Source organism: Thermoactinomyces sp. CICC 10523 (assembly GCF_016055105.1).
Taxonomy (GTDB): domain Bacteria; phylum Bacillota; class Bacilli; order Thermoactinomycetales; family Thermoactinomycetaceae; genus Thermoactinomyces_A; species Thermoactinomyces_A daqus.
The window spans coordinates 1-57,671 of record NZ_JAECVX010000015.1 but is presented as its reverse complement, the minus strand read 5'-3'; the positions used below and the strand labels follow the sequence as shown (position 1 = coordinate 57,671).

Sequence of the window (57,671 nt, the reverse complement as noted above, 5' to 3'; positions counted from 1 at the left end):
TCAACCAGCGGAAAGCGGAGTATATCATCGATCTCTCCCGTCTCATCGCCGAAGGGAAGCTGGATCTTGAGACATTGACCGGACTTCCCGACGATGAAGTGATGAAAAAACTGACCGCACTCAGGGGAATCGGGCGCTGGACCGCAGAATGCCTGCTGATGTTTGGTTTGCGCCGTCCCGATTTGCTTCCGGCAGCGGATATCGGCTTGCGCAATGCAGTCGGCCGACTTTACGGATTGCCGGCCAGACCCGATGAGAGCGAAGTGAGAAGAATCGGGGAAAAATGGGCCCCTTATCGCAGCTATGCGACTTTTTATCTCTGGGACACCCTTGGATGAGCAAAAAAGAGCATATATTTGTGTCTTTTCACCGACCCGCAATTCGTATTCTGAGACGGCTTGGGGGGGACAGAAGAAACCCGAAATCGCATGATCTGCGCCAAATGTGGTATGATCATAGGCAGAGCAGCAATTTTTTGCAAACGAAGGAGAGAACGCGCAGTGGCACGGAAAAAAGCGAAGGCAAAAAGAGTAGCCAGCGTCGATGCACAAGGCATTCTCGTTCGCGATCTGAAAGGAACGTTGTTGTGGATTATTGTTGCCGCAGCAGTGACCGCCGTACTGGCAACCGCATGGCAAACGATGATGTAATAAAAAACTGGGCAGCACTGCCCGGCGTGGAGACTGTGGCATGTCCCGCGGACTCCAGACAGACCATTGGAAACGCAGGGGGAACTGCGACCTGACAGCGATGCATCTTCACAGAAAAAAGCAGGAGGGGATCACCCTGCCTGCTTTTTTATCTTTGTGAGCGAGAGAACCAACCCCGGCTTCAGCGATGGGGGTAAGAGTGAGCGTCAGGCGGGGGAGGGGATGTTTTCCCACTTCCGCAAGCCCGAACCCGGGCTGAAAAACTTTGCCGGGATTGTTTGGGAGACTTGCGTTCAAGAACATGGTGAAGGACCATAAGCCGGCAAAATCGATCACGTCATCGTCCCTGCGGACGACCCGGAAATCCCCTGCCTTTGCTCATGGGAGTGGGCAACTATTGCTGCTTTACCATGTCTTTGACCAGATCGGGGAAGTTTTCCGCATGATAGACAATACTGCGCGGATAAGCGATCTGAACGCCGTTTTTATGCAGAAGCAAAACAGCCTCTTTGCGCATTTCCCGCTCCAGTCCCCAATATTCCTCCGGATCGCACAAGGCGGTGATGGTAAATTCCGCACCATTTTGATCAATCCGGGTAATGCCCATAATTTTTGGTTCTTCGATTAAATAAGGGGCATATTTTTTTCCAATGCTTTTACATACTTCTTCCAGCGCATGGTTCACCATCGTGAGATCGGATTCGTATGGAACGGTGACCCTTACGATCGCCCGCATCTTTTCGCGATTGTAGTTGGTTACCTGTTTGATATTGCCATTGGCGATATAATGAAGGCGCTGATTGAACTCGCGGATTTTCGTGATTCGCAGTCCGACTTCTTCCACGGTTCCTTCAATTTGCCCGTTGATCTGCACGATGTCGCCGACTTCCAATTGGCTCTCGAAAATCAAAAAAAAGCCGGTGATGATGTCCCGAACGAGATTTTGCGCCCCAAATCCGATGGCCAGGCCCAAAATACCGGCACCGGCTAGCACAGGAAGGGGATCAAAACCCAGATTGACCATGATGGTCAGTACGGCAATGAAATAGATCGTATAGTGGGCAATCGACTTGATCAGTTTGCGCAGAGTATGTGCTTTTTTGGTTCCGATCCGGCTGAATTCAAAAATTTTATCGATAACCCGGTCAAAAAAACGAACCCCGGTGATCGCGATCAGCACGATTAAGGCGATTTGTGCTACCGGGAGGATGATGTAAGAGAAAGGGTCTTCAATGATTCTGGTTATGAGGGTTTTTGTTTCGGTTGCTACTTGTCCGACTTGCTCCCATTTCGTATTCAGCGCATCCGGTTGCGACAAATTCACCGTTCAATCACCTCCACCATGACGAAGCGTTGAAACTTTTCAGGACAAATGCTTGACTTTTTTCTCCAATTGCTCCTCGTTCATCCACCCCACAAAAGAGTAAAAAATATTGTAGTGTTGGTCAAGTAAGGCGACCGCCACAAAGGGAAAATGTTTTTTGTAGTGATAGCGAACGTCCAGCCATCTCACTTCATAGCCGTAAGGGCGCTTCATCACCTGGGGATATCCGTAAGAAGTGAAGGACAGAAACGCCTCAATGGAGTCCGCCTTTTTCGATTGCAGGGCGGCCGGGTGGTTCAGGTCTTCCGTTTTCATTTCTCCTGTCCAGGCAAGGCAGCCATTGCGGATTTCTCCCACCTTGACCTTTTCCTTGGTTTCAACGATCACATTCCACACGTTCCAGCGGACGGTGGGGGTAACGGTATACCGCCCGGGCAGGCTCACTTCCCGTTTGACCCTTTCCGTCAGTCGGAAATGAACAATGCTGCGCCAAGCGATGTAGGCGATGAGGATAAGATAAAGCATTGTATAAATGGGCACCGGCCGGTCAGGCATGATCCGCCAGAGACCGAAACTGATCAGATGGAGGGTGAAAATAAAAGGATCAAAAATGTTCAAGGTATTCCACGACAGCCACTTATGAGAGAACGGTCTCAGCGCCTGCGTTCCATATGTATTAAAGATATCAATAAAAATATGGATAAAAACGGCCAAAAAGGACCACAGCAGACAATGTGCAATGGCTCCGGGGAATAAAAGCGAAATGCCGGCTGTCAGAAGGAGCGGCCATATGATCAACATGGGAAGGGAATGGCTGAAACCACGGTGTTTCCGTATATAGAGCGCGTTTCCCCGAAAGCGGTAAAGCGTATCGATATCGGGGATTTCCGAACCGATTACTGTACTTAACAGCACGGCTTGCGCCGTTTCCGTGTCTGATGCGACGGCCGGGTCAAGATGCGCCAAGCCAAAAAGTCCGATTCCCATAACCAAATGAGTGGCCGTATCCATATGCCATCCCCCTTTTCACCATTTTACCTTAAAAAATCTAACAAAATTATATTACAAAAGCGGTTCCCTTTACCGTGAAAAAACAGATCAAGAAGTGAACATTCCATGGTAACCGTCTTCCTTATGTTCACTCTTACAGGAACTGCATTAGTAAGTTTACCGGATTTCGCTATTTGAGGCGGAATGTTAAAAATCGTACACTTTCATGAACATGAAGGTTGTGTATGATGGTTATAAGGATCTGTATACTGTTGCGCACTTCCTCTCATCACGGTTTTGAAAGAAGGAGGCTTCATCATTGTCAAAAGCGAAAATGGAAGAAGAAATGGATTGCCTGCTCAGCGAGGAAGTGGTGGCGGAAATTCGACGGTCGCTTCTTGACTGGTATCGGCGCAACCGGCGTGATCTGCCGTGGAGAAAAGAGAAAAACCCTTACAAGACTTGGGTTTCGGAAATCATGCTGCAACAGACGCGCGTAGATACCGTCGTTCCTTATTTTGAGCGGTTTATGGAGCAATTTCCCACCCTTGAGGCGTTGGCCGAGGCACCGGAAGAACAGGTGCTGAAAGCGTGGGAAGGGCTCGGTTATTACTCCCGGGCCAGAAATTTGCATGCTGCCGTTAAGGAAGTTGTCGCAAATTACGGGGGAAAGGTTCCGGATGATCTTGAGCGCATCTCCAAACTGAAAGGAATCGGTCCCTATACAGCCGGAGCGATTTTAAGCATCGCATACGACAAGAAAGCCCCGGCGGTCGATGGAAACGTAATGCGGGTTTTTTCACGCCTTTTTGCGCTTACGGACGATATTGCAAAGGTGTCCACACGGAAAAAGATGGAACGATTGGCGGAAACATTGATTCCGGATGAGGCTCCGGGGGATTTCAACCAAGCTCTGATGGAATTGGGAGCATTAATCTGTTCTCCGACTTCGCCACAATGTTTATTCTGCCCTGTTCTCTCGGTATGTGATGCATACCGTCTCGGAATGGAAGAAGAATTGCCGCGGAAAAAGAAGGCCAAACCGCCGACAGAGGAAGAGGTGGCCATTCTCTTGATCACCTGCGGGATGCACTTTCTTGTCGAAAAAAGGCCGGATCAGGGGCTGTTGGCCGGTCTTTGGGGATTGCCAACCATCGGATGGTCAGATCAAAAAGAAATGGAGTCCATTTTGGAATTTTGTGACCAAAAACAAATCCCTGCGACGAAATTTATGATAAAGGGGCAATTTGAACACATCTTCAGCCATCGCCACTGGAAAGTCACCGTGATGACAGTGGAGACGCCCGATACCGGTTGGGAGGTTCCGGAGAACTGGAAATGGGTGACAAAGGAAACGATTGGGGAAATAACGTTAGCCAATGTTTACCATAAAGCCTTGCAATTATGACGCAGATCAGGCAAGAGCTTGAGACGCAAAAAACTTCATCCAACGAAGGAGATCAGGAATGTGGTTGGTTCACATGAACATGCAGACAACATGCCTGAAGACGAATAAATGGTTTTCTGTTTGAATCGAAACATTTTCTTTATGCTGTTGGTCTAAATACGTGAGGAAACGAATCAGTCCGGAGCCCCGGGCCGTTTAGGTTGCCAGAATCCGTTTAATTTTTGTTTGGTCCTTTGATTCAGTTGATTTCCTTAAAAAGAGAATACTTGCAGAGGAGAGAGAGCGGGTGGAAGACAAAAAAAAGCGCGAACCCGAACAGCCTTTGTCCGAGGAAAGGGACGAACGGAAAGAAATAAAGGGGGCGGGGGAGTCACCAGCTTCACCGGAACCGGGCACGGAAGTGAGGCATGAAGAAGAGCGGAGTGAAAAGACATCAACAGAACCGGAACAGGCGCATCCTGATAAACCGGCGGATTTTCCGCTTTCGTCCCGATGGGATTTCGGTTCAAGCGAAAAAGACGGCCCCCTGTCGAAGAATGAAAACGCCAACAGCAGCGATGTCGACGTACCCGCCAGCGCGGATCATCATCCTGAGCCGGTGCAGGTGGAAGTGCAGAAACCGGCAAATCCCCGGCCAGAGTCCGCCAAGGAGGATACGGGAATCTTTTCCGCAATCAAAAGAGAGGTTCACAGCACTCCGAAACCAAAGAAAATCCTCATTGCCACTCTGGTCGCCTCGATGACCGTGGCCGGTTTGTTCGGTTTTGGCGCATATGCGTTTGATTCCAGCAAAGTCAAGGCGGACGTCCCGGCTGCTGTGAAAGAACAGCCGAAACCGGCTAAGTTGCAATTATATTTGGATGATAAAAAATTTGAGCTAGATCTGCTCAGTATCGGTTATGACGGGAAAGATTTATCGACGATCAATCAGGAAAAGCTGGCAAAATGGCTGGACAGTGTCAGGGATCAAGTGAAAATCGAACCGAAAAACGCCAGATTTAAGCACAATAAATGGGGAAATCCGATCATTCGCGGGGAAGAAGGCCGAGTGATGGATGTGAAGACCGTGAAAACGTGGTTGAAAGACCTTCGCCCCTATATCAACAAGCCGACGCAAATTCCCACCATTTCGGTTGCGCCGAAAGTTTCCTCGGCAGACCTGCGTGAAGTGAACAAAAAGATGATCGGCAGTTACACCACCAAGTTTGATCCGGGGAACGTAAACCGTACCACCAACATCAAACTGGCTTCGGCCCAAATCAATAATCTTGTACTTTTGCCAGGAGAGCGTTTTTCCTTCAATAAAGTCGTCGGAGAGCGGACGGCTGCCCGGGGGTATAAACCGGCGCACGTGATCGTCAAAGGGGAGTTTACGGAAGGGATTGGCGGCGGCATCTGCCAGGTTTCCTCCACGCTCTACAACAGTGTCGATGAAGCGGGACTAAAGGTCACGGCGATTCAACACCACAGCGCCGAGGTGACTTATGTGCCGAAAGGACGGGATGCCACCGTCTCCTGGGGAGGACCTGATTTCCGCTTTAAAAACAATTTGAACAAACCGGTTCTGCTGAAAATTAAAATTTCCGGTTCCCATCTTACGGTCAATGTATATACCAGCCCGGGAGCCAAGGTTCAGTCGCGCAAAGTTGAGAAAGCACCTGAATCGTTCAGCACGATCACGGTTGATCCGACAAAACCAAATGCGCAATTGCCCAAAACGACAACCAGTCAGTAAAAGCAAATCCCCCTTGGTTGTCCCGGTGTTCAATGAAACACCCGGATCACCGGAGGGGGATTTTTTGCGCAGGCGATGACCGGAGAACCGCGTTCCTCATGCATTCAGCTTGCCATCCCTTTAAAAATGGTCATAAATATTCGGCGTTTGGCTGTTCCATGTCTGATTGCCCCTGTTTTCGATCTCTTTTATGACCTGACGGTGCAAGCTGGCGCCTTGCTGGTTTAAGTAAGGAGACATTTGCGCCATAATAAAGTGGTGGTACGAAAGTTCATCCAGATTCCAGTCTGTTAAGGGTGTCATGCTCAATTCTTCAAGGTTTCGGCCAGTATACACAATCCATCACCTCAAAAAAAGTATTGGATAAAAAGAAAAAGATCATGCATTTTTGCAAAAGAAGGACGTTGTTGCAATGAAATGGATCATACGTGAAATTCCTTTCAAGGTTCGCCCGGAACACGTCTTTGCCCATCTCTACCGGGATGAACCCTATGCATTTTGGCTCGACGGAAATCGTCTGGCACCGGGACTGAGCCGGTACTCCTTTATGGGGGCCAATCCCTCTTTTTTGGTTCGGGTGCAGTCAGGGAAAATCGAATGGATTCACCAAAACACCGTGCAAGCTGACACAGGGGACCCTTTTCAAGCGATTCAAAAGTTGCTGGATGAGCATCAAACGCCCGCAGGAACCGGCAAGCCTTTTCCGTTCATCGGGGGGTTGGTCGGCTATTTTGGTTATGAAATGAACCGGTTTATTGAGAAACTTCCCGATCTCCCGGAGGATCCCACCCAGGCTCCGGTGTCATGGTGGATGTTTGCCGACCAGGTTCTCATTTACGATCAGCTGGAAGGAAAATCATATTTGAGCAAACGGGTCAACGACAGTGACGGGGAAAAAGATCTGGAGCAGTGGCTGTCCGCCGTAAAACGGGCATCTGATACACCGCTTCCCGAACCCGACATTTCTCCTGCGGAGGGGAGTACGCCGTTTGCCCAAGTGGAATCGTATGATTCCTACTGCCGCAAAATCAGGAGAATCCTCGGGGAAATCGCTGCGGGCAATATCTATCAGGCGTGTTTCACCCACCAGCTTTCCGCTGATTTTTCCGGTCATCCCTTTGATCTGTACCGGATATTGCGCCGGATCAATCCCGCTCCTTTTTCCGCCTATCTGCGGTTTGGTGATCTCTTTGTCCTCTCTACTTCCCCTGAACGGTTTTTGAAGCTGGAAGGGCGGAGGCTGGAGAGCAGACCGATCAAGGGAACGAGGCCGCGGGGAAGGAGTGCGGAAGAAGATGATGCGCTCGTCTTGGACTTGAAATCAAATGAGAAGGACCGTGCGGAAAATGTCATGATTGTTGATTTGGTGCGCAATGATCTGGGAAAGGTATGCGAAACTGGCAGTGTCCGCGTATCGGAACTGTTGAAAGTGGAATCTTATGCTACCGTCCATCAGTTGGTGACGGTCGTTGAGGGGAGGCTGAAGCCGGACGTTCCGGCGCTTGAGGCAATTCGGGCAGCTTTTCCCGGAGGTTCCATGACCGGAGCCCCGAAAATTCGGGCGATGGAGATTTTGCATGATTTGGAGCCGGTGGCCCGCGGCATCTATTCCGGCGGTTTGGGTTATTTGGATGTTCGCGGCGGCTTTGATCTCAGCATGGTCATCCGCACGATCATTGTCCGGGAGGGAAAGGCCTTTTTTCATGTCGGCGGGGGCATAGTGGCCGATTCTGATGAACAGCTGGAATATCAGGAATCGATGGACAAGGCATTGGCGCTGAAGAAGGCGATCCTTCTGGCCGGAGATCGCTGTCCGAGCCCCATCGTGTAAAAGGCGGTTTCCTGCCCCGTTTTCCCTGAGTCCGATTGTCGTCCTTCCGTGTGGCAGATTTTGTTGGATTCAGGGTTCTCCGGTTCTCTTCACGTTCCGTTTTTGTTCATGCGGGCGGTCATAAATGGGTTAAATTGGTGTGGTTTAGGATAAAATGGGAATAGGGAGAAAATTTTATCTGTAATCTTTAATCTTTGCATCGTTTTGCCAGTGGAATGTCGGGCAGGATCGAAACGGAAGGAGACCGACAGATGAAAACAGCGCCGCCACACGGTGTCAGAAAGCCATGGTTTTCTTGGGTGTTCAAAGGTTCAGCTTGCCTGCATTTCGTGTCCGTTCTGCTGATTTTATTTGTTTTACTGCAGATGGCGAAACAGCCTTGGTTGTCGAGATCCGTTTATTTTCTGGAACATGAAAAATGGGTCATGCTCGCCTGGGTGAGTTCGTTTCTGGCCGTGCTCTCATTTTTGGCCATCTATACGATTTTGTTATTTGCCTTAAATGACCGGTTTCGCATCATTTTGCAATGGGCCTGGTTGATTCAACTGATCGGAGGGGCGGTCTTTCTGCTTTACCATCTGGTGCAGATGCTTCTGTTTCCTCTCATGGTTCATCTTTTTTTGCAGATGCCGACGCTGAATCTGATCCGGCATCTGGAGGAATGGGACTCGTTATTGATCCGGATGGTCGGTGTATTTGGACCCACGTGCTGGGCGATCGGGGGGTTAATTTACACCGCGGTGATGTTCCGCACCAGGGAATTTTCTCCGTTCCTCAGCTGGTGGTCGCTGCTGGTTTGGACGGTGGTGCTGGCCGGAGTTGTCAGTTTTCGATGGATGGGTTTTCATGTTTCCTTTTTACAAGGATTTGCCATTTTTATCTTTATTCCCTGGTTGTGGAATATGGGTGAGCAGGTAAAATCGGGATTTTCTAATTAAGCAGGATGGTTTTCGCAGATTGAAATAAAAATGAAACTTGAGGTAAAATAGAAAAGCCAAGGTATGTGATACTTCCCCAATGGAGGAGAATCAGGTTATGCGCCTACGCTCTTTTCAACTGGCAGATGTACATGACGTTTTAAGAATCTGGCAGATGACAGCTTCCCATCAGAAGGAAAGGGAAACGCTTCGGGTTTTGTATGAACAGTTAGCTTACGACCGGGATCTGGTTATTGTGGCCGAAGCACCGGATCAACGGGTGATCGGAGCCATTGTGGGAACAATTGACAAACACACGGGATTCTTCTATTGTCTCGCTGTTGACCCGAACTTCCAGAAACAAAGGGTCGGTACTGCATTAGTGCGTGAATTGGAGTACCGTTTTTTGCAAAAAGGGGTAAAAAGGATTTGGATCACGGTAGACAAGGGTACGGAAAAATTGCTCCCCTTTTACCAATATCTCGGTTACAGCAATACTTGTTCCACCCGTTTGGAAAAAGAGCTGTTTGTCAGTCAGCGATGTACTGGTTGATCGTTGTTTTTGTTTTTTGCCTATGGTTTTGTCTGTTTTTAATCTGCCTGAAGTACGGCAGATTTTTTTTGTGTCCAAATCCTTTCAGGAGGGGAGAGGAAGATAAATGTCTTCCCACATAAAAGGGTATCTGTTTTATGTTAAGAATACTACACTTTGAATACGCTTTCAAATTAAAATTATTTGAACGGCTTATTTTTTTTGTTGGATTGACTGGTAAGCATAAGGCGGAAAAGCCGGAACAGATTTAGATGGCGAACGGTTCGTGTTAAAAAATAAATCATTATTTTAGATGATGGTTTAAAGGAATCTGCCGAAGTTTTTGTGAATGGCTGCTATATTGGGGAGAATGCGGATGGTTGCGTGCCGGAAGCAAAGGAAAGGATGAAAAATAAGGAATTCCCTTAGAAATCAATCATAAAGCAATTCCGGCCGATTTGATTATTCCCTGTTGACATCAGGGGTTTTTTTTCACATAATTACTACTAACAATTGAGAGCGAAACGTGATGACAAGGACCAGTAGAGCATTCCCCAACTGTACAGAGAGCGAAACCCGCAGGTTGAGAGGTTTTGCCAGTTGGCTGCTCGAACCCATCCTTTGATGCGGCTGATGATAAATCAGATCGGGGCCAACCCGTTATCCTGAGCGATGTTAAATCGCGCTGAGCTGGGCGCTTTCATGGCGTCAACAAAGGTGGTACCGCGGGAGTTAACCTCTTTCGTCCTTTGGGATGAAGGAGGTTTTTGTTTTTTAGTCATCAAAAGGAGGTAGAAATCCATGTTACAAGAGCGAACCATTGGCTTTATCGGGGCAGGTTCCATGGCTGAAGCGATTTTGGCAGGATTGCTCCGGCAAAAGGAGGTAAGCCGGAAACAGATCTCGATTATCAACCGCGAGGATCAGGAACGGTTGAAAGAACTGACCGAAAGATACCGGTTGGACGAAACGAAGCAACGTATCGAAACAGTAGCGAAATCGGACATTGTGATTTTGGCAGTCAAACCGAAAGATGTGCCGGAAGTGTTGCAGACCTGGGGCCATCTCTTTTCGGAAGATCAGATGCTGTTGTCGGTGGCGGCAGGCATTTCAACCTCTCTGCTTGAGCAGCACGTCACCGGAAAGATGGCGGTGATTCGTGTCATGCCAAATACCTCTTGTGCCGTCGGTCAGTCGGCGACGGCGATTTGTCCGGGGAGCCACGTCAGCCCGGAGCAACTGGAAACAGCTCGACTGATTTTTCGCAGTATCGGATCGGTTATCGTCGTTGATGAGTCTTTGATGGATGCAGTCACCGGATTGTCCGGCAGCGGGCCCGCCTATGTTTATTATCTGGCAGAGTCCCTGGAGGCGGCGGGGATTTCGGCCGGGCTTTCCCCGGAAACGTCACGTGCATTGACCGTGCAAACCTTGCTCGGAGCGTCGCAAATGCTCCTCAAGACCGGCAAGGCGGCGGAAGAATTGCGACGTGAAGTCACCTCACCGGGAGGGACCACGATGGCCGGGCTCGAAGTTTTGGATCAATACCAGCTGGATGAAGCGATAAAAAAAGCTGTGCTCAGGGCCAAAGCCCGTTCGGTTGAAATGGGACAGCAAATTGCGATCACTTTCTGATACCGGGGGCATGGAGAAGACGACTCCATGCCTTTTCCCGCTTACGAAGAAATTTAAACATTTAAATCAACGAAAGTGGGGAAAGGCAGACATCAGGATCGGGCGAGTCTATAATGAAAACGTGTTAATTTCAAATAATAACCAAGTGAATTTTAAGATAATCAGATTGGCTGCCGTTTGTCAATCCTTTTTCCGCGAAGAGGCGCCGGAGTGCTTGCGGGCGCGCACATGTCGGCCACGAGGGACTCAGCCCGTCCCGACCCACCTGTTTTTATTCACTTTGATCCCGGGATTGCGCTTGTCGCGGCCGGAATGCTTTTTGTCTGATCCCGGCCAAGAGCAACGCCTCAGGCTTTAAATGATAAATTCTGAGTTTTAGGTGTTTTATTTTTTTCTCTTTTTGGAAATAAAGAAACTAGAGCGCTTGAGGTGAGGAAAATGATACCAAAAAAGGGTGATACGATTCGCATTGAAAGCTTAAAATACGGGAATTTGATGCACAGGGCTTGGAAAAAATCGGTGATTTTGCAACCGGGAGAACCGCTGGTACTTGCCAACTACAATGCAAAAGTGGTAGAAAAAAATGGTGTTGAATGGGATTTTCCGGGTTTGGCAATTTGTCTTTTTTCCAAGCGCGATTGGTTCCATACGGTTATCTTGTATGACGACCAGTTCCGGCTCAAGGAGTATTACTGCAACATTGCATCACCCTACTGGTGGGACGAAGCGGGAAAAACGCTCTGCTATATCGACTACGATTGGGATTTGATCGTCAAGCCTGATTGGCATTACCAATGGGTGGATGGGGACGAGTTTGAAGCGAATCGCTTGCACTACGGATATCCCCAAACGGTTGTGGACAGTGTGAACAGAGCCAAACAGGAACTGGAAGGACGGGTATTGCGGCAGGAGGAACCATTTTCTCCCGAATTCGCTCCATTTTGGTATCATCAGTACCTAATGCTGAAGACTGAAGCGGGATGATGGAGTGAATGTGCATGTTTCGGGTAAAGGGACTGAATAGATGGACGATGTTGGTCATCTATGCAGCCGTGTTTGCCTGGGCAGTCAATCAGTACGGGATAGCGTTATCAGTTGTAAACGGCACTTCGATGCAACCGACTCTGCAGGATGGTGACCGGCTTCTTGTCAATCGTTTTGCGTTTGTACTGGATCAGCCGAAGGTGGGGGAAGTGATTACTTTTCGCGATCCGTCCGACCATCACCGGTTTCTGGTCAAACGGGTGATCGGTGTGCCGGGGGACACAATCGAGATTCGAAACGGGCAGCTTTATCGCAACGGGAAGAAGGTACATGAGGCTTATACGGATTGCCCGATCGAAGATGGCAATTTCGGCCCGATCCGGGTAAAGCGCGGGACCGTGTTTGTCATGGGTGACAACCGTCACCGCTATGCCAGCAGGGACAGTCGGTATAGCAGCGTTGGACTCGTTCCCGACGATTTACTCGATGGGAAGGTGGAGCTTATTTTATGGCGGCCTTCATTATCAGCTTCGCTTTGATGCTGAATGAAGAAAACAATTTAAAATAGGTATAAAAGTCAAAAATTGTTCACAAAAACCAAATTGCTTAATTGCTTAAATGTCGCATAATAGGTAAGTGTTTACCGCTTTCCCTCAATCCCGTAAAAATAAATCAATCGCCTGGCAAAAGGCGGGTTGATAGACGGCCCATAAACATAAAAGCCAATCAAATCTGATTCTTTGGAGGTAATGACACAATGGATCTGTTAGCAAAAACACGTCGCATTTCCAAGATTTTGCAAAAAAATGTAGGCCACCATTTGGTTGACTTCGATGAAGTTGCACAAGTTCTCTGTGACATCATCGGCGCCAATATCTATGTGGTCAGCGCAGAAGGAAAGCTGCTCGGCATGGCGATCAACCATGACTTGGCCAACGAGCGGATGGAACAATATCTCAAAAACCGCGAGTTCCCGGTTGATTATGCCAAACTTCTCATGGAAGTAGACCAAACCATGACCAACGTTGGTGTGGACAGCCCTTATACCGCTTACCCGACGGAGATGAAGGACATGTTCCGCGAAGGGTTTACCACCCTGGTGCCGATCATTGGCGGTGGGGATCATCTGGGTACGCTGGTGCTGTCCCGCCTGAACACGCGTTTTGAAGAAGAAGACCTGATCTTGGCTGAGTATGGAGCAACCGTTGTCGGGATGGAAATTTTGCGTGAACGTGCCGGTCAGGTAGAAGAAGAAGCACGCAGCCGCGCAGTCGTGCAATTGGCGATCAATTCGCTCTCCTTCAGTGAATTGGAAGCGGCAGAACACATCTTTAATGAGCTGGATGGAATGGAAGGATTGCTCGTTGCAAGTAAAATTGCCGATCGTGTCGGAATCACGCGTTCCGTTATTGTAAATGCGCTGAGAAAACTCGAAAGCGCAGGTGTCGTGGAATCCCGTTCGCTCGGAATGAAAGGGACCTACATCAAAATTCTCAATCCGAAACTGCTCCCAGCCCTTGAAAAAGCCAGACATTAAAAAACAAACAAGAAAAGGTCCGAGTCTCACAAAAGAGTCTCGGCCTTTTTTATTTTGAACGAAAATTCAGTATTGTTTATGATATAATAGTTTTGCTCCAAAAAGATGTTTCTCGTGTTTTCCTCCCCTTGCCTGTTTGGGCGAGATTGGTTACAATCTGGCATCTGAGGGCATTTGCTTCCGCAGGTGAACCAGTTTTGCACCGATGACTTACTGCTTAGACTCAAAAACCTGTGTTTTAACATTTTTAAAAAATTGCCATGAATCTTTTTGGGTCTAACTTTCGTTATAAAAAGTGTAAGGCGTTAAACAACTAAACCGAAGAAGATACAGCAGAGGATGAAACGGGGAAGAGCGGGGTTGTATGTGCCGGAGGGACAAATTCTCCTTCGGTCGTCTTGCACCATACTCCGGGCCATGGCAATGTGGATATAAAAGCAAATTGTAGGGGTTGAATAAAGATGGGGAGTATGAGACGTTATCTTCGGTTTGTTAAGCCTTATTGGAAAGAAATCTGCTTGACAATGGCGATCGGGATTTTAAAATTCGGGATTCCGCTGTTGTTGCCGCTGTTATTGAAGTATGTGGTCGATCATCTGTTGCTCAGTTCGATGGCGGCACATGAAAAATTGCAGAAACTCGCCTGGGTGATCGGCGGAGCTTTCCTGCTGTTTACGGTGGTCCGAATCCCGGTCGAGTATTACCGGCAATATTTTGCCCAATGGACAGCGAGCAAAATTTTGTTTGATATTCGCAACCGGTTGTTTGATCACATTCAAAGACTATCGTTGAAGTTTTATCAGAATCAGAAGGTCGGGCAGATTATCTCTCGCGTGATCAATGATGTCGAACAGACAAAAGAATTTGTCGTAACCGGGATGATGAATATCTGGCTGGATCTGTCGACCCTTCTCATCGCCGTATCGATGATGATTTGGATCGATCCGTTCATGACCGCTGTTTCCCTTGCGATTTTTCCGTTATATGCGGTTTCGGTCAAATATTTTTTCCAAAACATGCGTCGCTACACGAAAGAGCGCTCGCAGGCACTGGCCGAATTGCAAGGGCATTTGCACGAACGAATTCAAGGGATTTCCGTTATTCGCGCTTTTCATTTGGAAAGGGAAGAACAAGAGCAATTTGAAAAACGAAATGCTTATTACTTGGATAAAGCGTTGTTGCAAACAAGGTGGATCGCCAAAACATTTGCGGCGATCAACACGATTACTGATTTGGCCCCGATTATCGTGATCGGAACATCAGCCTATCTCGTGATTGAACATAAGTTGACCATTGGTGCGTTAACGGCCTTCTATGGCTATATGGGCCTGATTTATAATCCGATTCGCCGCCTGGTTAATTCTTCCACAACTTTGACCCAGGCCTTTGCTTCAATGGATCGGGTGTTCGAGTTCATGGATGAGACCTATGATATCTTCGATCTTCCGCAGGCTCGTGAGATCCCGGCGGTTAAGGGGAAAATTGAGTTTGAAAATGTTCGGTTTCGTTATCATGACGACCAGGACTGGATCTTGGACGGAGTGAATTTTTCCGTTGCTGCCGGACAGACGGTGGCACTGGTCGGGCCGAGTGGTGGAGGAAAATCCTCGATTATCTCCCTGATCCCCCGTTTTTACGATGTGATCGAGGGACAGGTGAAAATAGACGGAATCGATGTGAAAGATTTTACAATGCGCAGTTTGCGGAGCCATATCGGAATGGTTTTGCAGGAAAACATTTTGTTCAGCGGTTCAGTGGAGGAAAATATCCGGATGGGAAAGGTTACAGCGACCAAAGAAGAAATCATCGAAGCGGCAAAAGCAGCAAACGCCCACGAATTTATCATGGAACTTCCGGACGGGTATGAGACGGAGATCGGGGAGCGGGGTGTCAAACTGTCCGGAGGCCAGAAGCAGCGGATTGCTTTGGCCAGGGTTTTTCTCAAGGACCCGGAAATCCTGATTTTGGACGAAGCAACATCGGCACTTGATCTGCAATCCGAACATCTGGTTCAGGAATCGCTGAACCGCCTGGCGAAAAATCGAACGACAATCGTAGTCGCACACCGGCTTTCCACTATTACACATGCGGATCAAATTCTGGTTATCGAGCACGGCCGTGTAGCGGAACAAGGGACACATGAAGAATTGTTGCGGAAAAACGGATTGTACGCCGATTTATTCAATGTACAGAATTTGGACGGGACCGTAAATGATCCGCAGACGGCAAATCGGGACTCTCACCACTTGATGGAGGGGAAACATGCGTAAAACCTTTGAAATCAACTACGAATGGGATATTGTACATATTCGCAGTGAAGCGCGCGAATTATCCAGGGAAGTGGGATTTGACGAACTGGATCAAGCGCGTATCGTACAATCGATCTCAGAATTGGCACGCAATGTCGTTCAATATGCGGATAAGGGAATCATTACGATCGCGACGGTGGAGGAAGAAGACCGGAAAGGAATTAAGATTCAGGTACAGGATACCGGGCCGGGCATTCCGAATTTGGAAGAATTGGCCAAGGGGAAAAATCAAAATCTGGGTGAAACCTCAGGATTGCAGCAAGTTTACATGCTGATGGATGAACTAAAGCAAATCCCCGTCGAAAACGGAACGTGTGTGGAAGCGGTAAAATGGCTTAAATCGAGCCGCATGCTTCATGAAAAATAATAAATTCACCAAAAAACGGTACGTTTCCCGCGGAAGGAAACTGTGCCGTTTTTTTGTCCCGTTCTCATTTCCAGGAAAATCCCGGCAGTTGATCAAAAATTGTTCACAGATATGTCACCTTCAAACAAATGCCATCGTTTAGACTAAAATAGAAAGGATCTAATGAAAGGAAAGCGGGCAAAAGGGATATAATATCGGTGATTCATTGTTATATCTCTGAATGAGCCATCCATGCCACCCTTGCATGAAGGTTGTTGATCATCTAAAATGGTGATGATATAAACCATGACTTTTGACATTTCTCGATTCCAATATTTGAGAAATGGAATGTAAAATCATAGGGCATTCTACCTACGATTGTTACATTTTTTGCATGTTATAATCAAATATTTCCCGCTTTCTGTATAGCCATAACCTGTTTTCCAAGTGGGGAAAACAGTTTTATTTCACTGCGTTTCTTGGCTTAGAAAGGAGGTCTGTGCGGTGGAACCATTATCTCAGCAAACCGCTGCAGATCGCATCATCAAAACGGAGCCATTTGAATCAGCATCTAAAGCTACCTGGCGTGATTATATCGAAATTACCAAACCAGGGATCAATAAAAGCAATTTGATTGCAACTTTTGCCGGATACTGGGTGGCTGCAGGAATCCACTCATTTCAATTGGTAACCCTTCTGATCACGTTGCTTGGAACGGCTTTGGTGATTGCCGGCAGCTGTACGTTGAATAACTTTATTGACCGCGATATAGACCCTTTGATGGAGCGTACCAAGACAAGGCCGGTGGCCGGGGGAAGGATCAAGCCGGCGGTGGCGCTTTGGTACGGAATCAGTCTGACGGTGCTGGGACTCCTGATCCTTGCGTTCGGAGTCAATCTGCTAGCCGCGATTCTCGGTTTTATCGGTTCATTTGTCTATGTCGTCATCTACAGCATGTGGCTGAAGAGAACCAGCACGTTGAACACGGTGGTCGGCGGTTTTTCCGGGGCAGTTCCGCCGATGATCGGTTGGGTTGCTGTCACTTCGCACATTGATTTAAATGCCTGGGCTCTGTTTTTGATTCTGTTTATGTGGCAGCCTCCTCATTTCTTCGCGTTGGCGATGCGCAAAGCGGAGGATTACCGTGCGGCTGGAATTCCCATGTTGCCGGTTGTCAAGGGAGCCGCGGAGACCAAGAAACAAACGCTGTTCTTTACGGTTATGTTGTTTTTCTCTTCTCTGTTGCTCTTCTTTACGGGAGCGTGTGGCTGGATTTATCTGGTTCTCGCTCTTATTCTGGGCGGAATCTATATTGCTTTGGCATGGAAAGGCTTCAAAACGCAGGATCACGAAAAATGGGCAAAGCAGCTGTTTTTCTACTCCCTGATCTATTTGACGGCGATCCTGTTTGCCATGGTTTTAGATGTTACGATCTATGATCTGATTCAAATGCTGTAAGAATGGATACAGTGCTTAATAAGAGCTTCATATAGATTTGGAGATGCACTGTTGTAAATCATTGATCCGGCCTTGGGCTCTTGAGGCCGGATCAAGCTAACAGAAAGTGAGGTTGGATCGTGGTGAGTCGACAACGTATGTGGCGAGTCTTGCCAGTATTCGCACTACTTGCGCTCGCTCTGTCAGGGTGCAGCAACAGCAAGGTGGAAATGAACGTTCTCGACCCGCACGGATCAGCGGGTGAGAAACAATTGGATCTCATCAATTGGAGCTTCATTCTCATGCTTGCCGTTTTTGCAGTAGTGACGACGATTTACATTTATGTGCTGATTCGCTACCGGAAACGGAAAGGCATTGACCGCATGCCGGAACAGGTTCATGGTAATACCGTACTGGAAATTGTATGGACTGTCATTCCGATTATCTTATTGGCGATTCTGGCGGTTCCGACGGTAAGCACTACCTTTGATCTTTCCGAGAAGCCGAAAACAAAGGATGCGATTCGCGTTGTGGTCACAGGTCACCAATATTGGTGGGAATTCGAGTATCCGGACCTGGGAATTAAAACGGCGCAAGAGTTACATATTCCTGTCGGCAGAAAAGTTGATCTGGAAATCCACGGGAAAGACGTCTTGCACTCTTTCTGGGTACCATCACTCCAAGGGAAAACAGACGTAGTCCCCGGCCGCGTCAACCATATGACTCTGGATGCCGACAAACCTGGTGTCTATCAGGGGAAATGCGCTGAATTGTGCGGTGCCGGCCATGCTTTGATGGATTTCAAGGTGATCGCTTCGAATGATGCCGACTTCAATAAATGGGTCGCAGAAATGAAAGCCCCTCCAGCTCCCGTGACAACGGCAAGCGAGAAAAAAGGGGAACAGCTTTTCCAGCAAAACTGCATGGGCTGCCATGCTGGAATCAATCCAAATGTCCAAGGCCCGGATTTGAACAAGTTCGGGACGCGCACAACAATTGCAGGCGTTTTGCCTCATGATGAACAGCATTTGAAACAATGGCTTCATAATCCGCAAGCAGTTAAGCCGGGAGCCTTGATGCCGAAAATCAATTACTTGCAACCGGATGAAATTCAGGCATTGACCGATTACTTGATGAGTCGAAAGTAACCGTTTTTTTTGGGCGGGAAATTTCGCAATCTCTACTCATCTCACAAAACTATTAATCTATCAAAAGTAGAAAGAAGGAGGGAACACCATGGGGACGCTGATAGTGCTGATCGTATTTGCGCTGTTTCTTACGGCGATCCTTACCGGGGGGTATAACAAAACCTTCTTGGAACGCGTAAAAAATAGCAAAGTATGGGATTGGCTCACCACGGTGGACCATAAGAAGATTGGGATTTTATACTTTCTGTCGGGTTTCTTCTTCTTCCTGGTCGGCGGAATCGAAGCGCTGTTTATGCGGTTGCAATTGGTGGTTCCCCACAACGACCTGTTTGTCGGGGATACGTTTAACGAATTGCTGACCATGCATGGAACGACCATGATCTTCATGGCGGCGATGCCGATGATCTTTGGTCTGATGAATGCGGTCGTTCCCCTGCAGATCGGTGCGCGGGACGTCGCTTTTCCCTTTGTCAACGCGCTCGGGTTCTGGCTTTTCTTCGCCGGCGGGCTTTTAATGAATCTCTCCTGGATTTTCGGCGGTGCGCCGGACGCTGGCTGGACTTCTTATACTTCGCTCGCTTTGAACAATTACAGTCCCGGACCGGGTGTCGATTTCTATGTGCTCGGCCTGCAGATTGCCGGGATCGGAACCTTGATCGGTGGTCTGAACTTCATGGCCACAATCATCAATTTGCGTGCTCCGGGCATGACTTTTCTGCGGATGCCGATGTTCACATGGACCAGCTTTGTTACATCAACCATCATCCTGTTTGCTTTTCCTCCCTTGACAGTCGCTCTTCTGCTGCTCATGTTTGACCGTTTGTTCGGTTCGCATTTCTTTGATTACACCATGGGTGGAAGCGCTGTAATCTGGGAGCACTTGTTCTGGATCTTCGGCCATCCGGAAGTGTACATCGTGATTTTGCCGGCCTTCGGGGTGATGTCCGAAGTAATCAGCACATTTTCGCGTAAGCGCCTGTTCGGTTACACTTCGATGGTGTTTGCGACCGTTTTGATCGCATTCCTTTCCTTCATGGTTTGGGTGCACCACATGTTTACCGTTGGACTTGGACCGGTGTCGAACTCTATCTTTGCGGTGGCGACAATGGCCATTGCAGTGCCTACCGGGATCAAGGTGTTCAACTGGCTCTTTACCATGTGGGGCGGCGAAATTCGCTTCACGACAGCGATGCTGTTTGCCATCGGGTTTATTCCGACCTTTGTGATGGGGGGGATGACCGGGGTGATGCTTGCTGCTCCGCCGGCTGACTTCCAGTACCAGGACAGCTACTTCGTCGTGGCCCACTTCCACTACGTACTTGTTGGCGGTACCGTGATGGGATTGTTTGCCGGAGCTTACTACTGGTGGCCGAAAATGTTCGGCAAGATGCTGAATGAGACCATCGGAAAAATCCATTTCTGGACATTCCTGATCGGGTTTCACCTCACTTTCTTTCCGCAGCACTTCCTGGGACTGTTCGGAATGCCGCGACGCGTCTTCACCTACCAGCCGGGCATGGGGCTGGACAGTCTCAACCTGATCAGTACTATCGGGGTAGTGGGAATGGCCATCGGAACGATCGCTTTCTTGTACAACATCTACTGGTCGTTCAAAAAAGCGGCTCCTGCTCCGGCCGATCCGTGGGACGGGCGTACGCTGGAATGGGCGATTTCGTCACCTCCGCCGGTTTACAACTTTGCCCAATTGCCGTTGGTGCGCGGGTATGATGCCTGGTGGATGGAAAAACAGGCAGGAAACAAAAGTTTGCCTCCTGCTGAACCGCTCGGCTCGATTCATATGCCATCTTCATCCTTCATTCCCATCCTGATGGCGCTCGGATTTTTCATCGCCGGTTTCGGGTTCATCTTCCGCGGCAATTTCGTCGGTGCAATAATCGGGTTGGTGCTGGTAATCGTTTGCCTGTTCTTGCGTTCATTTGATCGTGATCATGGTTACCACATTGAACCGGATGAGATTGAAGAAACGAATAAGGGGGTTCAGGCATAATGGCAACACATACGGAAGCAAGCAGAAGTCCCCATATGCCGAACCATCTGGAGACGGCCACATTTGAGGGCAGAAATAAAGTTCTTGGATTTTGGTTGTTCCTTGGGGCAGAAACCGTTCTTTTCGCCTGTCTGTTTGGTACCTATCTGGCTTTGCGGCATCAAACGATGGGCGGTCCATCCGGACATGAACTGTTCGATTTGAAATTGGTCGGTTTGGCCACGGCTTTCCTTCTCACCAGCAGCCTGACCAGCGTACTGGCCATTCTGGCGATGAACCAACTGAAAAAGAAGGTAATGATGTTCTGGCTGGCAGTAACCGTTTTGTTGGGACTCGCCTTCCTCATTTTGGAGATCAACGAGTTTATTCATTATGTGCATGAAGGGCATACTTTTACGAGCAGTGCCTTTGGCTCTTCCTTCTACGCTCTTGTGGGCACGCACGGAGCGCACGTAACTTTCGGGATTATTTGGATTTCCACACTGATGTTGCAAGCTGCCGGACGGGGCATCACGGAGGAAATGGCTCCCAAACTGTTTGTGGCCAGTCTGTATTGGCACTTTATCGATGTTGTTTGGGTCTTCATTTTCACGCTCGTGTATCTTCTCGGAAAGGTGGGGTAAGCGGTGACAGAAAACCAACATTCCGATAATCACGCCGTATCACCTAAGCCGGAAAGCGCGGTCAAACACTTGATTTCTTTTCTGATCATGATTATACTGACGGCGGCAGCTTTTTATGTGGTGATCAAATCGGGCTCTGTCGTTGCCGAACATCTTATTCTGCCGCTGATTCTCGTGTTTGCCGTCATCCAGGTTTTCCTGCAGCTGTTCACCTTCATGCATCTTGGACAGAAAGGATCGGCTTACTATGCGATCTTTATCATGCTGGGAATTGTGATTGCGGTAATTTCTGCGGTAGGAATTATTTTGATGTAAGAAAAAATGCCCTCTGCCAGCGACAGGCCGGAGGGCATTTTTTCTGAGAAAGTGGTCGGTCAGCGGGCACCATGCCGGAGAATTGCATCCCGGGTTGAGCCGAAAAAATGAACGGTTTTTTGTAAGGAGGTTATGCTTTGTGCAAGGAAGTGTGATTGCGCTGGTCAGTACATCGTGTACCACGATCAGCGCCATTCTGATGGCGATCGGATGGGTGATGATCCGACGGGGCAACGTCAAGGTGCATCGCAGTCTGATGATTGCCTCCGTAATCTTCGCGGCGGGCTTTTTCGCCCTTTATATGTACCGGACGATGTTTCTCGGAAACGTGCCATTTGGCGGACCTCATTATCTGTTGCCGTATTACACGGCTTTTCTTACCTTCCACATCACGGTGACTTCAATCGCTCCGATCTTGGCGGTAATTACACTTTATTTCGCCTATAAAAAGCGTTTTGACCGTCACCGTGCGTTCGGCCGCTGGACGGCACGGATCTGGTTTGTTGGGGCGATTACCGCGATCACAACCTATCTGATCCTGTTTGTCATCTACCCGGCAAATACGACAACGGATTTGTTCCGGGCTTATTGGGGTTTTTAAAGGGATGGACATCCAGCCTGTTGTCTGAACGGATCGGGGCCTTTTTGACTCCATGCCGGAATGAAGGGGGATTTTGTTTCCAGTGGACAGCAACAACACAGAGCGAAACTTCAACGGTACAGGAAAAATCCTCTCTTTGTTGACAGCGGTAACTGATCAGGGAAAAAAGATATCTGCCACAGAAAAAATGATCAAGAAAATGCCCTTTTCCGATGGAATTTTATTGGGGGGAGTTACCGGCTTGGGCTATTTTGCCGCTTATCTTTCGGATGTGAGTTATAAAGAATATTACGGGCTCCCCTCACTCTATGCGGATGTCAGTTTGAACACCGTCATTTTGGCTGTCGCTTCGATTGTTTTTGTCATTCTGGTACTGGCCATGTTTTTGCAGCGGCCTTATGCGATGCGCTACGGCAAATTTGTTTTGCCGGTGATTCTCCCCTTCTCCATCGGTTTGTTACTCGGGCTGAAGCTGGATTATCAATTCAAGCAATCGCTTTGGGAAATTTTTTTCTTTTTCCTTGTATATGTTCTGCTTACGGCACTCCTGTTGTTCTTTGCCATGAGACAAAATTGGCTGCTGACAGGATTGGCACTGGTGATGATTGTCATTTCCGTCTCCAGGGCGAGCGGTTACATTATCGCCTCCAACCAGACGGAATACCTGGTGACACAAGGCTCCTCACCGTATGTGGTGGTGGATACATACAAGGATGGATTTGTAATGATGCCGGTCGATCTGAAGAGGCATGTGATTTTGCCCGAAGTGCTTTTTGTCGACCAGGCCGAGCAAATCAAAGATTCGTTGCGATTGAGGGAGATCAAAACGGGACCGTTGACGGTGGAGGGAAAGAGAGATTGAGTCCCGGCAAATCATAGAACGACGCACAGCCAATGCGGAGGGGCTGTGCGTCATCGTTAATCGGCCGTATAAAAGTCAATTGTTTTATATTTGCGAGAAATTTGTGTATCAACATATAACTTCCACATCTGTTTGGCACACTCTTTGGAACAGATGGGAGATTCAAAGCTAACCTCTACATAATGCGCTTCCTTGCCGCAGATCGAGCAAGGAGCCGTTTTTTTGGCAGGGAGGAGTAAATCTTCGCTATTCAAGATTTGGTCTCGTTTCAATGAAATCATCCTCTCCAATGCGGACTGGTGGGAACCGTGTTCCCTTCCTCATAGGAGGAATCAGACAAAAAGGGGTTAGTCTTACAATCACTCATTTTTATTTTCTCATAAAATTTATGTTTCGTGAACCCATATTTACCAATCCGCTGACGTGCAGCTGCGAAAGGAGGGGAGATCAACCGAAAAAGATTAAAAGCAAAATGCCGGTAATGAAGAAGGCGATGGCGATCCAAAAAAGGCGGAAACCGATCCTTGCATTTTTTTCACGTTCTTCGGGGCTTTTCATATTTTCGACTACTGCATCCATATATCCGCTATCCCATCCCTTCACTTTATTTTTTATAAAATGAAAATTCCCAATGGTATTTTTATTATACTGAAAATGTCCCGGAGACATCCGGAAGAGTGTGAGTTCGAACCAAGTACCGGGTGGGGATGTGGAGCAAGATCCATGTTTATCATTCGCTGCTGGAAAGGGGATTAGAGGTGAAGAAGAGTTGCCGGTAACGCGAATAAATGCAGAAAAAAAGCTCACCCGCAGAAATTTCCTCAAAAAGGGGATTCTTGCGGCAGCAGGGCTTTTCGTATTGGGACTGCCCGGTTATTCATTTTTTGTGGAAAAAAATCAGCTCGAGATCAATCGGATTCGCATTTCATCCCCGAGACTTCCTGTTTCTTTCAAGGGTATGAAGATTGTGCAAATCAGCGACCTTCACTTTGGATTTTTTTATGGTCCGGAGCAGTTGCAAACGCTTGTGGACCAAGTGCGGTCTCTTCATCCCGATCTCTTCTGTTTTACGGGGGACTTAATCGACCGCCGCTTCTCCCGCGGTGAGGCGATAAAGGTATCCGATCTGTTGAAACAAATCGACGCTCCTTATGGAAAGTTCGCCATCCTGGGCAATCATGATTATTGGGGTGATACGGCTTTGGTGAAGGACTGCTTGACCAGTGCCGGTTTTCGCTTGTTGATCAACGAATGGACGCTCGTGAAAAAAGGGAATGATGTTATTTCTGTTTCTGGCCTTGACGATTTGCTGAACGGGAAACCGGATCACTCAAAAGTTTTTAACGATGCCCGATTTGATCCCGATCTTTTTCATTTGATGCTGGTCCATGAACCGGATTTTGCCAAGGTTATCTCCTCTGATCCGGTCGATTTGCAATTATCCGGTCACAGCCATGGCGGTCAGATTAACCTGCCATTTTTCGGCCCGCTGTTTACCCCGCCACTGTCCAGGAAGTTTTCTTCCGGGTTATATCAAATCAATGAGCGGCTTACCCTCTATACAAACCGCGGCATCGGGACAACCATCTTGCCGTTCCGGTTTGCTTGCCGTCCGGAGATCACGGTAATCGAGTTGGGGTAACAAAGCTCGTTCTTGTTGAATCATCCTCTGTGGATTGAAAAGGAGGATTGCAATGGATCGGGAAAACACTTTGGCTTATACCGCTTGGTGAGGCATTCAATCAATGACCCACTTGCAAGGCGGGAGATATTGCAAGAACGGCCAAGGGTGGAATCCGGTGATTACTTTTTTGTTGTGCAATAACCTCAGGATGGTGTTGGAGCAGTCGAAACGGTGACTGAAGATATGGGCCGAAACTATTCATGTGTTGGGAGGTTTACGATGATTAGCTTTAATATCTTTATAGGGTTAATTTTAGGACTTCTATTTTTCCTGGTTCGATTACCTTATTACATAATAAAGAGAAAATTTTTTAATTGGCAAAAAGTCCTTTTTGAAATCATTTTGGGTGTATATATTGTTTGCTTGATAGGTGTTACTCTTCTGCCTATTCCTTTTGATAATTCAGATCCGTTGGTTCGTATGTATCCGGAGAAAGATAATTATATTCCCTTTTTTAGCATTTATACTACCGCTACACAGGCAGTATCGCCAACCATCGCGATTAAGCAGATTTTAGGCAATTTAGTTATGTTAATGCCTCTTGGGGTGATTCTCCCATTTATTTCGAAGAAAATAAAACAATCTGTTACAAGAGCAGTCTTTATCGGTTTTTTGGTTAGTCTATCCATTGAGTTGTTACAGATTTTTGTCTCTCTGTTAATCAACTATAAGTACAGGAGTTTCGATGTTGATGATATTATTTTAAATACTTTAGGAAGTTTTTTGGGGACTTTGTTATTTAAACTTATTTACCCTTATATCATTGAACATTATCAAGCCATTCACCATACGGGGAGCAACTGAACAGAAAATCCCGATTGCTGCGGATCGTTGTGATTCGTTTTTTATTTTGATGATTCGAATGGGGTGATGGAAGAGATTGGCGGATTGTTGCCTGCACCGTAACCAAACCATCGAGTAAGGGGAGGTTGCCCATATTGCGGTGAGTATTACGATTACAGTTGTTGGATCGACAGGGAAACCGGACGAAAAAAGGCGACATTGCTCTATTGAAGCAAAGCGCCTTTTAAATTGAGAGTGTGGGAGAGAGTTTGCCGCTTCAGAATGGCGGTCTCTTCTTTGATGCGCAAGAGGACGACCAAAAAGGATGAAGGTTCTTCAAAATGAGGGCAATGAGCTGAGTTTTCAAACCAGATAAGGTCTTTTTTGGGTGCTTTCAACTGCTCGCAGAATTTTTCCTGCAGTTCAAACGGAGAGAGGTAATCATACCGGCCGACGCAAAAATAAGCGGGCACCTTGAGCTCGGAAATCTCGTTAAACAGGTTCATTTGCATGATTTTCGGACCGAGATGTTTCATCGTAAAGCGTGTTCCCTGAAAAAAGCGCCACCAGTCGGCCAGGGTGTATTCTCGCGAGAACAGTCCGCGCCTGAGAAAGCTGAACAGGCTTCCTTTGCGTACATCCCCACCGAATTTGGACAGCCATTTGCGCTGCACCAACAGATCCCGAATCCGGCGATACGGTGGATAGCCGATCCGGTTTAGCGCGCGGACGGCAAAGAATTTTTCATTTTGGCGCGCGTAAATCAGGACCATTTGGTAGGAAATCATTTCTCCGTGTTCGACATCAGTCATTTGCCCGATCCCGATATAGGCGTGAATCAGTTCCGGGTATTGCTTGGCGACGAGAGCGGCGACGATGCTTCCCCATGAGTGTCCGGCCAAAAACAGTTTTTTCTGTCCGAATCGCTTTAAGAGATAAATGATGAGTTCGTGTGCATCGGCAACGAGCTGTTCGATGGTCAGTGAAGCCGGATCGAGCCGTTTTGAATAGGATTTGCCGCTTCCGCGCTGATCCCAGTTGACGACGATAAAATGCTTTTCCAGCTCCTCTTGATAATGCCGGGCAAAACCGATTTGCGCGTGGCCCGGACCTCCGTGGATAAAGAGCAGGAGGGGGTGTTTGGTATCGCGGCTGCGAATCAGGACGGACTGACTGATTCCGCCGAGCGGTATTTTTTCAAGCACGGCAATGCTGCTGGCGATCTTTTTTCTTTTTTGATCCCGATAGGGAGGGGTAAAACTTTTAAACATCAGATACCCACCTTTCAGTTCACACCAAATCCTCAGTTGGGTATGAAATATTCTGCATATTCCTTTTCCTTCCTTCAAAAAAATGATATATTTCGCTAATGTTACAAATAACTTTTGTCTATTGATGTGAAAAATGCGGGAAATCCGGCGGGAAAAGCGGATAAATCAAAAATGGTGCTGAAAAAAATCCCCCCCGATCCCGGGGAGGATGAATTGAATGATTGGTTTATTCGGTGGAGATGGATGGGTCCGCCTGTTGTTTTTGCGGGATAATTTGGATGAAATGGCGGTCGAGATCCTTGAGCAAGTCTTCGACTTTTTGCGCTTCATCCCACTGTTCGGAAAGGATGAGCTCCGTGTGGTAAAGGCCCAGTAATTCTTGCAGATCTCTCACCCCTTTTTCGCTCAGCGGTTCCATCGCCACTTTGGCCGCTTTGGCGATCCGGCGCATGACGGCGGCTTCATCCAGACCCAGTTCCGGTTGCAGCCGCTGGTAAACGACACCGCCCGTCATACCCGAACAGATCCACGGTCCCGGGTCCCCGAGAACCACTGCACGTCCATCCGTCATATATTCAAAAGCAAATCCTTTGATATTGGCGCGATTTCCGATCATGCCGAGTTCATCCCGCAACGGCTCCTTGATGTCACCGGCAATGATGATGTCGGCGCCGGAGAGGCGAATGCCTGCACGGGAGTCCGCGTTGCCCTGAACGATAAACAACCCTTTTTGCGCGCCGTAGCAGAAGCTTTTTCCCACAGAGCCGTTTACATAAATGCCGTTCCGGTTGCGTGTTTTGAGAATGGCGACCTTGCCGCCGAAGGCTGTTTTCCCGACACCGTCCTGCGCTCCGCCATGAACGGTTGCCGAAATGCCGTCGGCGTGGAAGGCGGCAAATCCGTTCCCGGGTACTGAGCCGTCCGTAAAGGAGAAACTCCACTTCGGCAGGGAATGATAGCTGCCATCCAGCCGGTTGCGGACCCGGGTTCCGGAAAGATCTGAGAGCAACACCCGGTGAGCGCTGTGAATGCCGGCAAACGTGTGCGAATATTCCTGGGTTGCCGAAACGGCAGATTCGGACATCACCAGTGATGCTCCCGCGGCAACGAGAGCCGGTGTTTCCGTTTTTTCCTTCACTCCAATATTGGTCCATTCTGAACTGAGGCGCAATAGCTCAGTCAGATCGAGTTTATCCTGCTCTCTCACCTGCTCCAGGAGATCGGACCGGCCCACGAGATCCTGGGCACGTTTAAAGCCAAGCTGCGCGGTGAGCCGTTTCACTTCTTCGCCAAATGCTGTGAACAAGGTCATCAGTCCGGCGACGGCCATATCGAAGTCCCGGGGTACAAACCGGCGAAGTCCGTGTTCTTCCGCTTCTTCCGGTGTTTCGATTTGCGTGGCGATCCCGACATGGCAGGTGTCCAAGTGACAGCCGCGACAGGTGGTACACCCGATGGCGAGCATGGCCAGGGTACCGAAACCAATCCGGTTTGCACCGAGGAGCATCAGTTTCACCGCGTCGAGCGCGCTGCGCATTCCGCCGTCGGCCCACAATTCGACCTGATCGCGAATGCCTGCCTCGATCAACGCATTATGTGCGGCTTTAATGCCGATTTCCGCCGGAAGACCCACGTGTTGCAACGCATGAATCCGGGCAGCCCCGGTTCCGCCATCAAATCCGCTCAGGGTGATAATGTCGGCGCCCGCTTTGGCAATGCCCACGGCAATCGTTCCGATATTGGGCACGACCGGCACTTTGACGATCACTTTTGCCTGGCGGTTGGCGGTTTTTAATTCGGTGATGATTTGCGCCAAATCTTCGATTGAGTAAATATCGTGGTTATTGGAGGGCGAAATCAGGTCGCTGCCGGGTGTGGCGTTGCGGGCCGCTGCCACTTTGGCCGAGACCTTTTTGCCGGGCAGGTGGCCGCCTTCCCCGGGTTTTGCCCCCTGGCCGATCTTGATTTCCAAAATGTTGGCCGAGTTCGCCAGTTCGACATTGACGCCAAATCGCCCGGATGCGATCTGATGACCGCGCGTTTTCGGATATTTGCCGAGCATATCTTTGATTTCGCCGCCTTCGCCGTTCAGGCTGATCATGTTTAAGCGGTCTGCCGCTTCGGCATATGCGCGGAAAGCCACCTCGTTCTGGGAACCGAACGACATCGAGCTGATCACAAACGGCAAGTCGTGATCTCCAACGCGGATATCCACTTCTGCGGGATTGATCCCCTGGTCTCCGCTTTGCCGCAAATCGGCCACATGGCGCAGAGAGACAGGGTTCTCTTTTTCCAGGTCATTTAATTTTTGCGCAAATTCGTCATATTGGATCGAACCGCCGGCCAATTGACCGATCGATTTCCAGATGCGCGGCCAGAGATGGAAGAGGCGGGCTGGTTTGGCTTTGTCGCTATGGAAATCGGTTTGTCTCTCCTCTGCATCCTTCTCCATATCACGCCAGTGGAGACCAGCCTGGTCAGAGCCGCAATAATTGACGATGCCGAGTGTGTCCGCCACTTCGGGGCTTAAACCGATGGAGGAGAACAGGCGGGCGTAACCGCGCAGTTCATGAATTCCGATGGTGGAGATGATTTTTTCCAAGCCTTTGTTAATTGCCTGAAAGAGTTTCAGGGCTGATTTTTCCTCTTTTTCGGCGATTGTGGCAAACATGAGATATGGCGAGACGGCATCTGCTCCCAATCCGATGGCGACAGCCAAGTCATGCAGGTTGCGCATGGCCGCGGAACGGACGACAATGCTTGCCTGACGGCGGAGGTTTTGCCCGTCCGGCCCCGTTTCCCGTTTTAACGCCTGATCCACTGTCGAGATGCCCAAATGCGGGTCCAGGAACAAGTTGTCACCCTGATGGCAGCCGTTATCATCGAGCAAAAGGAGGTTCGCTCCTTCTTTTACGGCTTGGACCGCATCTTTCCCCAATTGTTCCAATGCTTGTTTTATTCCTGTTTTCCGCTGATAGGAAAGGGAAAGACGGGTGACTGATCCGGTTTGCTCAAATCGTTCGATCAGTTCCTCGAATGAGAGTGTAGCCGAATCGAGGCAAACTTCACCGGCTTGCGCACCTTCCACGAGGATCGGTGAGGGGAGCTCCACTCGGACAGCTTCCGTTTGAGTCGAGGAGAGCGAAGGGCGCGGGCCGATAATGACGCGGGTGGAGAAATGCTCCATTTCCCGTTCGCGGTCAATTGCCGGGTTGGTGACGACAGCGACACTCTCTTTGATATAGTCGGGAATGTTTTGTCTCACCTTGGCAAGAGCCGCCAGCGGGCCGTCATGTCCCAGGGAGCGAATCGGATCAACCCCGGTATCGGCCATCTGCTCCACCAGTTGAATTTGTTCACGTTCCCAGCCAAACGCCGCATATGCTTGGTTTGTGGCCGGAGGGATGATTGTATCGGGCTTGCCTTTTCCCGTCGGTGTGGACAGGTAGGATTGAAAACCGCTGAAATCTGCACGCTTCTTCGCCCGTTGAAGCACAATCTGTTGCAGTTCGTGATGCTGCAGCACCTTCACCTTGGGAGCAAGCCGGACCCCGACCGTTTCTCCGGGTGCGAGCGGCTTCGGTTCACTGACCATTTCTCTGGCGGGGATAATTCCCTGTTCGGAACTGAAGAACAGGACGCGATCGTTTTCCACCAGCCAAAGGGGTCTCAGGCCGAGCGCATCAACGCTGAAGGCACATTCATCCCCGTAGCGGGAAACAATGCCGGCCGGCCCTTGGGCGAAAGGTCCCCACGTTTGCCTGTAGTAAGTGTATAAATCTTTCAACTCGGATGGCAGGTGCTTTAATTCATGCAAAATGGGCGGGAAAACCATTTCAATGGCTTCAAACAGACTAAACCCGTAATGATGGATCAGCGTCTCGAGCAAGCGGTTCAGATCCTGCGAATCACTGCTGTCATCATCAAGGGGAACGCCGATCATTTTGGCCTCGTCCCTGAGCTTGCGAATGGTGTTGATTTCTCCGTTATGACCGAGCAGGGAAAAAGGTTGAACACGGAAAAAATTAGATAAAGTGTTGGTTGAATAGCGGTTGTGGCCAATGGTGACGACTGATTTGAATTCAGGGTCGTTGAGGTCGTCAAAGTAGTCGGGCAGAAGGCTGGCGGCGCCCATCAGTTTGTAAACAACCGTCGTATTGCTGAAGGAGGCGACTTGCACCGGAAATTTCTGTTCAATTTCCACGACCAGGTCGAATAAACGGCGGGGCAAGTTCTGATCACTCTCCGCCAACACGGCCAACTGCCAGAAATGAGGCTCATCCAGAAGTCCGTTTTTTCCCAGGACGGTGCTGTTTACCTGGTCAAGTTTTTGCGCCACTACTTGCAATCCGTTCTGCGCGAGGAGACGCAAGATTTCATTTTTATGATGATCGGTTTGTTTTCCGAGTTTGGGTAAAAAGATGTGAGCAACGGCAAAGCGAGGTTCATGTACGATGGATGAGGGGAGTTTGCTCTGGCGGGAAGATTCCCTCGCCCAAAGGTCACGCGGAATATCGGTCAGGATGCCGCAACCGTCCCCTTCTCCATTGATAAATCCGGAACGATGTTCCATCTTGATCAGGGCTGCGATGGTATCCAGCATGTTTTGACGTTTGGGTGTTCCATCTTTTTCGATCACGGCAACAATGCCACAACTGTCATGTTCATTGGCAGTCAGGTTTTGGAAGCGCCCTAAGTCTGCTCTTCTTTTCACAGGAACGGTCATCGCTCCTCCTCACCTCCGATATGATAATGTCTCCCCTTTCCCTGACAGAAAATTTTGGATAGAGGAGTTATGGTTTTTTAAAAAAATTGCTTTGGCAGAAAACATAACATCGTATTGCAATAAAAGAATAACATGAAAATTTATGACATAGCAAGTATGAGATGCCATTTTTATTCATTTTCCAATATCTTTTATACAAAAATGATCTCAGGATGTCGATTGCGTAAACCTTTGATAATAACGGGAAGTGGCAGTTTTGCTGTAAGCGTTTTCTTAAATAATCATGAATTTTTATTCATTTATTTCCTTTTATTGGGATTTTGTTTTTTTAAGGGGAGTATTAATTTTTTGATATGATTGTAAACAGGGGGGAGTGTAGCTTTTTACCTTTAGGGTATTAAAGATGATGGTTAGAAATAATCTTATCATATTGAGATGATTTTGTGTATATTTAAAAATTTTTTATTTAGAGAGTTGGTGTAAAGTGGAAAGGAAAATCGGTTTTGTTTTGGCTCTGCTCTTGCTGTTTTTGACAATTCCCGGTTTTCATGCGGTGCAGGCGAAGGAAATCGGCTGTTATTCGTTTGACCGCTGGGAAGATGCCCAACGCTATTATCTCCGGCATTCCAAGAATACGCTGGATGCCGACCGGGATGGATGGGCTTGTGAGGAATTGATCGGTTTTCAAAACCTGGGCGCGGAGAAAGAAAAATGGCGAAAGAAGCCGGGCGAACCCGTTCCGGAAAAAAAGGCGAGCCCGAAGCGTTCGTGGTTTGAACAGATTCTCTACATGATTGAAAGCTTCCTGGACTGAGGCAAAATGGAAACTCCCGGCTTGTGATCGAGGCCGGGAGTTTTTGATATCGTTCAGTCATCCTCTTGATTCACCATATGATGGGCGGCGATGACCAGGCGGCCGAAAAAGAGCTCGCGCTCCTGACCCGTAATCCCCACTTCGTCCATGGCACGGCTCATGCAATCGAGCCAGGCTTCCGCGCGTGCCGGCGTGATCGGAAAAGGCAGATGCCGTGCCCTGAGCATTGGATGGCCGTATTTTTCGGTATAGAGAGGAGGGCCACCCAAAAATTGCGTCAGGAAGAGATACTGTTTTTCCATGACGGGACGGATGTCTTCGGGAAAGATCGGCTTTAACAGCGGATGAGCCTGGACGCGGGGATAAAAGGCCTCAACCAGCGCGCGTACCCGGTCGGCTCCTCCGATTTTTTCGTATAAGGTTGTTGCTTCTTCCATGCGGATCACTCCCGGCAGTTGTTTTCAAGCTGTGCGGTCTGTTACGGCTTCATTTGGCGAAATGCCCGTTCCACTGCTCTGATGGTGAATTGAATATCCTCTTCCGAATGGGCAGTTGTTAAAAACCAGGCTTCATATTTGGATGGGGCCAGATAGACTCCCTCCTCCAGCATGAGACGGAAAAATTGGGCGAATTGCTCGCCGTCGGCAGCTTTTGCCCCTTCATAGTCTTCAACCGTTTTGTCAGTAAAGTATACGGTAAAGGCGCCGCCAACCCGGTTCACCGTAACGGAGTTTCCGTATTTGCCGGCCAGGCGGATGATCTCATCGCTCAAAGTTTTCCCCATTTGCTCCAACCGTTCGTATGTACCGGGTTGTGACAGTTGTTTGATGCAAGCGATACCGGCTGAGATTGACAGAGGATTTCCGGCCATGGTTCCCGCCTGGTACATCGGTCCCGTCGGCGACACTTTCTCCATGATTTTGCGGGAACCTCCGTATGCTCCGATGGGCAGACCGCCGCCGATGATTTTTCCGAGGGCGGTTAAGTCGGGTTCGACATCATATAATGTTTGTACGCCGCCGTAATGAAAGCGGAAACCGGTGATCACCTCGTCAAAAATGACCAGCGCACCCGCCTGATGCGCCCGTTCTTTAACGGTTTGCAAGAAGCCGGGTTTGGGCGGCACGATGCCGAAGTTGCCGACAAGCGGCTCCACCAGGACTGCAGCCAGTTGATCGCCCCAGTGCTCCATTGCTTCTGCGAAAGCATCGAGATCGTTGAAGGGGATGGTGATCACTTCGCTGGCGATACTGTTGGGAATGCCGGCGCTGTCCGGGGTTCCCAGAGTGGAAGGGCCTGATCCCGCGGCAACCAGCACCAGATCGGAATGTCCGTGGTAACATCCGGCGAACTTGAGGATTTTATCGCGGCCGGTGTAGGCGCGTGCCAGCCGGATCGTCGTCATCACCGCTTCGGTTCCGCTGTTGACAAAGCGGATCTGTTCCATTGACGGAATCGCATCGCGCAGCATTTCCGCAAACAGAACCTCTTTTTCTGTCGGCGTTCCGTACAGAACACCATTGGTTGCCTGTTCGATGATGGCGGCGGTGACAACCGGATGGGCATGCCCCAGGATGATCGGGCCGAATGCCGCCAGATAATCAATATATCGGTTGCCGTCTTCATCCCAGAAGTACGGGCCTTGTGCTTTTTTCATAAAAATGGGCGTTCCGTTTCCAACAGCCCGGAAGGAGCGGGAAGGGCTGTTGACGCCGCCCACGATCACGTCTAGCGCTTTTTGGTAAAGCTCTTCTGAACGTTGTATATTCAAGGAACCATCCTCCTCCTAGAAAATGTCTCTTTCATTGTAACGCGCTTTTGGGGAAATGCCTAGGTGAAAGAGGGGAGCGACAGGGGGTGTCCCGGGGCGATTGGCGGTGGCGGGGAGCATTCCGCCGGGCATGGAACAAGCCGGCCGTGATTCACGATTTCAAAGGTTGTTCAGTTGTCTGTTTCTTTCATCCTGTGTTATCCTCAAATTGGGAACATATGTGGTTTTTCCGGGTTTATCTTGTATTTGGGAAGTGAATTGTGGAGGCGAAGAAACTTGTCCGTTTTTCAAGTGGGGGAATGGTATCGAGGATTATATTATGTTGAACACGTCGTTCAATTTTTTGGCGGGGAAATGGCAGTGGCTCGCAAAGATTCCACCCGGTATTACCTGGAGTCGGTTCTCCTGGAAGGGGCCGCACCTCCCCAGGTTGTCGAGCAATACCGCTCTTTGAACCATCCGCTCCTTCTTCCCATTGAGGAAGTGTACGACGAGGAACGTTTTCTCGTGTTGATCCGGCCCTATGAACCGATTCGTCCGCTGAGGGAAGTGATTTCGGAAAGAGAAGTGGATGAAGATCAAGTGGTTGCATGGGGAAAAGAGCTTTTGCAACTGGAACGGGAGCTCAGAGCCAAGCCGTTCAAAATGTACATCTTGCTTGATCCGCGCAATATCGGAATGACGGCAAATGATGAATTAAAAGTTTTGTTCTGCGGGACGGAGAAAATCACTTATTCCCGAACGCTGGACTGGGGCACCTTTTTCTACTGTTTGTTGTCCGGACGGCTTCGGGAAAAGCCGCTGCAAAGGCTGCCCGTCGGTTTTCCCGTTTCCAAACCGATGGCCAAGCTGATCTCGAAATGTTTGCAGAACCATTCACCTGAGTCCGTGCTCGCGCAAATTGAAGCATACGAAAGGCGCAAAGAAGGAAAAGGGTTTCTCTCCTTTCTGTTCCGGGAACGTAAAGAATCATCGCAAGAAAACCATCCGCCTGTGGAAGAACAGCCCAGTGTACAGGAAAATGAAAAAGAGCCCGAGGTTTTCGCTGAACAAATGAATCCGTCTGATGCCGTTGCCGCTGATTCGGTCCCGGCCGAACAGGCCCCCGCTGTCACGGAAGAGACTCCGCAGGATGCAGTTTCCAACAGGCAGGAAGCAGCGCAAAACGAGGAGCTCCCGACGGAAGATACTGACCGCAGAAAGCTCTCTCAGGAAGAGGCGGACCGAAAAGAGCTCCCGGAGGAAGATGCCAATCGCAAAGAAATCCCGCAGGAAGATGCCGAGCGCGAAGAGCTTCCGCAAGAAGATGCCGAGCGCGAAGAGCGTCTGAAAAGATTGGAACAGGAAACGCTGGAGCGGTTGCGGCGGGAATTTGAAGAACGTCAGGAGCAGCTGCTCAGCAAGCAACGGGAGGAGCTTGAAAAACGGCAGGCCGAACTTCTGGAAAAGCAGCGCCAGGAGTTTGAAAAGAGAGAACAGGAGCTCCTGAAACGCCAAAAAGACGAATTCAAACAGATGATTGAAAAGGAAGAGCAAGAAGAATGGGAGCGCGAACAGCAGGAGAAAGAACGGCTCGAGCAGGAACGGCTGGCGAAACAGCGGGAAGAAGAGGAACGGCGGCGCCGCGAAGAGTTGGAAAAAGAGCGCAAACGGCTTGAAAAAGAGCAGGAAGAACGGCTGCAAAAAGAATTGGAACGGATGGAAAAAGAGAGGCTGGAATGGGAGAGAAAACGGCAGGAGCTGGAAAAGAAAGAAGAAGAGCTGGAAGCGAGACTGCGGCGAGAGTTTGAAAAAATGGCGCAGAGCCTGCTGGAAAAACAGGCTGAAGAATTTGAACGCCGGCAGCAGGAGATGCTGCAAAAACAGCGGGAACTGTTGGAAAATCAGACAAAAGAGCGCCTGAAAAAGCAACGCCAGGATCTGGAACAATCCTCGAAATATTACTTGCTTGACAAGACCATCATCAAAAAACAAGCAGGTTTAATAGATCTGGAAGAAAATTGGCCAAACATTCCGCTGCCCTCCGAAAAAGCAGAGAATACAGACCCGTCCGAAAAAGCAAGACAACAGGAGATCACGCAGGAACGTTTGCGCCAGGAGCGTCTGAAGCGCGAAAACGAAGATCATGAGCGGCTGGCCAGACAGTTTGAGGAATATATGAAGCAGATTTATGTTCAGGACTGATGCAGGGTCGTACAGCTTTTAGCCCCCTTATATTGAACCGGCAAGGAGTGGTGTTCATCCATGATTTTTTACAAATCGCTTGCAAGTTTGGGGATTGGTGGCGCCACGGTTGATACCCGGCTTGAGGGAAGCCGGTTTTACCCGGGAGAGACGGTGAAAGGGGAAGTGTTTGTCCGGGGAGGCAACAGCCCGCAAGAGGTTGAAGATATCTATCTTTACCTGGTGGTTACGGTAAACCGAAATCACAAAAAAATAGCTCATGCCATGGAGAAATATCGGCTGTCTCAATCGTTTACCTTGCAAGTGGGTGAACACAAACGGATTCCGTTTCAAATCCGATTGCCGATGGAAACTCCGATGTCGACCGGCAGTTTTCCGCTTTACCTCAAGACCGGATTGGATATCAAAATGGCAATTGATCCTACGGACTTGGACAGAATTGAGGTTTTTCCGGCCCCGCTTGTCCAAAAACTTTTAAAACAGATGGAAGATGCCGGTTTTATTCTTTATCACATTCATAATGAGTATGATCCGGATCAAAAACCGTTTCCGTTTTTTCAGATGTTTCAATTTCGCCCGACTGGACGCTATCACGGGTATGTGGATAATATGAATATCATTTTCAACGTTTCGGAGACCGGAGTGGAGATGGATGTGGAGATGATCCGGTCCGAACGGATTTTGAACAGCGCCTTTTCCTGGAAGTTCAGCGATCCCGATGGGACCCTGACGATCAACAGTCAAAAGGTGCAGGAAGATCCGCTGCAAAAGATTGACGAATTATTGAATCAGAAACCGTAGGGATCAGGTTATTGCAAGCCGGATCCCGGAACCGGGCGGAGGGGTTTGGGGGAAAAAGCCTGTTCGGATTTTCATGCAAGGGAAAGACCCGGAAATCCCTCCGTCAGCAAAAGCAATGGATGGTCCCTCAAGGGGCTGCAGAACGAAGCAGAGAATCAAATCAGGGGAGTGCAGGGGAACAATGTCGGTTTTTGGAAAAGCATTAGCCAGTTTAGGGGTAGGAGCAGCCAAAGTGGATACGCGACTGGAGAAAGCTACATACCGCCAGGGGGAAATGATTCGCGGTGAAGTTTTTATCCAGGGGGGACAGGCTCCTCAGATGATTGATGAGATCTACCTCTATCTCATCGTTCAGTACCACCATGAAGGGACCCATAAAGAGTATGTCGTCAGCGAATTTCGTTTGACAGAGGAGTTTGAAATCGGTCCTCATGAATCGAAAGTTCTTCCGTTTCAATTTGAAATGCCGCTTGATGCGCCGGTTTCCACAGGTGGTTCGCCCATCTATCTGAAGACCGGGCTCGATATTAAAATGGCGATCGACCCAAATGATACTGATGGGGTTGAGATTTTGCCGCATCCGCTGATCGATGCCGTTTTACACGGGATGGAGGGAATCGGTTTCCGCCTGACGAGTGTCGATTACGCTTTTGATAAATTCTATTCCCGCCATCCCTTTATTCAGGAATACAAAATGATACCCGAAAGCGGGGAATACAGGGAGGCGTTTGATGAAGTCAGCCTCGTCTTTTATCCGCACGTGCACGAAGTCGACATCATTTTATCGTTGGATCGCAAAGCGGTTGATCTGATGAGTTCCATGGAGGAAGCGCTCAATCTGGATGAGCGGATTCTCCGGTTTACGGTTACGAAAAAAGAGGTGGAACGTGGTCCGCGCGCCTTGGAAGCGAAGCTTGCGCAAATGATTGAACCTTATTTGTAAAAAAAGGGTAATCCCCCCGGATGATGGGGGATTTCCTTGATTTTTGCCAAAATTCCGGTATTGTGCTGCAAAAGGGAGGGAAGGCTGAGATGAATGAAAATCAGCTGGTTTTGCGGCCGATGGGCGATTCTGCCATTGTGGCCGAATTGGGGCAGAAAATGGATCAAGAGACACATTTCCGGGTAAAGGCATTGGCTGCCGCGCTTAAGAAAAATCCCTTCCGGGGAATGACGGGATATGTGCCTGCTTTTACCACGCTGACAGTATTTTATGATCCCCTTTCTCTCTCGTTTACGGAAATGAGCCGGCGACTGCAATCCCTGGCCGAAGACATCGGTACAGGGGAAGAGCTGCAACCGAAGGTCGTGGAGATCCCCGTTTGCTATGGCGGTGAATTCGGCCCCGACTTACCCTTTGTGGCTGAATACAACAAACTGTCACCCGAGGAAGTGATCCGGATTCATGCTTCAGGGGAATACCTGGTTTACATGATCGGATTTGCTCCGGGCTTTCCCTATCTCGGCGGAATGTCCGAGCGGATTGCCGCACCGCGAAAGCCGTCGCCGCGGGTAAAAGTTCCGGCGGGCTCGGTCGGGATTGCCGGAAAGCAAACCGGAATCTATTCCCTCGATTCGCCCGGAGGGTGGCAACTGATCGGGCGGACACCGCTCTCTCTCTTCCGTGTGGACAGAAACCCGCCCGGTTTGTTGGAGATGGGGGATATCGTCCGCTTCCGGCCGATTTCCCGCGCGGAGTATGAACGTTGGGAGGCTGGCGGAAATCATGCATATCAGCGTTAAAAAGGCCGGACTGTTTACGACGTTGCAGGATTTGGGAAGAACGGGTTGGCGCCAAGCCGGCATCCCCGTCAGCGGGGCGATGGACCCGTTTGCTCTGCGAACGGCCAATCTGCTGGTTGGAAATGAAGAAGGAGAAGCCGCTCTGGAAATGACCATGACCGGCCCGACGCTGGAGATGGAAGCGAATCTCTTGATCGCCATCTGTGGAGCTGATCTTCAGCCCCGCATCAACGGGCAACCGGTGAAAAACTGGCGCCCGGTCTATGTCAGAAAAGGAGCCGTTCTCTCTTTTGCCGGTTCTGTCAAGGGCTGCCGGGCCTACCTGGCAGTGGCGGGGGGATTTGCCGTGCAGCCCGTCTTGGGGAGTAAAGCTACCTATACGCGTGCAGGAATCGGCGGATTTTGCGGCAGGGCGCTGGAGATAGGAGACCGGCTCGCTATTGGGACCATGAGTAAATCAGCACTTCGGCGCCTGAGCCAACTTGCCCGGAGAGCAGGGAACCGGGCATATGCCGAAGGGGAATGGTATGTCGGCCCCGGTTTTCTCCCTCCCTACCGCGCCAATCCGACTGTTCGTGTCACCCGTGGGGGACAATTTTCATGGTTTTCGGAGAGAGGAAAGGAGAATTTTTTTACGGAGGCGTTTCAAATTTCCGCGCAGTCGGATCGGATGGGATACAGGCTGACCGGCCCGGAGATTTCTCTGTGTCATCCGCGCGAGCTTTTATCTGAAGCGGTGACGCCGGGAACCGTGCAGGTACCGGCCGACGGGCAACCGATTATTTTGATGGCGGATTGCCAGACAACCGGCGGTTATCCCAAAATCGCCGAGGTCATCACTGCGGATCTGCCGGTGCTCGCCCAGATGAAACCGGGTGAAAAAGTACGGTTTGCCGAAGTTTCGGTCAATGAGGCGCAAAGGCAGTATCGCAAACAGGAAAAAAAATTGGCCCTGTTGAAAAAAAGGCTGGCACTGCTGTGAAAAAACGGGAGGGAAACGGATGACTCGCATCGATTTGAATTGTGACCTGGGTGAAAGTTTCGGATCTTACCGGATCGGAATGGATGAAGCGATTCTGCCGATTGTCACGTCGGCCAACATCGCCTGCGGCTTTCATGCCGGTGATCCTGCTGTAATGCGGAAAACGGTGCAACTCGCACTGGAACATCGGGTGTCGATTGGAGCCCATCCCGGTTTGCCCGATCTGCTTGGCTTTGGCCGCCGCCAGATGGCGATTTCCTCCCAGGAAGCTTATGATATGGTTGTTTACCAGATCGGCGCCCTGTCCGCCTTTGTTACGGCGGAAGGAGGGAAATTGAGGCATGTCAAACCGCATGGCGCTCTTTATAATATGGCGGCCGCCCGCCCAGATCTGGCACAGGCGATTGCCCGGGCTGTGTATCGGGTGGACAGGGAATTGATCCTGTATGGCCTGGCCGGCAGCGAGTTGATCAAGGCGGGAGAAGAGGTAGGACTGAGAACGGCCAGCGAAGTGTTTGCCGATCGGACTTATCAGGAGGATGGGAGCCTCACCCCGAGAACGGAACCGGGGGCGTTAATCGAGGACACGTCCGCAGCGGTTTCGCATGTGCTGCGGATGGTGCGCGAAGGAAAAGTGAGAACGCTTGGAGGCACAGACCTGGAGATTCGGGCGGATACGATTTGCATTCACGGAGATGGCGAACATGCACTCCGGTTTGCGAAGACCATCCGTGAGCAACTGATGGCTGCCGGTGTACAGATTGCCCCGCTGTGAATGTTGGAGCAGAACGGAATTTTTTCCATGGAGATGCAGTTCACTTTACCGGTCGATAGGATTAAAATAGAATGGTGACCCAGGTATTCCTGCAACAGGGAATGCCTTTTTTTCTTTGAAAGTGTATAGCGGGACGGAATGCGGGGAAGCCCGGCCGGCCTGGCTTGACTTTTACCTCTGGGTTGCGCTTATGACGATCTCACAAAAGGGAGAGTGGAAAGAAAGTGCGATCGATTGAAGCTCATGGGTTAACCAAAGAGTTTAAGGTATATCAGAGCCGCCCGGGATTAGCGGGGGCCTTTCGCGATTTGTTGAACCGGCAGTACCGGGTGATCCGGGCTGTTGATGCGATTGATTTGACAATTGACCAGGGAGAAATCGTCGGTTATATCGGGGAAAACGGCGCCGGGAAATCGACGACAATCAAGATGTTGACGGGGATTTTGGAACCGACGGCCGGAGAGTTGAAAGTGAACGGCTACGATCCCCATCGCGAACGGGAAAAATTTGTGCGAACGATCGGCGTCGTTTTCGGGCAGCGCAGCCAGCTCTGGTGGGATATCGCGGTGCAGGAGTCGTTTCGCCTGCTGCAAAAAGTCTACCGGTTGCCGGATGAGCAGTATAAACGCCATCTCGGACGGATGGTGGAAGTTTTGGAAATCGGTGATCTGCTTGACCAGCCGGTTCGCAAATTGAGCCTGGGCCAGCGGATGCGCTGTGAACTGGCTGCCGCACTGATTCATCAGCCGCCGCTGCTGTTTCTGGATGAACCGACGATCGGGCTGGACGTGCTGGTAAAAGAAAATATTCGCCGCTTCCTGAAAGAGATCAACAAAGAGTTGGGAACGACGATTTTGCTGACCACGCACGACATTTCAGATATCGAGGCCCTGTGTTCACGCGTTGTGATGCTGGACAAAGGGCGCATCATCTATGACGGAAGCCTGACCAAACTTCGGCTCAACTGGGGTGGCGGACGCAAGATTCACCTGGATTTTGCGAAGAACGTCCAGTTGAATGAACTGGAGCAGAGAACGGAAGGGCTTCCGGTAAAATGGGAACAGACGGGGCAAAGGCAGTATATTGCCCATATTCATCACGGTGAATTGGCGGTATCGGAAGTGCTTTCCCGTGTGGTTCAGTATGTGCCCGTTCAGGAAATGCGGATTGAAGAGGCATCGACCGAAGAGATTGTGCGCCAAATTTATCAGGAGGGGATGACGATTGTATAAGGTGTATCTTGAAGTGATTCGCATCCGTTTTCTCATGATGCTGGCGTACCGCGTGAATTACTACAGCGGCATTATCATCTACAGTTTGAACATCGGCGTTTATTATTTTTTGTGGATGGCCATCTATGGCAACAAGGGAACGCTGCAGGGGATGACTGTGATGCAAATGGCCACATACATCGCCGTTTCCTGGATGTCGCGGGCGTTTTATTTCAACAATCTCGATCGGGAGATCGCGCAGGAGATTCGTGACGGAACCGTTGCCGTTCAGTTGATACGCCCCTATCACTATCTGTTGGTCAAAGCGTTTCAGGGGCTGGGAGAAGGATTGTTCCGCCTGTTTTTATTCAGTGTTCCCGGAATGATCGTGGTATCGTTCATTTTTCCGATCGATCTGCCGGGAGTCTCGCCGGTATGGGCCAAATTTGCCTTAAGTCTGCTGCTCGGGTTTATCGTCAACGTGGAAGTGAACCTGCTGACAGGCGTGCTCGCCTTTTTCATTTTAAACAACCAAGGATTGATCTGGGCGAAGCGAGTGATCGTCGATCTGCTGTCGGGGCTTACGATCCCCATCGTCTTTTATCCCGACTGGATGCAAAAAGTACTGGAGTTTCTTCCGTTTCAGGCGATCAGTTATTTGCCGAGCACGGTATTGGTCAAAGGATTGGCCGGCTCCGACTTTGTCCATGCCATATTGATCCAAGCTGTTTGGTGCGTGCTGCTCTGGATTCCCATTCAGCTGATCTGGTTAAAAGCTAGAAAAACGCTGATTGTACAAGGTGGTTAATATGTTTCATCTCCATTTGTTCATCGAGTATTTCAAGCAATATATCAAGACGAGAATGGCGTATCGCTGGGATTTTGTGACCCAGTTCATCATGAACTTTTTTTATCAGGGCATCAATCTCATCTTTATCCTGGTGGTCTTCCAGCATACATCAAGCCTCGGCGGCTGGAATCGCTACGAAGTGATTTTTATTTATGGCTATTTTCTCATTCCGTGGGCGGTTTTTTCTGCATTTTTCAATCTCTGGGATTTTAATGACCGCTATGTGATCAAAGGAGAACTGGACAGGGTGTTGACCAGGCCGGTCTACAGCTTGGTCCAGGTGATCATGGAGACGATGACTCCGGAATCCCTTGTCGGCGGGTTAACCGGACTTGTCGTGATGGGGTATGCCGCTTGGAAACTGGATCTCAGTTGGGATTTGATTGATATTCTCCTTCTTTTCCTGTTCACGTTGGGCAGTGTGATGATTTACGGAGGAATCTATATAGCCTTGACCAGCATCAGTCTCTATTCGGATTCCAAATCTGATATCCAGCCGATTATTTACAATATCGGGAATTATGGCCGCTATCCCGTAAATATCTACCATCGGGTGATTCAGTTTGCGCTCACCTGGGTTCTTCCGTTTGCTTTTGTCGGCTTTTACCCGGCAAGTTACCTTCTGGATCATGACCATTGGAAATGGTATGCCTTCCTCACCCCGCTCGTTGGCATCCTTTATCTCGGGTTTGGTCTGATGTGCTGGAACCGGGGCATTCGCCACTATCGGGGAGCAGGCAACTGAACAACTGACCGCGCGGGTTGTTTATTCCAACAATCGCGCGGTCTTTTTTACGGGGAGGAAAAATGTTGCTGCGGATTGTCGGCTCCGGGGTTCTCATCCTGCCCTCCCTCTTCTTCATTCACCAGATTTTTGCGGTGTTCTTCCACCACCTGCTCGATAATGTCTCCCACGGCGGAATCGTCTCCGGTGGCGGTTAAACCGACGTTTAAGGTTCCGCTCAGCGTTTGCACATGCAGCTCGTGAATCTTGTATTCGATTTTTTCCACCTGAAGCGGCTTGATTTTCTCGACCAGCTTTTGCAGTTCTTCATTTTGCTGCTTCAACTGATTGAGGTCCTGCTCCATCTGCTCCAGCCGTTGCCAAAGATAAGAGAAAGGATCATATCCGTACAAGCGATTTCACTCCTTTATGTGCACTATTGGTTTTCTTCATTAATAAAAATGAATTAAGCAAGCTGAATCCCTTTTCCAGTGCTTCATGTTTTTTGCGAAAATGCGTCACAGGAATGTCGTTGTCTGTTCATTCCAACCATTCCATATTCCGCCGGTTGTGTCCGCTCCTTTCCGGAGCATGCTTAAGCCTGCATCACTCGGCTGTGCCGAAAGGTTATGCATTTTCCGTCGGGATGAAATGGGCAATCTCTTTTAAAATATATGGGGATGAGGTAAGAATTGATGCCAGAATTGTGACAGGACAAAGCCCAAGCGAATAAAATATGGGCATCCGTATTGTGATTCGGCCTGTAAAGGAGGTTTTTCTGGTGAGCGGGAATACCCAATTTGCGCGGTGGCATCATTTGGCCCGGCAGTTTCTGGGGGAAGATTTTTTTAAGGAAATCATGCATGCGGCCGAAAAAGACGAACCGGCCGTCGATGTGTTTCATGGGCCGAATGAAGTGATTGTGGTGATCAATTTGCCCGGGATGGAAAATATCCATACCCTGGAAATGAGAGTGGAAGGGGAAACGCTTTGGATAAAAGGACAAATCCCAAACCCTTATGAAGGGTTTCATGTATCGCTTTCCGAGCGTAAAAAAGGAGAATTTCAGAAAACCATTCCATTGGGTGTTCCTGTTGCCAGGCGATATACCAGCGCGCGTTACCGCAAAGGGATTTTGGAAATTCGGTTTCCCATTCATAAGGAACCTTCTCAGAACCATGCGATGAAACTGAAGATGGATGACCGGGAGTAACACTGACCGAGGGAGGGACATCCATGGGGACGATCAACAATATTTTTAATATCAAAATCAACAGCATATCCAGTGCTGCTTCCGTCAATTTCGGAAATACTATCAACATCGGCGCGGAAAGCTTTACCAAATCGCTTGGTGGATCTTCACCGATTGGGGATTTCAGCCGGAACCTCGATTTTGAGCGGAATGTGTATCTCGATCCGGATATTGTGGATTCCACGGGATGAGGTGACGGGCATTGATTCATGTGGAAATTCGTTCGCTTCAGGTTAATACGGTTGCGGATGCGGGCTCGATGAATATCGGTTCCACACTGAATATTGTCAATCAACGGGAGCAACTGGTATCACCCCGGCAGCCACAGAAACCGGGAGGGCAGGAAGAAAAAACGGAAGTACCGAATCCGCCGGAGACGCAGCCGCCAATTCCCACTCAACCGGGTCCGCCAATTCCGCCGCCGGCCGGAGCCAAAAGTCCGAAGGATGACGGTCCCTCCCGCAGGAATCATTCATGTGTAATCCGGGAATGAAAAAACTTGGGTCAAACGGGCTGTGAATTGGCCTGTTTTTTTAACACTTGGAAGTTTTTTCTGGAAATGAGAGAATAAAAAAAGCCCGGAAAAAGCAGAGGTTTGGGTGGTAGGGATGAAAAAGAAAATTTTGATTGTTGAAGATGAAAAGAGCATTACCCGGTTTCTGGAGTTGGAGTTAAGACATGAAGGATATGAGGTCAAGGTTGCCCATGACGGCAGATCTGCGCTGAGAATGATGAAAGAAGAAGACTGGCAATTGGTGATACTGGACATTATGCTGCCTGACCTCAGCGGAATCGAGATCTGTCGCCGAATTCGTTCCGACAACCAGGTTCCGATCATCATGTTGACGGCCAAAGATGCCGTTCCCGACCGTGTCAGCGGGTTGGATGCCGGCGCGGATGACTATCTGACAAAACCGTTTGCGATTGAAGAACTTTTGGCCCGCCTCCGGGCGATTGAACGGCGGCATTCATGGGAAGAGGAGGCGAACGTGATCGGGGTGACCCCGATTACCCTCTATCTCGATGAGAGAAAGGCCGAAGCGTACGGAAAGGAAATCAAATTGACCGCCCGCGAATTTGATTTGCTCTCCTACCTGATGCAAAACAAAAATCATGTCCTGACAAGGGAGATGATTCTGACCAAGGTATGGGGCTACGATTATGCGGGGGACACCAATGTCGTGGACGTCTATATCCGTTATTTGCGCGCGAAACTGGAATCCATCGGTCTGGAATATTTCATTGAAACCGTGCGGGGAGTGGGTTATGTGGTTCGGGAACATTAAGATGCCGATACGCTGGAGACTGGTTGTTTTATCGACGATCGGACTGATTGGGATTTTGATCCTGTTTCATATCTTTGTCTACGTTCTTTTAAAGAACTGGTTGATTGGAACGGAAGAATCGGTGCTTCGGGATAAGCTGATCTCGATTCAGAAAGTTTACGATCAGGAGGCGTTTTCCTCACTTCCTTATTCCGCATGGCTCCCCTCGATGATCGAAGAAGGACAAGCAGTTAGGCTGATTCGGAACAAACGGGTGATCGCTTCCGTTAACAAGGGAATTTCCGAAACAGTCTTTCTGCCGATGTCCTATCCCAACAAAAAGGAGAAGATCGAAAAATATACCGACCGGGAAGTGCTGGTGCTGACAATGCCGCTCGACCGGGGAAAAGGGCGGATGGAGTTATATTCCGATTATTCTTCCAGTGGCAAGTATATCAGCTCGATGATCACCGCATTGGTCATTGCTTCATCCGTGCTCCTCGTGTTTGTGGTGATCGGCGGATATGTGATGAGCACGATCGCGTTTCGCCCGGTGAAGATGATTACAAAGGCGGTACAGGAATTTGATCCGGCCAGGCCGACTCACCGGCTGAAGGTGCCGAACACCGGGGATGAAATTGCGCTGCTGTCGAGAGTGTTTAACTTACTGCTCGATCGGATCTATGATTTGATAAAAAAGCAAAATCGCTTTGTCAGCGATGTCTCCCACGAGTTGCGCACACCGATCGCCGTGGTGCGGGGCTATTTGAATTTATTGCGCCGTTGGGGAATGAAAAAGCCGGATGTGGCGGAGGAAGCTCTTTCCACCATGGATGAGGAGCTGACTCGGATTGAAAAAATGACTGAGCGCTTGCTCAAGTTGGCCCGTCTGGAAATGGAGGAGCCGGTTCAGGAACCGGAAACTTTCAACATCACTTCGGTTATTGCCGAACGGGTGAAGCGCTGGCAGCAAGTTCACCGTGAGCTGGAGATTGTTTATGATGCCCGGGATGAGGAACTTGAGTGCAGAAGCTATCAGGCGGATTTGGAGGAACTGCTGGATATCCTTTTGGACAACGCGGGCAAATATACGGAAGAAGGCGGCCGCATCACGGTCAAATTGCGGGGAACCCCGAAGCGCATCCGAATCGTGGTGCGGGATACGGGGCAGGGAATTTCTGCGGCTGATCTCCCCTTTATCTTTGACCGTTTTTACCGGGCCAAACGACAGCGCAAAAACACCGGCAGCGGGCTGGGACTTTCCATCGCGCTGGAACTGGTTAAAAAAATGGGCGGAGAGCTGGACATTAAGAGCCAACTTGGGAAAGGGACTGCGGTCATCATTACGTTGCCCCGTTTCTAATCAAAGATTAATCCGATTCTCATATTTCTCTTATATGCCCTTCTTATGATTGGAGTATAAATTGCATTTCTTAAGAAGGGATTGAGTCGGATGAAATTGATCGCTGAACTTTTTATCCTGCTGACGGTGGTGCCGATTTGGGGGATCAAGGCAATCTGCTCGATCCGCAGTTTGAACGTCTTTCTGAAATCTCTTATCTGACGATAGCGATTGCATATATTTCCAGCCGGGGCCGATGACAGGCCCCGTTCGTTTTTTTCACGTAAGGGTGTTGCCGGTTGCTCAGTGACGTCTCCGCTCCCCTCCCGGGACTGCGTGGATGTCTGTCTGTCATGGATCTGTCCGCTTCCCATTCAACATCCATTTGCAGCGCTTAATTTCGCCTTTGAGAAATGGTAGAATGTGAATAACCTGTGAAGTAAATGATGGAGGTGTAATCATGCCGCAAGAAGGAGAGCAAGCGATCGGGTTTACACTGGAGGCATCCAACGGAGAAAAAGTGTCGCTTTCCGATTATCGGGGGAAAAATGTTGTTTTGTACTTCTATCCCAAAGACAACACACCGGGTTGTACCGTGGAAGCGTGCGGTTTTCGTGATCACCATCAGGAATTTGCAGATCTGAATACGGTGATTTTGGGAGTCAGCCGGGATTCCGTTGCTTCCCATCAAAAATTTGTGGAAAAGCAGAATCTCCCTTTCCTGCTTCTGAGTGATCCCGACGGCAAGGTGTGTGAAGCCTATGGTGTGCTTAAAGACAAGAATATGTTCGGCAAAAAGTTTAAAGGCATCGAACGCTCGACCTTTGTGATCAATGGGGAAGGACAGATTGTCAAGGTTTATCGAAAAGTGAAAGCGATGGGGCATGTAAAGGAAGTTTTGCAATATATCAAAGAACATCTCCGTTGACGGGTTCCTGCCACAGGGCCCGTTTTTCGCCAATCGATAAAGGATGTGGTGAAAAATGGTGAATGCTTACGATTGGCCCGATTATTACGATTGGACATCCACGGGGCTTGATCACGATCTCACCTATTATGTAGAATTGGCACAGCAAACGGGAGGTCCGGTCTTGGAGCTCGGATGCGGGACAGGACGGATTACCCTGGCGATCGCCCGCGCCGGAATCAAGGTAGTCGGGCTTGACCTTTCTTCGGCCATGCTGGCAAAAGCGAAACGAAAAGCGGAGGAAATGGAACTCGCCGGGATGGTGGAATGGATCGAAGGGGATATGTCCCGCTTTCAATTGGGACGCTGTTTTCCCCTGATCATTATTCCGTACCGTTCGTTTTTGCATCTGTTGACGGTTCGCGACCAGGTGGAAACGCTGAAACGGGTGCGCGTCCATTTGGCGGACGAGGGATTGTTTGCTTTCAATATCTTCGTTCCCAAAATTAAAGCTCTTTATGAAACGGATGGACGTTATACTTTTCGCGGTACGTTTCCGGTGCCGGGAACAGGTGAAACCGTAGAGCTTCATGATTTTATCGAATATGACCATTTTGCCCAAATTGCCAATGTGATTCGTTACATGGAACGATTTGATCCTTCAGGTTTAATGATTGAGCGAATCCGCACGCTGTTCCGGCTCCGTTATGTTTACCCGTCCGAAATCAACCATCTTTTAAACCTGTGCGGATTTAAAATTCTTCATCGCTTTGGCACATTTTACCGCACGCCTTTTGACGCGCGCAGCGACGAATTGATTATTGAAGCGGCTAAACGCGTTTTGTAGGGAGGGGAGAAAATGGAAGTGCAGAAGCCGAAACGCGTACCGACGCGAAAAATCTTGGAAACCCTCGCCGAAATGTATCCGGATGCCCATTGTGAACTGAACTACCGAAATCCTTTTGAACTCTTGATCGCCACGATTCTGTCGGCGCAATCAACCGACCGCCAGGTGAACAAAGTGACGAAAGGATTGTTTGAAAAGTTCCCCCGGCCGGAAGATTTTCTTGATTTGACCGAGGAAGATCTGGCGGAGCACATTCGCGGTCTGGGATTGTATCGCAATAAAAGCAGGAGCATTTTGCAAACATGTCGCATTTTGGTGGAGAAGTACGGAGGGGAGGTGCCGCAAGACCGCAAGCAGCTGGAAGCATTGCCCGGAGTCGGCCGCAAAACGGCCAATGTCGTATTGAGCAATGCCTTTGGTGTTCCGGCGCTGGCGGTGGATACGCATGTACAGAGGGTGGCCAACCGCTTGGCCCTTGCGGATAGCGACAACCCGCTTGAGACGGAGCGCCAACTGATGAAACGGGTTCCCCGGGCCGAATGGAGCGACACCCATCATCGGATCATCTGGCACGGCCGCCGCGTTTGCGCCGCGAGAAATCCCAAATGCCAGATCTGCGACCTCCTGCCTTACTGTTGGTACGGGAAAAAAGTGAAAAAGGAGAAGGGGAAATACGAGCCGGCGGGGCGGTAAAAGGAGAACGCGAAGAAGGCGATTTTTGATCAGTCAAAAGTCGCCTTTTAACTAAAACACCGCCTTTTTGCATGATTCGCGGCTGATCCGCGTCATGCACAAAAGCCCCACCGGGAAAGAAGGGTGGGGAATTAAGGGTCAAATTATGAACCTTTTGATTCGGTTTGTTTTTCCTTTTTCACTTTGACTTCCCTGGCCCAATCTCTGAATCCGAAGTATAAAGCGGCAAGGGCGACCAGGATATGAACGACTTCAATCGTGGCAGTATTTTCAACAAGGCCGTCGAAAAGGCCGAGAATCGCGATGATGCCGTACAAAACGCCGAAGACCCGTGCAGTCAGCAGGCTCCACTTCTCTTGGGCGCTTACGGCCAAAAAGATAATGCCGCTAATCAGATGAAACAGGTTATGAGCCAAGGTTAAATGCAGGAGATTATAAATGGTGCCTTGAGTTGGTAAAAAGAAGCCGATCACCCCGATGAGGGTGAGCAAAACTCCTATGATCCTGGCGAATCCTTTTGCCATAAACCTCACTCTCTTTCCTTTGGTTTGTTAGATATATATGAGCCACACCGGGTGGTGATGCCTAAATTGTCCAACTGAATCTTTCACTGAAGGCAAAATGAAGAGGTGGTAATAAATTGCGGGAAACGAGGAAAAAAACCCGGGAAATCCAGGCGATCGAGCGGCGCAAGCAGCTGTTGGAGATGGCGAAAAAGTTATTTGCCGAGCGGGGTTATCACGGTACAACAACGAAAGCGATCAATGAAAGCATCGGAATGGCGGACGGGCTTCTGTATCACTATTTTCCCGGGGGGAAATTGCAAATTTTGCATGCGATTTTTGAAGAAGAGATCGACCGGAAAATCGGCCGGATCAAGCAAGAATTGCAAAAGATTGCGGAGATTGACGAGCTTAAAGACGTTCTTTTTCAAATTGGCAGCCTTTTGATGAAATATGCCGTTCGCGACCGGGAATTGCTCATCATCTATCTGAAAGAACGTTCGCTGCTCGACCCTGCGCTGTTGCAGAGGAGCATCCATCAGCTTTGTGAGGTCTGGCGGGAGATCTGCGCCCTGATCGAAGCAAAGATCGATGAGAGGCACTTTCATCAATTTGATCCGTCGATGATGGTGAATCAGTTTGTCGGTGCCATTATCTTTTATCTGGCACAAAATATTTACTTTCCGGAAAAAAGCCGCAGTCGCAAAAGGAAAGAAGAATTCCTGTGCGAATGGGTTCGCCATACCCTTGCAACCTGGACCAAATAAAAAAGGGGAGACCATTTTGGACTGCCCGGTTTTTTAAAAAACAATTCATTGATTAATGAATTAAAAAAGGGGAATATAATAGAGTAATTTATTTTCTCCAAAAAGGATGGGGGCCTCAATGAAACTTCAGTTTGATCTGTTTGCTCCGGATTATAAGAAACACTCCTATGCGTTTTATACTGAATTGCGGGAAAAAGCGCCCGTTTACAAAGTGAAAATGCCGAACGGGCTCGATGCCTGGCTGATTACCCGCTACGAGGATGCGCTTTCGGCTTTAAAGGACAGCCGCTTTATCAAAAGAGGGCGAACCGCGCTCGGGGAAGAGCGGTTTAAAAAATTGATCGTGCTTGAGGAATCAGAGTACTTAATGGAAACCATGCTGGCGATGGATCCGCCCGATCATACCCGACTCAGAAGTCTGGTATCCAAAGCGTTTACGCCCAAGATGATCCAGGGGATGCATGAGAATATCCAAAATATCGCCGACGGGCTGTTGGAGAAAATGGAAAAAGGAAAACCAATCGATTTAATGAGTGAGTTTGCCTTTCCCCTGCCCATCATCGTAATCAGCGAAATGCTGGGAATTCCCACTGAAGACAGGATGAAATTTCGCGATTGGTCCAACGCGATCATTGATGCCAATAATCATCCGGACCGGATGAGGAAGGCTGGTCCCAAAATCAAAGCTTTTGTCGCTTATTTGCAGGAATTGGTGGAAAAACGCCGGCAAAATTCAACCGATGATCTGATCTCCAGTCTTGTTCATGCAGAAGCAGAAGGAGATAAACTTTCTGAGAAAGAACTTTATGCCATGATTTTTCTGCTGATTGTCGCCGGGCATGAAACAACGGTCAACCTGATCGGAAACGGAGTGCTGGCCCTGCTTGAAAATCCTGATCAGATGGCCCTTTTGCAGCAAAATCCGGAACTGATTCAAACGGCGGTGGAAGAGTTTCTGCGTTACTACAGCCCGGTTGAGTTTACGACCAACCGCTTTGCGATAGAAGATGTGAACTGGCATGGAGAGACCATTAAAAAAGGGGATATGGTGCTGGTTGCTCTGGCATCGGCCAATCGGGATCCGGAGCAATTTGTCAATCCGGATCAACTGGATATCACCCGTAAACATAATCCGCACATCGGTTTTGGCTATGGGATCCATTACTGTCTGGGAGCACCTTTAGCCCGTTTGGAGGCGCAGATTGCCATTTCGTCGCTGCTTAACCGCTTCCCCGATATAAAACCGGGCACCTCCCTTGAACAGTTGGAATGGCGCCCCAGTTTCCTGATGCGCGGTTTAAAGGAATTGCCGGTCATTCTTTGAGAACGGAGATTGATTATTTAATCTGGATTCTAAAAAACAATTGAAAGTATCTCTTTAACTCTAATTGCAAAAGTTGGAAAGATCAGACGAAAGAAGTTGAAGCTGTCGACAGACGAAAGCAAAAGGGGATTGGTGCTTCTCCGCATCGACCGTTACGACCGGGGCAAAGAGAAGCGCCAAGACCCTGCTTTATGGATTTGGATATGAATGTTTTCGCCTCTTTTGGTGTTTGTTATTTTTTAATCCGGACAAAAATAAAAAAGGATCGATACAGGAAAATGACCTCTTTCATTGACAAAAGGGCAAAGGGGGGCGTAGACTAATTATATAGATTATTAAGTGAGAATCGTTCTTTCACAGGGCGGATTCAGCGAGGTGGAGAACAATGACCAACCGCCTGGCAGAAGCAGTCGAGATGCTCAAAGGGATTGGAGTTCGTATGACCCCGCAGCGTCATGCCATTTTAACCTATCTCTACTCTTCAATGGGTCATCCGACGGCTGATGAGATTTATAAGGCGCTGGAAGGAAATTTTCCCAATATGAGCGTGGCAACCGTATACAATAATTTGCGTGTGTTCAAAGATGCGGGATTGGTCAGGGAATTGACCTATGGTGACGCCTCCAGCCGCTTTGATGCCAATATGGACGATCATTATCATGTGATTTGCCGGAAGTGTGGAAAGATCACCGATTTTGATCATCCGCCGCTCTTCAAAATGGAGCAGGAAGCAGCAAAGGCGACAGGATATCAGGTTGAAACACATCGCATGGAAGTGTACGGAGTTTGTCCTGAATGTCAAAAAAAAGAGAAGCAATGAAAAGGCCCTGCTTAAGGTGTGGCAGGGTCTTTGCTTTCGGTTGCGGCAGCCGATCGGGAAGCTGTGCTTTCGCTATACATGGCTTCGATGATTTCCGCATAGTTTTCCTCGATTTTTGGCAGCCGCAGCCTCTGGGTAGAAGTCAATTCCCCGCGGCTTTGGGAAAAAGAGCGGTGCAGGAGGGCAAACCGCTTTGGCTTTTCTATCAATGAAAAACCTTCTAACCGGCGGTCGATTTCCTCTTTTATCAGCTCTTCCAATTCTGCCGGGCTCTTTCCGGCGCAGGCAGCGGGATCAGGTGTGATCAACGCGGTTATGTACGGACGGGCGTCTCCGAGCAAAACGGCTCTCTCGATCAAAGGGCTTGCGTTGAGCGCATCTTCGCAATCATCGGTGTCTACCAGAGTTCCGTCGGACAAGGTGACACAATTTTTTCTGAGCCCGGTCATTTTGATCTGTCCGTCCGAAACGGCTTCAGCGAATTCCCTCGTGTGAAGCCATCCGTTCACAATCGTCTGTTGGGTTTTCTCCGGTCGGTTGTAGTAGCCCATCATTACGCTGGCGCTTTTCACCAGCAATTCGCCGTCCGAGAGGAAACGGTATTCGATCCCGGGCAGGGTATTTCTGCTGCCGTCTGCCGGATCAGTAAGACGGCTTGCCAATATGATGGAAGTGCAAGCGGCGGTATTGTGCGTTGTAATAACCGGCAAACCCAGTGTTTCAAAAAAGCCCCGTGCCTCATCCGACAAGGAAAGTTGATCGCTGATCAGAAATCGCAATCTTCCGCCGAACCGGTGCACCCATTTGGAGAAGACCAGGGTATGGGCCAGGGTGTGCGTCCATCTGGCTGTACCGGGTATGGGCCAGTTGAAACCCTTACGGGCATGATCGTAGTAGGTTTGCGTGAGGCGGCGTGCCGTCCGAAAAAGAAATGCCCTGAATTGGGAACGTTCGATTTCGCTGTGCACCAGATTGTACAGACGTTCCACCTGTTTCGCACTTCCGATGAAAATGGTTGGCCGGTATTGGATCATGGGGCTGAGCAGATCATCTGTTTGATCCGTGTATGCAATCGTTGCACCGCATCGGAGCGGGGCCATCTGTCCGGCCAGCCGGGTCAGGCTGGAGGAGGCGGGCAAAGCGGAAAGGACAATGTCATCCGATACCATCGGGATGACATGAGAGATGCTTTCCAGGTGGCTGAGAATGTTGGCATGGGAGAGCATCGCTCCTTTCGGTTTTCCATGGACGCCTTGCTGATAGACAATAGCGGCTAGCTCAGGGGGCTGAATCGCGGGGTAAACCCAATCCAGCTCCTCGAGGGCAACCGTTTGCCCCAACTGGATGACTGTTTCAAAGCGAAGGGCTCCGCGTTTTCCTTCCGCTTTTCCGGTCAACAGAATGGTGTGACGGATTTCTGAAGGCGGATCAAGCTGATCCAGCATTGGAGGAGTTCCGACCAGGACAGCCTCGGCTTCGGAATGGAGCAGGATTTTTTTGATGTCGGCGGCCGGTTGCAACGGATGGATGGGAACGGAAACGGCACCCAAACTTAAAATGGCAAGATCGCTGATGAGAAAGCGGGGATGGTTTTCCGAGATGATGGCCACTTTGCTTCCTGCCTTTATTCCCAGCCGTTCCAGGCCAAAAGCGAAATCGCGAACGGTGGCCCACAGTTTTTGGTAAGTCATCGAGCGCGGCTGGCTGTCTTCCGTCCACAGCAGCGCCGTTTTGTTCGGAAATCGGCTGACCGTTTGTGAGACCATTTCAAGAAGATTATGCGGTTTCAATTGCCTGTTCCTCCTTTCGGTGCATCATGTTTCAAGAAACAAATTGTTTTGGGAAAGTCCGAAAAACAGAAGTCTGTCGGGTTCCGGTGCTCCGGTTCCTTTGGGGCAAAGGATCTGTAGAACCTTTTGCTTAACCCCTGTCATGGATCTCTGCCGGTTTTCCAAGATTGCTTCTCAAGTTTGGCGACAGCCTGTCCCGTTTTCAAAGAATTGGTACTATTATAGCGGAAATTGACTCGGAAGAGAAGTTTCGGGCCGGCATAACGAAGCGAAGCCCTTTGTCAGTGAAGGGCCTCGCTACATTGGTGGTGTTTCGGATTGCTTGGGAGCATCTGCGGGGTCAAACGATAAAATGGCTCTGCAATGCATGCATTCATCCTTTTTTCCCAACACCTTTGTCTGTTTCCCGCAAGCGGGGCAGATGATGTGCGCGGATTGAGTGGAGATGATTCCGATCCAAAAATAAATGCCAACGCTGGCCAGGATGAAGATCATGCCAATCGCCAGGAAGAGGGCGATCAGGTCTTTGGCCAGGAATCCCAGATACATGACTCCCACGCCGGCAAAAATCAGGCCAAGGGCAAAGGTGCGAATTTTATTCAGCTTGCCGGAAAGCAGCATACGGCCCCTCCTTAAAAAGCGCTTTCAATGTCAGAAAGATTGTAACACGAACGCATTTTTTGCGCAATCAAAGGGATGTGCGGGCGGGATCAAGAAGATGTCCGATTTTGCAACATAATAAATAAAAAGGTTTGTTTTATGATTTTTGGGGAAAAGGAAGCATGCTATGATAAAATGGAGCAATTAAATTTTTGCCCAGTTGTGGAGGTTGGTTCATGCAAACGAATCGTAAACAAGTGACCATCGCGATGTTGATCGCGACGTTTTTGGCGGCAATTGAGGTCACGATCGTCAGTACGGCAATGCCCCGGATTGCCAGTGAACTGGGGGGATTGCAATTCATCAGTTGGGTATTTGCCGCATACCTTCTCACCTCAACTGTGACGACGCCCATTTTCGGCAAACTGGCTGATCTCTATGGAAGAAAAGTCGTCTTCACGGTTGGGGCCGCTTTATTTTTATTGGGTTCGATGTTATCCGGATTGTCTTCGTCGATGCATCAGCTGATCTGGTTCCGCGCATTGCAAGGGTTGGGCGCCGGAGGAATCATGCCGACAACCTTTACGATTATCGGCGATATCTTCCCTTATGAACAGCGGGCCAAAGTTCAGGGGTGGTTTAGTTCGATCTGGGGATTATCCGGACTGGTCGGCCCCCTTGTCGGCGGGTTTCTGGTTGATTACGTATCATGGCGGTGGATTTTTTATATCAATTTGCCGTTTGGTCTTGTTTCTGTGATCATGCTCTGGATCTTTTTGCGGGAAGAAGGAGATTCCCGCGAAAGAAAAATCGATTATTTAGGTGTTCTCACTTTTTCCATCGCCGTCGCCTCGATCCTGTTTGCCCTGTCAACGGGAGGAACGGTCTATTCTTGGGGATCGGCAATCATCATCGGCCTGTTTTTGGTTGGAATCCTGTTTTTGCTGATCTTCATCTGGGTGGAGTTCAAGGCTGAAGAGCCGATGCTGCCGCTGGAATTGTTCAAAATTCCGTCCATCCTCGTTTCCAATTTGGCTGCTCTCTTGTCGAGCGGCATTCTGATTGCGCTCAATGTTTATTTGCCCCTCTGGGTTCAAGGGGTACACGGGCGCGGAGCAACCGGTTCGGGGTTAACGCTGCTGCCGATGTCGATTGGCTGGCCGATTGGTGCCACTCTCGGAGGCAGGCTGATGCTCAAAGTCGGTCCGCGCAAAACGGCGGTGCTGGGGCTGATTCTCATTTTGGCAGGAAATGTGTCTCTGGCTTTTATCAGCCAGACGACGCCGGATTGGGTTTTAAGCGTGATCATGCTTATAATCGGTTTCGGCTTCGGCTTCTCGATGACGGTATACACGGTTATTGTCCAGTCTTCCGTCGGGTGGAACCTGCGCGGAGCTGCCACGGCTTCCAACACGTTTTTGCGTTCGCTCGGACAAACGATCGGTGTGGCGGTCTTTGGGACGCTTTTTAACCATTACATGAAGGTGTTCATGATGGGGCACGCCGAGGTGAAGAATATCAATGTGTCAGATCTCAACCGCTTGCTCGATCCGCACAACATCGGGCAAATTTCGTCGAGCGTGATGGAAACGATGCGGGAAGCGCTCGTTTATGGTCTGCATCACATTTTCCTCATTTTGGTCGGCATCGCGGTTCTCGCGCTGCTGTTTGTGTTCCGGTTGCCATCCAGTAAGCCGGAGGCTGTCGCCGTCTCCAAAGATCTAAAAGAGGCTTGAGGCGAGATCGGTAAAGATAGGGCCGGGGATGCTTCTCTGGCCTTCCCGCATATTTGTCGGGCGGTCAGGGAGGCCCAATCCCCTGATGATTTTGTTGAGTGTCATCCCGAGGTTATGCCGCAAAAACATTTTTTAAAAAAAGTGTTGACGAAATTTATTTAAGGTGTTATTATCTATTTTGTCGCCGCAAAACGCGGTTGAGTAAAAGAATTTCGATGTGTTCCTTGAAAACTAAAGAGTGAAGCATGACCTGTTGATTCTTTTTGAGCTAGATCTTTATCGGAGAGTTTGATCCTGGCTCAGGATGAACGCTG

Annotated in this window: 56 protein-coding genes (1 of these 56 running past the window's edge); 44 read left to right on the top strand and 12 right to left on the bottom strand. The window is 49.3% G+C overall.

All coding sequences use genetic code 11. The annotated features are described in order from the left end of the window. Positions 1–338, top strand: partial view of a DNA-3-methyladenine glycosylase family protein gene (locus I8U19_RS15395; protein ID WP_033101350.1) — the 3' portion only. 544 nt of this gene lie to the left of the window's left edge; only the last 338 of its 882 coding nucleotides appear in the window; its start codon lies off the left edge, out of view; its stop codon occupies positions 336–338. Between the two features lie 162 nt (positions 339–500). Then, positions 501–650, top strand: a complete 150-nt coding sequence (locus I8U19_RS15390; RefSeq protein ID WP_160173864.1) for a hypothetical protein — start codon at positions 501–503, stop codon at positions 648–650. 394 nt (positions 651–1,044) lie between these two features. Here I8U19_RS15390 and I8U19_RS15385 read toward each other — a convergent pair whose 3' ends face one another. Both I8U19_RS15385 and I8U19_RS15380 read right to left on the bottom strand, forming a co-directional pair. Next, complete coding sequence (locus I8U19_RS15385; RefSeq protein WP_052154270.1) at positions 1,045–1,974, bottom strand: mechanosensitive ion channel family protein; 930 nt, start codon at positions 1,972–1,974, stop codon at positions 1,045–1,047. A 39-nt stretch (positions 1,975–2,013) separates the two neighbouring features. Next, the gene (locus I8U19_RS15380) at positions 2,014–2,985 is read right to left on the bottom strand and encodes a metal-dependent hydrolase (protein ID WP_033101348.1); all 972 of its coding nucleotides are present in this window, start codon (positions 2,983–2,985) and stop codon (positions 2,014–2,016) included. A 298-nt stretch (positions 2,986–3,283) separates the two neighbouring features. Here I8U19_RS15380 and mutY point away from each other — a divergent pair, with 298 nt between their 5' ends. Both mutY and I8U19_RS17760 read left to right on the top strand, forming a co-directional pair. Then, positions 3,284–4,372, top strand: coding sequence for an A/G-specific adenine glycosylase (gene mutY, locus I8U19_RS15375; RefSeq protein WP_232331040.1), 1,089 nt, complete (start codon positions 3,284–3,286; stop codon positions 4,370–4,372). Between the two features lie 286 nt (positions 4,373–4,658). Beyond that, positions 4,659–6,107, top strand: coding sequence for a VanW family protein (locus I8U19_RS17760; protein WP_198056427.1), 1,449 nt, complete (start codon positions 4,659–4,661; stop codon positions 6,105–6,107). Between the two features lie 120 nt (positions 6,108–6,227). Here the strand turns inward: I8U19_RS17760 and I8U19_RS15365 are convergent, their stop codons facing one another. Then, a complete protein-coding gene (locus tag I8U19_RS15365) occupies positions 6,228–6,410 on the bottom strand; it encodes a hypothetical protein (RefSeq protein ID WP_220185011.1) in 183 nt (60 codons plus the stop codon). Positions 6,411–6,519: 109 nt separating this feature from the next. Between I8U19_RS15365 and pabB the strand changes: the two genes are divergently transcribed. The 16 genes from pabB to I8U19_RS15285 all read left to right on the top strand — a co-directional run bounded on the left by pabB (position 6,520) and on the right by I8U19_RS15285 (position 23,192). Further along, on the top strand, positions 6,520–7,938 hold the full coding sequence (pabB, locus tag I8U19_RS15360; protein WP_033101347.1) for an aminodeoxychorismate synthase component I: 1,419 nt from the start codon (positions 6,520–6,522) through the stop codon (positions 7,936–7,938). 251 nt (positions 7,939–8,189) lie between these two features. Beyond that, positions 8,190–8,876 (top strand): hypothetical protein, encoded by a 687-nt coding sequence (locus I8U19_RS15355; RefSeq protein WP_033101346.1) that lies wholly within the window; start codon positions 8,190–8,192, stop codon positions 8,874–8,876. Between the two features lie 97 nt (positions 8,877–8,973). Further along, positions 8,974–9,408 (top strand): GNAT family N-acetyltransferase, encoded by a 435-nt coding sequence (locus tag I8U19_RS15350; protein ID WP_033101345.1) that lies wholly within the window; start codon positions 8,974–8,976, stop codon positions 9,406–9,408. 780 nt (positions 9,409–10,188) lie between these two features. After that, on the top strand, positions 10,189–11,022 hold the full coding sequence (gene proC / locus I8U19_RS15345; RefSeq protein WP_198056426.1) for a pyrroline-5-carboxylate reductase: 834 nt from the start codon (positions 10,189–10,191) through the stop codon (positions 11,020–11,022). Between the two features lie 438 nt (positions 11,023–11,460). Further along, positions 11,461–12,006 carry a DUF402 domain-containing protein gene (locus I8U19_RS15340; protein WP_198056425.1) on the top strand — a complete coding sequence of 182 codons (546 nt, stop codon included), beginning with the start codon at positions 11,461–11,463 and terminating at the stop codon, positions 12,004–12,006. A gap of 14 nt (positions 12,007–12,020) precedes the next feature. Continuing rightward, a complete protein-coding gene (gene lepB, locus I8U19_RS15335; RefSeq protein ID WP_052154267.1) occupies positions 12,021–12,545 on the top strand; it encodes a signal peptidase I in 525 nt (174 codons plus the stop codon). A gap of 218 nt (positions 12,546–12,763) precedes the next feature. Next, positions 12,764–13,543: a GTP-sensing pleiotropic transcriptional regulator CodY gene (gene codY, locus I8U19_RS15330; protein WP_033101342.1), complete on the top strand. Its 780-nt coding sequence runs from the start codon at positions 12,764–12,766 to the stop codon at positions 13,541–13,543. 461 nt (positions 13,544–14,004) lie between these two features. After that, positions 14,005–15,813: an ABC transporter ATP-binding protein gene (locus I8U19_RS15325; RefSeq protein WP_198056424.1), complete on the top strand. Its 1,809-nt coding sequence runs from the start codon at positions 14,005–14,007 to the stop codon at positions 15,811–15,813. Further along, positions 15,806–16,219, top strand: coding sequence for an ATP-binding protein (locus tag I8U19_RS15320; RefSeq protein WP_033101341.1), 414 nt, complete (start codon positions 15,806–15,808; stop codon positions 16,217–16,219). The genes I8U19_RS15325 and I8U19_RS15320 overlap by 8 nt, the downstream gene beginning before the upstream one ends. Before the next feature lie 483 nt (positions 16,220–16,702). Beyond that, positions 16,703–17,656, top strand: a complete 954-nt coding sequence (gene cyoE / locus I8U19_RS15315) for a heme o synthase (RefSeq protein ID WP_033101340.1) — start codon at positions 16,703–16,705, stop codon at positions 17,654–17,656. Between the two features lie 122 nt (positions 17,657–17,778). Continuing rightward, positions 17,779–18,783: a cytochrome c oxidase subunit II gene (coxB, locus tag I8U19_RS15310; protein ID WP_235281675.1), complete on the top strand. Its 1,005-nt coding sequence runs from the start codon at positions 17,779–17,781 to the stop codon at positions 18,781–18,783. Between the two features lie 88 nt (positions 18,784–18,871). Continuing rightward, positions 18,872–20,791 carry a cytochrome c oxidase subunit I gene (gene ctaD / locus I8U19_RS15305; RefSeq protein ID WP_198056423.1) on the top strand — a complete coding sequence of 640 codons (1,920 nt, stop codon included), beginning with the start codon at positions 18,872–18,874 and terminating at the stop codon, positions 20,789–20,791. After that, complete coding sequence (locus I8U19_RS15300; protein ID WP_033101338.1) at positions 20,791–21,414, top strand: cytochrome (ubi)quinol oxidase subunit III; 624 nt, start codon at positions 20,791–20,793, stop codon at positions 21,412–21,414. The genes ctaD and I8U19_RS15300 overlap by 1 nt, the downstream gene beginning before the upstream one ends. A gap of 3 nt (positions 21,415–21,417) precedes the next feature. Beyond that, positions 21,418–21,729 (top strand): cytochrome C oxidase subunit IV family protein, encoded by a 312-nt coding sequence (locus I8U19_RS15295; RefSeq protein WP_052154265.1) that lies wholly within the window; start codon positions 21,418–21,420, stop codon positions 21,727–21,729. 139 nt (positions 21,730–21,868) lie between these two features. Then, the gene (locus I8U19_RS15290; protein ID WP_198056422.1) at positions 21,869–22,330 is read left to right on the top strand and encodes a DUF420 domain-containing protein; all 462 of its coding nucleotides are present in this window, start codon (positions 21,869–21,871) and stop codon (positions 22,328–22,330) included. Between the two features lie 82 nt (positions 22,331–22,412). Further along, positions 22,413–23,192 (top strand): hypothetical protein, encoded by a 780-nt coding sequence (locus I8U19_RS15285; protein ID WP_198056421.1) that lies wholly within the window; start codon positions 22,413–22,415, stop codon positions 23,190–23,192. 447 nt (positions 23,193–23,639) lie between these two features. On the opposite strand, the gene I8U19_RS15280 is transcribed toward I8U19_RS15285, so the two are convergent. Continuing rightward, positions 23,640–23,999, bottom strand: coding sequence for a hypothetical protein (locus tag I8U19_RS15280; protein ID WP_152568571.1), 360 nt, complete (start codon positions 23,997–23,999; stop codon positions 23,640–23,642). Between the two features lie 160 nt (positions 24,000–24,159). Between I8U19_RS15280 and I8U19_RS15275 the strand changes: the two genes are divergently transcribed. Continuing rightward, positions 24,160–24,834 (top strand): metallophosphoesterase, encoded by a 675-nt coding sequence (locus I8U19_RS15275; RefSeq protein ID WP_198056420.1) that lies wholly within the window; start codon positions 24,160–24,162, stop codon positions 24,832–24,834. Positions 24,835–25,095: 261 nt separating this feature from the next. Further along, positions 25,096–25,680: a VanZ family protein gene (locus I8U19_RS15270; protein WP_198056419.1), complete on the top strand. Its 585-nt coding sequence runs from the start codon at positions 25,096–25,098 to the stop codon at positions 25,678–25,680. Positions 25,681–25,883: 203 nt separating this feature from the next. On the opposite strand, the gene I8U19_RS15265 is transcribed toward I8U19_RS15270, so the two are convergent. Together I8U19_RS15265 and I8U19_RS15260 are read right to left on the bottom strand one after the other, a co-directional pair. Continuing rightward, on the bottom strand, positions 25,884–26,930 hold the full coding sequence (locus I8U19_RS15265; protein ID WP_232331042.1) for an alpha/beta fold hydrolase: 1,047 nt from the start codon (positions 26,928–26,930) through the stop codon (positions 25,884–25,886). A 226-nt stretch (positions 26,931–27,156) separates the two neighbouring features. Then, entirely contained in the window at positions 27,157–31,656 is a 4,500-nt protein-coding gene (locus I8U19_RS15260) for a glutamate synthase-related protein (protein ID WP_198056418.1), read from the bottom strand. A gap of 484 nt (positions 31,657–32,140) precedes the next feature. Here I8U19_RS15260 and I8U19_RS15255 point away from each other — a divergent pair, with 484 nt between their 5' ends. Next, positions 32,141–32,470, top strand: a complete 330-nt coding sequence (locus I8U19_RS15255) for a hypothetical protein (RefSeq protein WP_198056417.1) — start codon at positions 32,141–32,143, stop codon at positions 32,468–32,470. A 53-nt stretch (positions 32,471–32,523) separates the two neighbouring features. On the opposite strand, the gene I8U19_RS15250 is transcribed toward I8U19_RS15255, so the two are convergent. Both I8U19_RS15250 and I8U19_RS15245 read right to left on the bottom strand, forming a co-directional pair. Then, positions 32,524–32,907, bottom strand: a complete 384-nt coding sequence (locus tag I8U19_RS15250) for a globin domain-containing protein (RefSeq protein ID WP_033101333.1) — start codon at positions 32,905–32,907, stop codon at positions 32,524–32,526. 41 nt (positions 32,908–32,948) lie between these two features. Next, complete coding sequence (locus I8U19_RS15245) at positions 32,949–34,241, bottom strand: glutamate-1-semialdehyde 2,1-aminomutase (RefSeq protein ID WP_033101332.1); 1,293 nt, start codon at positions 34,239–34,241, stop codon at positions 32,949–32,951. Positions 34,242–34,517: 276 nt separating this feature from the next. Here I8U19_RS15245 and I8U19_RS15240 point away from each other — a divergent pair, with 276 nt between their 5' ends. From I8U19_RS15240 to I8U19_RS15200, 9 genes are all read left to right on the top strand, one after another. After that, positions 34,518–36,425 (top strand): hypothetical protein, encoded by a 1,908-nt coding sequence (locus I8U19_RS15240; protein WP_198056416.1) that lies wholly within the window; start codon positions 34,518–34,520, stop codon positions 36,423–36,425. A gap of 60 nt (positions 36,426–36,485) precedes the next feature. Further along, the gene (locus tag I8U19_RS15235; RefSeq protein ID WP_198056415.1) at positions 36,486–37,226 is read left to right on the top strand and encodes a sporulation protein; all 741 of its coding nucleotides are present in this window, start codon (positions 36,486–36,488) and stop codon (positions 37,224–37,226) included. A gap of 181 nt (positions 37,227–37,407) precedes the next feature. Then, positions 37,408–38,169: a sporulation protein gene (locus tag I8U19_RS15230; protein ID WP_033101369.1), complete on the top strand. Its 762-nt coding sequence runs from the start codon at positions 37,408–37,410 to the stop codon at positions 38,167–38,169. Positions 38,170–38,258: 89 nt separating this feature from the next. After that, the gene (pxpB, locus tag I8U19_RS15225) at positions 38,259–38,969 is read left to right on the top strand and encodes a 5-oxoprolinase subunit PxpB (protein WP_198056414.1); all 711 of its coding nucleotides are present in this window, start codon (positions 38,259–38,261) and stop codon (positions 38,967–38,969) included. Next, entirely contained in the window at positions 38,953–39,951 is a 999-nt protein-coding gene (locus I8U19_RS15220) for a 5-oxoprolinase subunit C family protein (protein ID WP_033101330.1), read from the top strand. Before pxpB ends, I8U19_RS15220 begins: the two co-directional genes overlap by 17 nt. A gap of 19 nt (positions 39,952–39,970) precedes the next feature. Then, positions 39,971–40,726, top strand: a complete 756-nt coding sequence (locus I8U19_RS15215; protein ID WP_033101329.1) for a LamB/YcsF family protein — start codon at positions 39,971–39,973, stop codon at positions 40,724–40,726. Between the two features lie 224 nt (positions 40,727–40,950). Continuing rightward, entirely contained in the window at positions 40,951–41,958 is a 1,008-nt protein-coding gene (locus I8U19_RS15210) for an ABC transporter ATP-binding protein (RefSeq protein ID WP_033101328.1), read from the top strand. A 34-nt stretch (positions 41,959–41,992) separates the two neighbouring features. After that, positions 41,993–42,745 carry an ABC transporter permease gene (locus I8U19_RS15205; protein ID WP_052154275.1) on the top strand — a complete coding sequence of 251 codons (753 nt, stop codon included), beginning with the start codon at positions 41,993–41,995 and terminating at the stop codon, positions 42,743–42,745. A 1-nt stretch (position 42,746) separates the two neighbouring features. Next, the gene (locus I8U19_RS15200) at positions 42,747–43,532 is read left to right on the top strand and encodes an ABC transporter permease (protein ID WP_033101327.1); all 786 of its coding nucleotides are present in this window, start codon (positions 42,747–42,749) and stop codon (positions 43,530–43,532) included. A 47-nt stretch (positions 43,533–43,579) separates the two neighbouring features. On the opposite strand, the gene gerPC is transcribed toward I8U19_RS15200, so the two are convergent. Next, entirely contained in the window at positions 43,580–43,924 is a 345-nt protein-coding gene (gerPC, locus tag I8U19_RS15195; RefSeq protein WP_198056413.1) for a spore germination protein GerPC, read from the bottom strand. Between the two features lie 368 nt (positions 43,925–44,292). Here gerPC and I8U19_RS17385 point away from each other — a divergent pair, with 368 nt between their 5' ends. The 8 genes from I8U19_RS17385 (at position 44,293) to nth (ending at position 49,817) form a co-directional block, all read left to right on the top strand. Further along, positions 44,293–44,724, top strand: a complete 432-nt coding sequence (locus tag I8U19_RS17385) for an Hsp20/alpha crystallin family protein (protein ID WP_198056412.1) — start codon at positions 44,293–44,295, stop codon at positions 44,722–44,724. A gap of 23 nt (positions 44,725–44,747) precedes the next feature. Then, positions 44,748–44,954, top strand: a complete 207-nt coding sequence (locus I8U19_RS15185) for a spore germination protein (protein WP_033101325.1) — start codon at positions 44,748–44,750, stop codon at positions 44,952–44,954. A gap of 11 nt (positions 44,955–44,965) precedes the next feature. Continuing rightward, on the top strand, positions 44,966–45,256 hold the full coding sequence (locus tag I8U19_RS15180) for a hypothetical protein (RefSeq protein ID WP_033101324.1): 291 nt from the start codon (positions 44,966–44,968) through the stop codon (positions 45,254–45,256). 115 nt (positions 45,257–45,371) lie between these two features. Continuing rightward, the gene (locus I8U19_RS15175; RefSeq protein WP_198056411.1) at positions 45,372–46,049 is read left to right on the top strand and encodes a response regulator transcription factor; all 678 of its coding nucleotides are present in this window, start codon (positions 45,372–45,374) and stop codon (positions 46,047–46,049) included. 1 nt (position 46,050) lies between these two features. Then, positions 46,051–47,391: a sensor histidine kinase gene (locus I8U19_RS15170; protein ID WP_198056410.1), complete on the top strand. Its 1,341-nt coding sequence runs from the start codon at positions 46,051–46,053 to the stop codon at positions 47,389–47,391. 439 nt (positions 47,392–47,830) lie between these two features. Then, complete coding sequence (gene bcp, locus I8U19_RS15165; RefSeq protein WP_033101321.1) at positions 47,831–48,298, top strand: thioredoxin-dependent thiol peroxidase; 468 nt, start codon at positions 47,831–47,833, stop codon at positions 48,296–48,298. 55 nt (positions 48,299–48,353) lie between these two features. Then, on the top strand, positions 48,354–49,124 hold the full coding sequence (locus I8U19_RS15160; RefSeq protein WP_033101320.1) for a class I SAM-dependent methyltransferase: 771 nt from the start codon (positions 48,354–48,356) through the stop codon (positions 49,122–49,124). A 12-nt stretch (positions 49,125–49,136) separates the two neighbouring features. Further along, a complete protein-coding gene (gene nth, locus I8U19_RS15155) occupies positions 49,137–49,817 on the top strand; it encodes an endonuclease III (protein ID WP_033101319.1) in 681 nt (226 codons plus the stop codon). A gap of 143 nt (positions 49,818–49,960) precedes the next feature. On the opposite strand, the gene I8U19_RS15150 is transcribed toward nth, so the two are convergent. Beyond that, positions 49,961–50,341 carry a DUF4383 domain-containing protein gene (locus I8U19_RS15150; protein ID WP_052154258.1) on the bottom strand — a complete coding sequence of 127 codons (381 nt, stop codon included), beginning with the start codon at positions 50,339–50,341 and terminating at the stop codon, positions 49,961–49,963. Between the two features lie 116 nt (positions 50,342–50,457). Between I8U19_RS15150 and I8U19_RS15145 the strand changes: the two genes are divergently transcribed. The 3 genes from I8U19_RS15145 (at position 50,458) to perR (ending at position 53,231) form a co-directional block, all read left to right on the top strand. Further along, the gene (locus tag I8U19_RS15145) at positions 50,458–51,087 is read left to right on the top strand and encodes a TetR/AcrR family transcriptional regulator (RefSeq protein ID WP_198056409.1); all 630 of its coding nucleotides are present in this window, start codon (positions 50,458–50,460) and stop codon (positions 51,085–51,087) included. A 118-nt stretch (positions 51,088–51,205) separates the two neighbouring features. Then, positions 51,206–52,411 carry a cytochrome P450 family protein gene (locus I8U19_RS15140; protein WP_033101317.1) on the top strand — a complete coding sequence of 402 codons (1,206 nt, stop codon included), beginning with the start codon at positions 51,206–51,208 and terminating at the stop codon, positions 52,409–52,411. Positions 52,412–52,796: 385 nt separating this feature from the next. Beyond that, positions 52,797–53,231, top strand: coding sequence for a peroxide-responsive transcriptional repressor PerR (perR, locus tag I8U19_RS15135; protein WP_033101316.1), 435 nt, complete (start codon positions 52,797–52,799; stop codon positions 53,229–53,231). An 11-nt stretch (positions 53,232–53,242) separates the two neighbouring features. Here perR and I8U19_RS15130 read toward each other — a convergent pair whose 3' ends face one another. Next, the gene (locus I8U19_RS15130; RefSeq protein WP_198056408.1) at positions 53,243–55,021 is read right to left on the bottom strand and encodes an AMP-dependent synthetase/ligase; all 1,779 of its coding nucleotides are present in this window, start codon (positions 55,019–55,021) and stop codon (positions 53,243–53,245) included. Between the two features lie 297 nt (positions 55,022–55,318). Then, the gene (locus I8U19_RS15125; RefSeq protein WP_052154257.1) at positions 55,319–55,642 is read right to left on the bottom strand and encodes a DUF2614 family zinc ribbon-containing protein; all 324 of its coding nucleotides are present in this window, start codon (positions 55,640–55,642) and stop codon (positions 55,319–55,321) included. A gap of 215 nt (positions 55,643–55,857) precedes the next feature. On the opposite strand from I8U19_RS15125, the gene I8U19_RS15120 reads away from it, so the two are divergent. Next, entirely contained in the window at positions 55,858–57,357 is a 1,500-nt protein-coding gene (locus I8U19_RS15120; RefSeq protein WP_198056407.1) for an MDR family MFS transporter, read from the top strand. Positions 57,358–57,671 lie beyond the last annotated feature (314 nt).

Excerpts from the sequence above, each read along its gene's own strand:
- I8U19_RS15340 (WP_198056425.1), top strand. The coding sequence starts at position 11,461 with ATGATACCAAAAAAGGGTGATACGATTCGCATTGAAAGCTTAAAATAC.
- I8U19_RS15140 (WP_033101317.1), top strand. The coding sequence starts at position 51,206 with ATGAAACTTCAGTTTGATCTGTTTGCTCCGGATTATAAGAAACACTCC.
- I8U19_RS15230 (WP_033101369.1), top strand. The coding sequence starts at position 37,408 with ATGTCGGTTTTTGGAAAAGCATTAGCCAGTTTAGGGGTAGGAGCAGCC.
- I8U19_RS15170 (WP_198056410.1), top strand. The coding sequence starts at position 46,051 with ATGCCGATACGCTGGAGACTGGTTGTTTTATCGACGATCGGACTGATT.
- bcp (WP_033101321.1), top strand. The coding sequence starts at position 47,831 with ATGCCGCAAGAAGGAGAGCAAGCGATCGGGTTTACACTGGAGGCATCC.
- nth (WP_033101319.1), top strand. The coding sequence starts at position 49,137 with ATGGAAGTGCAGAAGCCGAAACGCGTACCGACGCGAAAAATCTTGGAA.
- I8U19_RS15175 (WP_198056411.1), top strand. The coding sequence starts at position 45,372 with ATGAAAAAGAAAATTTTGATTGTTGAAGATGAAAAGAGCATTACCCGG.
- I8U19_RS15355 (WP_033101346.1), top strand. The coding sequence starts at position 8,190 with ATGAAAACAGCGCCGCCACACGGTGTCAGAAAGCCATGGTTTTCTTGG.
- I8U19_RS15270 (WP_198056419.1), top strand. The coding sequence starts at position 25,096 with ATGATTAGCTTTAATATCTTTATAGGGTTAATTTTAGGACTTCTATTT.
- I8U19_RS15200 (WP_033101327.1), top strand. The coding sequence starts at position 42,747 with ATGTTTCATCTCCATTTGTTCATCGAGTATTTCAAGCAATATATCAAG.
- I8U19_RS15125 (WP_052154257.1), bottom strand. The coding sequence starts at position 55,642 with ATGCTGCTTTCCGGCAAGCTGAATAAAATTCGCACCTTTGCCCTTGGC.
- I8U19_RS15265 (WP_232331042.1), bottom strand. The coding sequence starts at position 26,930 with ATGTTTAAAAGTTTTACCCCTCCCTATCGGGATCAAAAAAGAAAAAAG.
- I8U19_RS15185 (WP_033101325.1), top strand. The coding sequence starts at position 44,748 with ATGGGGACGATCAACAATATTTTTAATATCAAAATCAACAGCATATCC.
- ctaD (WP_198056423.1), top strand. The coding sequence starts at position 18,872 with ATGGGGACGCTGATAGTGCTGATCGTATTTGCGCTGTTTCTTACGGCG.
- I8U19_RS15120 (WP_198056407.1), top strand. The coding sequence starts at position 55,858 with ATGCAAACGAATCGTAAACAAGTGACCATCGCGATGTTGATCGCGACG.
- proC (WP_198056426.1), top strand. The coding sequence starts at position 10,189 with ATGTTACAAGAGCGAACCATTGGCTTTATCGGGGCAGGTTCCATGGCT.
- I8U19_RS15205 (WP_052154275.1), top strand. The coding sequence starts at position 41,993 with ATGATGCTGGCGTACCGCGTGAATTACTACAGCGGCATTATCATCTAC.
- perR (WP_033101316.1), top strand. The coding sequence starts at position 52,797 with ATGACCAACCGCCTGGCAGAAGCAGTCGAGATGCTCAAAGGGATTGGA.
- pabB (WP_033101347.1), top strand. The coding sequence starts at position 6,520 with ATGAAATGGATCATACGTGAAATTCCTTTCAAGGTTCGCCCGGAACAC.
- lepB (WP_052154267.1), top strand. The coding sequence starts at position 12,021 with ATGTTTCGGGTAAAGGGACTGAATAGATGGACGATGTTGGTCATCTAT.
- I8U19_RS15235 (WP_198056415.1), top strand. The coding sequence starts at position 36,486 with ATGATTTTTTACAAATCGCTTGCAAGTTTGGGGATTGGTGGCGCCACG.
- I8U19_RS15160 (WP_033101320.1), top strand. The coding sequence starts at position 48,354 with ATGGTGAATGCTTACGATTGGCCCGATTATTACGATTGGACATCCACG.
- I8U19_RS15260 (WP_198056418.1), bottom strand. The coding sequence starts at position 31,656 with ATGACCGTTCCTGTGAAAAGAAGAGCAGACTTAGGGCGCTTCCAAAAC.
- I8U19_RS15300 (WP_033101338.1), top strand. The coding sequence starts at position 20,791 with ATGGCAACACATACGGAAGCAAGCAGAAGTCCCCATATGCCGAACCAT.
- I8U19_RS15365 (WP_220185011.1), bottom strand. The coding sequence starts at position 6,410 with ATGACACCCTTAACAGACTGGAATCTGGATGAACTTTCGTACCACCAC.
- I8U19_RS15325 (WP_198056424.1), top strand. The coding sequence starts at position 14,005 with ATGGGGAGTATGAGACGTTATCTTCGGTTTGTTAAGCCTTATTGGAAA.
- I8U19_RS15350 (WP_033101345.1), top strand. The coding sequence starts at position 8,974 with ATGCGCCTACGCTCTTTTCAACTGGCAGATGTACATGACGTTTTAAGA.
- I8U19_RS15380 (WP_033101348.1), bottom strand. The coding sequence starts at position 2,985 with ATGGATACGGCCACTCATTTGGTTATGGGAATCGGACTTTTTGGCTTG.
- I8U19_RS15320 (WP_033101341.1), top strand. The coding sequence starts at position 15,806 with ATGCGTAAAACCTTTGAAATCAACTACGAATGGGATATTGTACATATT.
- I8U19_RS15250 (WP_033101333.1), bottom strand. The coding sequence starts at position 32,907 with ATGGAAGAAGCAACAACCTTATACGAAAAAATCGGAGGAGCCGACCGG.
- I8U19_RS15220 (WP_033101330.1), top strand. The coding sequence starts at position 38,953 with ATGCATATCAGCGTTAAAAAGGCCGGACTGTTTACGACGTTGCAGGAT.
- codY (WP_033101342.1), top strand. The coding sequence starts at position 12,764 with ATGGATCTGTTAGCAAAAACACGTCGCATTTCCAAGATTTTGCAAAAA.
- pxpB (WP_198056414.1), top strand. The coding sequence starts at position 38,259 with ATGAATGAAAATCAGCTGGTTTTGCGGCCGATGGGCGATTCTGCCATT.
- I8U19_RS15150 (WP_052154258.1), bottom strand. The coding sequence starts at position 50,341 with ATGGCAAAAGGATTCGCCAGGATCATAGGAGTTTTGCTCACCCTCATC.
- I8U19_RS15215 (WP_033101329.1), top strand. The coding sequence starts at position 39,971 with ATGACTCGCATCGATTTGAATTGTGACCTGGGTGAAAGTTTCGGATCT.